The sequence below is a fragment of the Curtobacterium sp. 260 genome (assembly GCF_030803485.1).
Classification (GTDB): Bacteria; Actinomycetota; Actinomycetes; order Actinomycetales; family Microbacteriaceae; genus Curtobacterium.
The window spans coordinates 1-56,377 of the sequence record NZ_JAURUY010000004.1; the positions used below are offsets into that span (position 1 = coordinate 1).

Genomic DNA, 56,377 nt, shown 5'->3' on the forward strand with positions numbered 1-56,377 from the left:
GCCCCCCGTCAACCGGCAATCCCCCCCCCCCCCCCGCCTGGTTGGCCACCCCCTCCCCCCCCCCACCCCCGTCTCCCCCCCCCCCCCCCCCCCCGGGGGGGGGGGGGGCCCCCGGCCCCCCCCGCCTCCCGTTCGTCGTCGTGACGACCGCCAGGTCGACTAGGCGATCCGCTTGAAGGCCTTGTCGACGTAGCGGTCGACGGTCGCGCGCGCTTCGCGCGCGTACCGGTCGACGGTCGCCGTCCGCTCCGGGTCCGGCGCGTACTCGCGCCCGAGGCGCGTGGTCGCCGCAGCGAGCACCGCATCGGTCAGCTGCGGGTTGAGCGGCAGGATCGGCCCCTGGGTGTGCGTGCCGAAGGACGAACCCGTGATCGCCCCCTCGACGGCGGACCCGGCCTGGTTGCCGCCACCGGACACGACGTCGGCGAAGGGCTCGACGCCCGGAGCCAGTTCGATCCGGGTCGCGTGGTCCTCGAAGCCGGCGAGACGCTTCGGTGCGCCGGGCAGCAGGGGGTACCGCGTGTCGAGCACGAAGTAGTTCACCCGACGCTCGGCACCGCGGACGGCCCGCGCGTCGAACACGCTGAAGCCCGCGACGGGCGATCCCTCGGTGGGGACGACCTCGTTGGTCGCGAGGTCGAAGCCTCCGCCGACGGCCACGACGGGCACGCCGGCAGCGGCGAACTCGCGGAGGGACGCCCCGACACGCGTGACGTCGGCCCCGAGCGAGCGCATGGCGCTGAGCGGCCCGTTGCCCACGACGACGACGTCGGCCGCGGCAGGGAGCTGGTCGCCCGGCGCGTACGTGACGACCTCCGTGGCGATACCGGCGGCCTCGGCACGGCGGGTGAGGGCCACGACGTTGCCACGGTCGCCCGAGACCCCCATCTGACGCGGGTAGACGTGCAGGATGGTCAGCCGGTCGGCCGTCATGCGGTCTTCTCCATGTCGCCGTGGCCGAGGGCCTTGCGGGCGATCATCATGATCTCGTAGTTGACGATGAAGTTCTTCGTCCCCGACGTCGTCGAGCCGAGCTGCTCCATGTGCCGGATGGCGGCCTCGACGTCGGGCTCGACACGACCGATGCGGACACCGGCGTGCTCGAGCGCGATGGCGATCTGCCATGCCTTGTCCCCGGACACGACGTCCACGTGGTCGAGCTTCGAGAAGTCGATGTCGTAGATCCAGGAGATGTCCGGGGTGCCCTCGTCGATCGCCATGAGGACCTGCTCCGGGCGGTCCGGCAGGGCGTCGAGGTTGAGCTGCAGGCTCGCCGCGTTCTTGAACATCGTGAACTCGGCGGACTCGCCAGCGATCGGCAGGCGTTCGCCTCGCCCGTACGCGGGCTTCATCGTGCCGAACGCCCTCGTGACGGCGTCGGCCCGGAACTGGGCACCCAGCGCGGCGCTCGCAGTCGCGGTCGCGGCCGCTGCGTCCACCGCGTAGTGCAGGCCCCGTGCCGGCAGCCGGACGGGGATGTCCGTGCCGTCGAACCGGATCGTCGCTCCGTCGCCGGTGTTGGCGACGACCTCGGACTCGGCAGGGTTCGGCTCGCCGGCGGTCCGGTCGAAGTCGTCAGCGTTCTGCAGCCCGTTCGGGGCCGCAGCGACGACCTCGGCGCTCGCGCCGAAGCGGAGCACGCGCTGGCCCGAGCGGCCCGCGTACGCGTCGAGGAACTGGTCGTCCCGGTTCGTGATGACGTTCGCCGTGGACAGCGCCGCGGTGTCGAGCATCATCGTCGCGACGCGCTCGGTCTCGAAGAACCGGTAGAGCTGGTCGACCTGCACGTTGAGCATCGTCACCGTCGACGGGGACAGGATGCCGGCGAGCTCGACCGCGAAGGCCTCGTCCACCTCGAGGATGCCGATGTCCGCCTTGAGTCGACCGGTCAGCGACACCTCGGACAGGAGCGCCGAGGCGATGCCCTGCGGCAGGTTGGCACCCGAGGGGTTCGTGAAGACGCGGAGGCCGTGCGCCCGGACGATGTCCGAGATCATGTGCGTCGTCGTGGACTTGCCGTTCGACCCGAGCACGAAGACGACGCCGTTCGGGAACTGCTTCGTCACGTGCTGCAGGAAGTCCGGCACGAGCTTCAGGACGATGTAGCCCGGGTAGGCGGATCCACCGCCCCGCGCTCGTGCGAGGGCGCGGAGGATCCGCCCGACCAGGATCGGGACGAGGAAGCGCATGCCGGCTTACTCGAGGTAGTCGCGGAGCGACTGCGACCGGGACGGGTGGCGGAGCTTCGCCATCGTCTTGGACTCGATCTGTCGGATCCGCTCGCGCGTCACGCCGAACGTGTCACCGATCTGGTCGAGGGTCTTCGGCTGACCGTCACCGAGGCCGAAGCGCATGCGGATCACGCCCGCCTCGCGCTCGGACAGGGAGTCGAGCAGGCTCTCGAGCTGCTTCTGCAGCATCGTGAAGCCCACGGCGTCGGCCGGCACGACCGCCTCGGTGTCCTCGATCAGGTCGCCGAACTCCGAGTCGCCGTCCTCACCCAGCGGGGTGTGGAGCGAGATCGGCTCGCGACCGTACTTCTGCACCTCGACGACCTTCTCCGGGGTCATGTCGAGCTCGCGGGCGAGCTCTTCCGGAGTGGGCTCGCGACCGAGGTCCTGCAGCATCTGGCGCTGCACACGGGCCAGCTTGTTGATGACCTCGACCATGTGCACCGGGATGCGGATGGTGCGGGCCTGGTCGGCCATCGCGCGGGTGATCGCCTGACGGATCCACCAGGTGGCGTACGTCGAGAACTTGAAGCCCTTGGTGTAGTCGAACTTCTCGACCGCACGGATCAGACCGAGGTTGCCCTCCTGGATGAGGTCCAGGAACTGCATGCCGCGGCCCGTGTAGCGCTTGGCCAGCGAGACGACGAGGCGCAGGTTCGCGCCGAGCAGGTGGGACTTCGCGCGCTGCCCGTCACGGGCGACCCAGCGGAGCTCGCGCTCCTCCGGCTTGGAGAGACCGGTCGAGTGCTGCAGCTTGTCCTCGGCGAACAGGCCGGCCTCGATCCGCATCGCGAGCTCGACCTCCTGCTCGGCGTTGAGGAGCGCGACCTTGCCGATCTGCTTCAGGTAGTCCTTGACCGGGTCGGCGGTGGCGCCGGTGATCGTGGTCGAGTAGACCGGTGCCTCGTCGTCGTCGGACTGCGAGATGACGAGCGCGCCCGCGGCGACCGCTGCTGCGGCGTCCGGCTTGGCGTCCTTCTCCTCGGTCTCGGTGTCCTCGGCGTCGTCCGTCGAGTCGACGGCGTCGTCCGCGGGCTCGACAGCCTCGTCGTCCTCGTCCTCGTCGTCGGCCTTCTTCTTCGCGCGCGTGGCCGTCTTCTTCGGCGCTGCCTTCGCAGCGGGCTTCTTCGCGGCGGTGGTCTTGGTGGCGCGCTTCTTCGGCGCAGCCTTCCCCTCGGCCGCGTCGGCGTCGTCCGCCGCGACGGCCTCGGGCTCGGTGTCCTTCGTGGGATCGATCGTCGTGCTCCGGGCAGCCATGCGATCACCTCTCTCGTCGTGCCACGTTCGTGGGGTCGTGGCTTCCCTCGCCGCCCAGGGCCTGGGCCGCAGTCCCCCGCGTCGTCAGGTCCTACCGTTCCGGGCAGCATGAGGACCCATGTCAAGTCCCCCGACCCCCGCGGCGCAGTGAGGCGACGCGGTCGTGAGGGGCCCGAACGGGTCCGTCCTCCATTATTGCACGGCCTGCTTCCGCAGGCGCGCAACCAGTGCAACCCAGAGCGGCCCCACCCGTATTCCGTCCTGCGCGTGCATCTGCCGCCGGGTCCGTCGGCGCGCGAGCAGCAGCATCACGACGCCGAACCCGACCACCACGTACTGCACGGTGAGCGCGATGCGGAAGTTGTCCCAGGCGAACACCGTGCGCCCCGTCGCGCCCGACACGACGTCGAGCAGCGTCCCGATGAGGAACATCATGACGAAGGCCGCCAGGAACCCGCCGACGTTCACGACGCCGTTCGCCGAGCCGAGCGACCCGACCGGGTTGAAGCTGCGTGCGAAGTCGAAACCGATGAGGGATCCCGGGCCGCCGACCCCCATCGCGACCACGAGCAGGACGAGCAGCCACGTCGGCGGGTGCCCGGGCCAGAGCAGCACCGCCGTCCACACCACCCCGAGCGCCAGGACGATGCCGAGCACCAGGTTCGACCGCCGGAGCGGGAACCGGGCGCAGAGCACGCCGAGCACCGGTCCCACGACGAAGCCGGTGACGACGACGACGGTGAGGAAGCCGGCCGCCTCGGACGGGCTGTACCCGAGGCCGCGCAGCATCGGGACGCCCCACAGCAACGAGAAGACCGTGCCGGACGACTGCGTGACGTAGTGGGACCAGAAGCCGAGCTGCGTGCCCGGCCGCCGCAGCGCGTGCCCGAAGGTGTGGAAGGCGCCACGCCACGAGTGCGGCAGGGGCAGTGGGATCGTGTCGGTCCGCACCGCGACGGGGCCGTTGCGGACGAAGACGACCGCCAGCACGAGACCGACCAGGCTCGCGGCCGCGGCGACCCCGAACGCCGGGGTCCACCCGGCGGTGTGCAGGAGCACGGCGAACGGGAAGGCCGACAGGACCTGTCCGACCTGACCGAGGTTGCCCGTCCACTGGGAGATCTGCGGCAGGATGCGGCCCGTGAACCACATCGGGACGAGACGGATCACCGAGATGAAGGTCATCGCGTCGCCGGCCCCGACGAGCACCCGGCCCGCGATGGCCGGGCCGATCGTCGGCGAGAACGCGACGACGACCTGGCCGACCACGAGCAGTGCGGCGCCCAGCAGCACGAGCCTGCGCGGCCCCACCCGGTCGAGCGCGATCCCCACCGGGATCTGCAGCCCGGCGTAGACGGCGATCTGCACGACGGCGAGCGTGGACAGGACCGCGGCCGAGACCGCGAAGCGGTCCTGCGCGTCGACGCCGGAGACCCCGAGCGACGACCGCTGCACCACGGCGAGGACGTAGGCGAGCACCGCGACGCCCCAGACGAGGAAGGCACGGCGGGAGTTCACCCGACAAGGCTACCGACGCGCGGCCCGCGCCCGACACGTGCTGTGGAGGACGGGAGGCGCGGTGCGGGCCGTGGAGGAGCCTCCAGGCCGCGAGCGACGCGGCCCGCTCCCCGTCAGTCGGTCGACGCGTCGCCGTCGGACCGCCGGTCGGCCAGGAAGCGCTCGAGCTCGGCCGCGATCGCGTCGGCGGTCGGGACCTCGCCGTCCTCGTTCGTCAGGGGCGACGCGACCGGGTTGCCCTCCATGTAGGTGTCGTGCCGTTCCTCGAGCACCCCGACCAGGCGCTGGAGCTCGGGGTTCCCCGCGACCTGCTCGTCGACGCGTGTGCGGAACTCGCGGTCGGACGCACGCAGCGCGTCGGTCGGGAAGATCAGACCGGTGGCCGCCGCGATGCTCGACAGTGCGGTGACCGCCGCGTCGGGGAACTCGGTGTCGCCGAGGTAGTGCGGGACCAGCAGGACGAGCCCGGTGACCGATGCACCCAGCTGCGTCAGCCGGTGCTCGACCAGGTGCAGGACGTTCGCGGGCGCCTGCGTCTCCGGCTTCCACACGCTCAGCTGCTCGACCAGGTCCGCGCGGGTCCCCGACACCGTCAGGCTGATCGGACGGGTGTGGGGGACGGGCATGGGGATGGACTGGACCCACGTCGTGTCCGCGACCTGCAGGCGGTCGGCGAGGCCGGTGACGGCGTCGACGAACCGGTTCCACTGGAAGTCCGGCTCGTACCCGGTGAGGAACAGGAACGGCTGCCCGAGCTCGTCGCGCACCAGGTGCAGCGCCAGGCGCGGCGGTTCGACGGCCGTGATGTGGTCGTGCTCGAAGGTGATGACCGGCCGGCGGGCGCGCCAGTCGAGCAGGACGTCCGGGTCGAACTCCGCGACGAGCTCGTGGTCGAGGCCGTCGAAGATCGACGTGGCCACCTGCGCGACGGCTGACCCCGCGTCGACGAAGCCGGTCAGGCCCGCGACCAGGTGCAGCCCGGCCGGGACGGTCGGCGCGCCGTCGGGAGCGGAGTACAGGTCCTCGGGGTGGTTCACCGTCCCCATGCTAGGCGGCACCCCCGACCGACCCCTGCGCCGGCCCGACGCTCTCGGCGAACACGTGCTGGCTAGGCTGGGCGCATGGTCCGACCGACGCTCTCCACCACCACCTCGACCCCCTCCGACGTCGACGCCGACGTCCTCGTGCTCGGCGTCCGCTCGGGCACCGACGGCGGTGCCCCCACGATCGCTCCGAGCGCTGCCGGCGCCCTGGACGCGCTCGCCGACCTCGACCTGGGCTCCGTCGGTGTGACGGGTGCGAAGGACCAGCTGGTCCGCCTCCCCGGTACCGGCGTCGCCGCGGCCGGCATCGCGCTCGTCGGCCTCGGTGCCACGGTCGACGCGGCGTCCGTCCGCGCGGCCGCCGGCAGCGCGGTCCGCCAGCTCCCCCAGGCGGCGTCGATCGCCCTGGCGCTGCCGACCGACTCGGCCGAGCTCGTCGACGCCGCCCTCGAGGGTGCGGCGCTCGGCTCCTACGCCTTCACCCGGCACAAGGGCACCGGCACGACCGCTCCGGCCCGGGGCGACCAGCGCATCGCGGTCGTCGCGCCGGCCGACACCGCCGCCGACGTCACCGTCCGGCCCGCGATCGTCGCCGACGCGGCAGCGCTCGTCCGTGACCTCGTGAACACCGCCGCCGGCGACCTCGGCCCGGCGGACGTCGCCGACGTCGCCGTCGCGCAGGCCGAGGGCCTCCCCCTCACCGTCGAGGTCCTCGACGAGCAGCAGCTCGAGGAGCAGGGCTTCGGGGGCATCCTCGGGGTCGGCCGCGGCTCCGAGCGTCCCCCGCGCCTGGTCGTCGTCCGCTACGAGCCGTCGTCGGCGTCCAAGCACCTCGCGCTGGTCGGCAAGGGCATCACCTTCGACTCCGGCGGCCTCTCGCTGAAGCCCGCCGCGTCGATGCTCGGCATGAAGACCGACATGACCGGCGCCGCCACCGTGCTCGCCGCGACGATCGCCGCCGCACGCCTCGGCCTCGACACGAAGGTCACCGCATGGCTGTGCCTCGCCGAGAACATGCCGTCCGGCTCCGCGACGCGCCCCGGCGACGTGCTCACCCTGAAGAACGGGAAGACCGTCGAGGTCACGAACACCGACGCGGAGGGCCGACTCGTCCTCGGCGACGGCATGGTCGCCGCCTCGCTCGAGCAGCCCGACGCCCTCGTCGACGTCGCGACGCTCACCGGCGCACAGGTCGTCGCCCTCGGCGACCGGACCACCGGCCTGATGGGCAGCGACGACCTGGTCGCACGGGTCCGCGCGGTCGCCGACGCCGTCGCCGAGCCGATCTGGCCGATGCCCCTGCCCGAGGAGCTCGACGCGCGACTCGCCAGCGACGTCGCCGACATGGTCAACGCGACCGTGGGCAACCCGGCCGGTGGGATGCTCCTCGCCGGCAAGTTCCTCGAGCGGTTCGTGGGCGAGGGCGTGCCGTGGGCGCACCTCGACATCGCGGGCCCCTCGGAGCACAAGGGCGGCGGGTACGGCTGGCTCGGCAAGGGCGCGACCGGCGTCATGGTCCGGACGCTCATCGGGCTCGCAGAAGAGCTCCAGTCCAGGTAGTAGGTTGGTGTCCGGCGGGCTGCGCACCGACGCGCGTCCGCCGGAACCAGCGGGACGGGACCGGAACCATGCGGTCCGACCGTCGGACGCCGCCGCCGCGGTGTCCAGTGGGGTCCGACCGGGATCCCGACACGCACGAGGGAGTTGCACCAGGTGACGGAACAGACTTACGACGTCGTGGTCCTCGGTGGCGGCAGTGGTGGCTACGCCGCTGCGCTCCGGGCCGCCGAGCTCGGCATGAGCGTCGCGCTCATCGAGGGAGACAAGCTCGGGGGGACCTGCCTGCACCGCGGCTGCATCCCGACCAAGGCGCTGCTGCACGCCGCCGAGGTCGCCGACGCCACCCGCGACGCGGAGAAGTACGGCGTCATCGCCGAGTTCGCCGGTGTCGAGGTGCCGAAGGTCATCGACTACCAGCAGGGCGTCATCAACTCGAAGTACAAGGGCCTGCAGGGCCTGGTCAAGGCGCGCGGAATCACCGTCGTCGAGGGCTGGGGCCGTCTGACCTCGCAGAACACCGTGCAGGTCGGCGACCAGACCGTCACCGGCAAGAACGTCGTGCTCGCCACGGGTTCGTACTCGAAGTCCCTGCCGGGCCTCGAGATCGGCGGTCGCGTGATCACGTCCGAGACCGCGCTGAAGATGGACTACGTCCCGAACAAGGTCGTCATCCTCGGTGGTGGCGTCATCGGCGTCGAGTTCGCCAGCGTGTGGAAGTCGTTCGGCGCCGACGTCACGATCGTCGAGGGCCTGCCCCACCTCATCCCCGCCGAGGACGAGTCGATGTCCAAGCAGCTCGAGCGCGCCTTCCGCAAGCGCGGCATCGAGTTCTCGCTCGGCGTGCGCTTCGACCACGTCGACCAGCACGAGAACGGCGTCGTCGTGACGCTCGAGGACGGCAAGACCTACGAGGGCGACGTGCTCCTCGTCGCGGTCGGCCGTGGCCCGCTCACGCAGAACATGGGCTTCGACGAGGTCGGCGTCGCGATGGACCGCGGGTTCGTCACGACCGACGAGCGCCTCGCCACCAACCTGCCGAACGTCTACGCCGTCGGCGACATCGTCCCCGGCCTGCAGCTCGCGCACCGCGGCTTCCAGCAGGGGATCTTCGTGGCCGAGGAGATCGCGGGCCTGAAGCCCGTCGTCATCTCCGACACGAACATCCCGAAGGTGACCTACTCCGACCCCGAGGTCGCCTCGGTCGGACTCTCGCAGGCCAAGGCCGAGGAGGAGTACGGCAAGGACAAGGTCGACTTCTACGAGTACAACCTCGCGGGCAACGGCCGCAGCCACATCATCGGGACCTCCGGCGCCGTCAAGGTCGTCCGGGTCGTCGACGGTCCGGTCGTCGGTGTCTCGATGATCGGCGCGCGCGTCGGCGAGCTCATCGGTGAGGCCCAGCTCGCGGTGAACTGGGAGGCGCACCCGGAGGACGTCGCTCCGCTCGTCCACGCCCACCCGACGCAGAACGAGGCCCTGGGCGAGGCCTTCCTCCACCTCGCGGGCAAGCCGCTGCACGCGCTGTGACGACCACGTCCACCGTGCACACCGAGACAATGACAACCACCACCACAGCAACCCGCGAACAGGAGCCCACCCGATGAGCGAATCCGTCAACCTCCCGGCGCTCGGCGAGAGCGTCACCGAGGGCACGGTCACCCGATGGCTGAAGAACGTCGGTGACCGCGTCGAGGTCGACGAGCCGCTGCTCGAGGTCTCGACCGACAAGGTCGACACCGAGATCCCGTCGCCGATCGCCGGCGTCGTCGAGGAGATCCTCGTCCAGGAGGACGAGACCGTCGAGGTCGGCACCGCGCTGGTGAAGATCGGCGACGGCTCCGGATCGGACTCCGGTTCGTCGGACGACCAGGGTGCGGACCAGGACGCCGCAGCCGCCGAGGAGAGCGAGCCCGAGACGGCTCCGAGCACCGAGCAGGGCGAGGAGCAGAAGGCTCCGGAGCCGCAGCAGGCCGAGCCGGCGCCCGGTGGCCAGACGCAGCCCGCCGCCGCGCAGGCACCGTCGGCTCCGCCCGTCCCGCAGGCCGCTCCGGTCCCGCCGCCCGCCGCCGTGCCGGCAGCGGTCCCCGCGCCCGCCGCGGCTCCGGCTCCGGCCGCTGCTCCGGCTCCGGCCGCAGCCGGTTCCACCGCGTCGGCGTCGGTGCCGAACCCGAACCAGGACGCGTCGGCCTCCGGCTACGTCACCCCGCTGGTGCGCAAGCTCGCCAACGAGCAGGGCGTCGACCTGTCGACGGTCTCCGGCTCCGGGGTCGGTGGCCGCATCCGCAAGGAGGACGTGCTCGCCGCCGCCGCGAAGGCGTCGTCCGCCGGTTCGTCGGCTCCTGCCGCCGCGACGTCCGGCCCGTTCGTGGCCGAGACCTCGCCGCTCCGCGGCACGCGCGAGAAGATGACGCGCCTCCGCAAGGTGGTCGCGGAGCGTGCCGTGCAGTCGATGACCTCGACCGCACAGCTCACCAGCGTCGTCGAGGTCGACGTCACGAAGGTCGCGCAGTTCCGCGACGCGAACAAGGCCGAGTTCCTCGAGAAGACCGGTTCGAAGCTCAGCTTCATGCCGTTCTTCGCCCTCGCAGCGTCCGAGGCGCTCAAGGCCCACCCGAAGATCAACTCCACGGTCGAGGGCGACGAGATCGTCTACCCGGACCACGAGAACGTCTCGATCGCGGTGGACACCGAGCGCGGTCTGCTCACCCCGGTGATCAAGGACGCGTCGGGGCTCTCGCTCGCCGACTTCTCGAAGGCGATCGCGGACCTGGCCGAGCGCACGCGCAACAACCAGCTCAAGCCGGACGAGCTCGCGGGTGGCACCTTCACGCTGACCAACACCGGTTCGCGCGGCGCGCTGTTCGACACCCCCGTGGTGTTCCTGCCGCAGTCCGCGATCCTCGGCACGGGCATCGTCACCAAGCGTCCGGCGGTCGTGAAGGTCGACGGGCAGGAGGCGATCGCCGTCCGTTCGTTCGTCTACCTCGCACTGTCGTACGACCACCGGATCATCGACGGCGCCGACGCGTCGCGGTACCTCGTCGCGGTGAAGAACCGCCTCGAGGAGGGCAACTTCGGCCCGAACCTCGGCTACTGAGTCGTCGCTCCGAGCCGCACCGGACGGCCCCGGTCCCCTCGTGGGACCGGGGCCGTCCGGCGTTCCACCGGGAGCGGCGGAGCCGGCCCGGTGCGCCGCGGGCCGGGGCCGTCCGGCGATCCTGCGGCCGCGGGCGCGGGCACGGGCACGGGCACGGGCACGGGCACGGTCAGCGCAGACCGGTCGCTGCGGTCACGAGACCACCCGCGACCACCGTGCCGACGAGGACGTGCCGGACCGGCACCCGGCGCTCCCGTCCCAGGGGGATCCCCCGCTCGACCAGGTCACGCACCACCCGGGCGACCGAGTCGATCGCGTCCGTGGTGTCGTCCGGCAGACGCCCGACGCCGACGTGCTCCTCGTCGGGGAAGGCCAGGCCCGGTCTGCTCCAGCGCACTGGTCGGGGTGGCGCGACTCCGACAACGAGGTCGAGCGCGTCCGAGATCGTCCGATCGTCCCCGTCCCGCGCGGCGTCGAGGACCGGGTCGAGCGTGCCGCGGGCGGGTGACCGCGCGTCCACACGGTCCCACACGCAACGGGCGGCGGTGACGAGCTGGCGGGCGCCGTCGAGGTCACGGGGAGACGGGAGCGGGTGCGCCGGCGGCGTGCACGCGACCCGCGAGGAGGCTGCTGCTGCCTCGGCCCGAGCGGCCGCCGTCGCCCGGGAGAGGACCCCGGCGGCAGGGGCCGTCGCCCGGGCGTCCGCACCGGGGTCAGCCGACGTGCGTGTCGTGCAGGCGACCGACGCCCCGGGAGGACGGTCGGCGACGACGATCGCTCCCGCTTCGTCGACGCGCACGGCGTCGAAGGGGACGGCTCCGAGCACGACCGCACCCGATCGTGCCCGCGCAGCGAGTTCGAGCAGGGGCACCGTCAGGGTGACCGCCACACCGTCGGTCGGCGTGCCGATTGCCTCCAGTGCGTCCTCGAGCGCGCGGGTCGACGGGTGCAGGACCTCGGCGGCGAGGTGGCCCTGCGGGCACCTGCCGACCCGGGTCACCGGAACGAGGTGCGGACCGGCGCCGGCGGCGCGGTCGGCGACCCACCTGGAGAAGTCGGCGGGGTCCTGTGCACCGCACCACCGTCTGCTGCCCGCTGTCGTCGTCATGGTGACGAGCTTCACGGACGCCGGACGGGCCTCCCGGCCGGTGTGCGGTACCTGTGGACGGCGACGTTCGCCCACAGCCTGGGCACCAGCGGTCTGCGAGCGATGGTCGAGGCCGTATCCTGGTCGCATGGCACGCAGCACTCCCCAAGCAACGACGGCGAAGGAGCCGGGTCGTCTCAAGCAGATGTACCAGGTCTTCACCATGACCCGTCGGGCCGACCCGAAGTCCGTCTGGTGGTTCCTGCTGGCGTTCGTCGGCCCCGTCGTCGCGGGTGTCCTGCTCGCACTGCTCCTGCCGGGCCAGAACTGGCTCGCGATCACGCTGTGGATCGTGGCCGGCGTGCTGCTCGGTGTGCTGCTCTTCCTCATCGTCCTCGGTCGGCTCGCGGAGCGTGCCGCCTACTCGCAGATCGCCGGGCAGCCGGGCGCCGTCGGCGCCGTGCTCTCGAACTCGCTCCGCCGCCAGTGGCGATCGAGCGAGATGCCCGTCGCCGTGCACGGCCGGTCGCAGGCAGCGGTCTACCGCGCGGTCGGCACCCCCGGCGTGGTCCTCATCACCGAGGGGCAGCGAGGCAACCTCAAGCGCCAGGTGGACGAGGAGCGCCGCAAGGTCCAGCGCATCGTCCCGAACGTCCCCGTGCACGTGGTCCACGTCGACGACGACGAGGACGGCGTGACGCTGCACAAGCTCCCGCGGGCGATGAACAAGTACAAGAAGGCGCTCAACCGCAACGAGGTCCTGGCGGTCGCGAACCGTCTGGACTCCCTCACGCACAGCCCGGCGGCTGCGATCCCCAAGGGGATGGACCCGATGCGTGCGCGCGCCGGACGTCCGCGCTGATCGTCTCCCCCGCGCTCCGAGCGACGACGCCCCCGACCGTGCCAGGTCGGGGGCGTCGCTGCGTGCGAGGCGCGTGCTCCTCGTGACTGTGGTCTCGTCGGAGCGACGACCTTGCCGGTGGTGCTGCCAGGCAGAACGACACCGCCGCTGTCGTCCGACAGCGATCTCGTCGTTCTCCCCCCGCCGCCGGGCGACCGCGGGCTGAACGACACCGCCGCTGTCGTCCGACAGCGATCTCGTCGCTCCGCCCGTACCCGCCGGACGACCCGCGGGCAGAACGACACCGCCGCTGTCGTACGACGTCGACGATGTCGTTGCGCGTCGATCGCACGCCACCGGGGCCGCGTGCGTCCGGCCGCGCGGGTCAGCGCCGGACGAGCACCGTCCCCGCGATGCGGTCGTGCGCACCACGGCTGTCACGGTCGATGATGAGCGCCGGGACGACCAGGCAGAGCAGTACGGTACGGACGACCGGTCGCCACACCCCGACGTAGCCGCCGCGGATCGGGACGACCCGCAGGCCGACGCACACGTGACCGAAGGAGCCCGACAGCGTGCAGATGAACAGGACCTGCAGCACCGCGAAGATCGCGAGCTGGATCCACGTGTGCGCGATGTCGCCGGATCCCTCGAGCGGCGACCACACGCCGGTGACGTACGCCACGAGGTCGGCCAGGATGCCGTCGATGAGCAGCCCGACGACCCGGCGACCGATGCGGCCGACGCTGCGCGGCCCGTCCTCGGGGAGCCCGAGGTCCTTGCCCGGCCACCCGTCCGGGTGCTCCCCACCGGGGTGTGCGGACGACGCCGAGGGCGGGGTGGTGCTGCGGGCCATGCTCCAAGGGTAGGCGACTCCGTGCCCGTAACACGCACGAAACAATGCAGTCATGTCCGGGAAACCCGGTGTCAATAGCCTCGTCGGAGGGTGCACCCGCGGCACCTCCGACATCACCTACCCCCCAGGAGATCGACACACATGTTCAGCGATTCCTCCGAGGTGCTCGCCTTCATCAAGGACACGGACGTCAAGTTCCTCGACATCCGCTTCACGGACCTGCCCGGTGTCCAGCAGCACTTCAACATCCCGGCGTCGACGGTCGACGAGGACTTCTTCTCGGTCGGACAGCTCTTCGACGGCTCCTCGATCCGCGGCTTCGCGTCGATCCACGAGTCGGACATGCAGCTCATCCCGGACGTGACGACGGCGTACATCGACCAGTTCCGCGCCGAGCGCACGCTGATCATGATCTTCGACATCTACAACCCGCGGAACGGCGAGATCTACGGCCGCGACCCGCGCCAGGTGGCGAAGAAGGCCGAGAAGTACCTCGCGTCGACGGGCATCGCGGACACCGCGTTCTTCGCGCCCGAGGCCGAGTTCTACATCTTCGACGACGTCCGCTACTCGGTGACCCAGAACAAGTCGTTCTACTCGGTCGACTCGGAAGAGGGCGCCTGGAACACCGGCCGCGAGGAAGAGGGCGGCAACCTCGCCAACAAGACCCCCTACAAGGGCGGGTACTTCCCGGTCTCCCCCGTCGACAAGACGGCCGACCTGCGCGACGACATCACGCTCAAGCTGATCGAGGCGGGCTTCGAGCTCGAGCGCTCGCACCACGAGGTGGGCACCGGCGGCCAGCAGGAGATCAACTACAAGTTCGACACGATGGTCCACGCCGCGGACGACATCCTGAAGTTCAAGTACATCGTCAAGAACACGGCCGACCAGTGGGGCAAGGTCGCCACGTTCATGCCGAAGCCGCTGTTCGGCGACAACGGCTCGGGCATGCACACCCACCAGTCGCTCTGGAGCGACGGCAAGCCGCTGTTCTACGACGAGAACGGCTACGGCGGCCTCTCGGACGTCGCGCGCTGGTACATCGGTGGCATCCTGAAGCACGCCCCGGCGCTGCTCGCCTTCACGAACCCGTCGATCAACTCCTACCACCGTCTGGTCAAGGGGTTCGAGGCTCCGGTCAACCTGGTGTACTCGGCCGGCAACCGCTCCGCCGCGATCCGCATCCCGATCACGGGCACGAACCCGAAGGCGAAGCGCATCGAGTTCCGCGCGCCGGACGCCTCGGGCAACCCGTACCTCGCCTTCGCGGCGCAGCTGATGGCCGGCCTCGACGGCATCCAGAACCGCATCGAGCCGCACGAGCCGGTCGACAAGGACCTGTACGAGCTCCCGCCGGAGGAGGCCAAGGGCATCCCGCAGGTGCCGGGCTCCCTCGACGAGGCGCTCGAGGCGCTCGAGGCGGACCACGAGTTCCTCACGAAGGGCAACGTCTTCACCGAGGATCTCATCCAGACGTGGATCGACTACAAGCGTGAGAACGAGATCCTCCCGCTCGCGCAGCGTCCGCACCCGTTCGAGTACGAGCTCTACTTCGGCGTCTGATCTGCGCTGACACCACGAAGGCCCCGCACCGGTTCCGGTGCGGGGCCTTCTGCGTGCGGGGCGCGTCGTGCGGTGGTGGTGACCGCCTGGAGGCCCGGTGCCGGTCCGGCGGACCGACACCGGGCCTCCAGACAGTCGCGCCCGCACGTTCCTGCCCATTGCACGCCGAAGGGGTGCCGAATCGCGCGAAGGAGGTCGGGAGGAACGACCTCGTACGCGCGGAAGAGCCTCCGAGGCGCGGAACGGTCTCGTACGCGCCGAAGAGCATTCATCGCACACGACGGAGCGGGGTCCCTGCCGCCCCCGGCACGGACCCCGCTCCTGCGCGGTGACGACTAGCGCGCTGCGGCCAGCACGTCGTTCGACCCCGCCGCCACGCTCACGGCCGAGCTCGCGACCGGTGTGGGCCGCCCCAGGGAGCGGACGGACCACCCGGCCTCGACCCAGTCGGCGACCGGGAGGCAGTTGCGGGCGTCGATGACGGTGCGACGGCCGACGATGCCGCCGAGCGACACCGGCGACGCCTGCACGACCTCGTCCCACTCCGTCAGGACGAGCACCACGTCGGCACCCTCGACCGCGTCCTCCTTCGTCGCCGCGTAGGACAGCGTCGGGAAGGAGCGACGAGCGGTCTCGTTGGCCTCCGGGTCCCACAGCGTGACCTGCGCGCCGCGGAGGTGCAGCGCCGCGGCGACGTTGAGCGCCGGCGAGTCCCGGACGTCGTCGGTGAGCGGCTTGAACGCGGCCCCGACCACGGCCACGCGGCGGTTCAGCACGGAACCCCCGAGCGCCTCGATCGTCATGTCGATGACCCGCTCGCGCTGCCCCATGTTGATCTCGTCGACCTGCTGCATCAGTCCGACGACCCGACCGGCGCCGATCTCGTTCGCACGGTGCATGAGCGCACGGATGTCCTTCGGCAGGCAGCCGCCGCCGAAGCCGAGCCCGGCGTTCAGGAACTTGCGCCCGATGCGGACGTCGTGCCCGAGGGCGTCGGCGAGCGTGGTGACGTCGGCACCGGTGATGGCGCACATCTCGGAGATCGCGTTGATGAAGGAGATCTTCGTCGCGAGGAACGCGTTCGCGCTGACCTTCACGAGCTCGGCGGTCGCGAGGTCCGTCGTGATGACCGGCGTGCCCTCGGCGATCGGTGCCGCGTAGACCTCGCGGATCACCGCGTCTGCCGCCGCCGACGCGCCGCCCCAGACCAGACGGTCCGGGTGCAGGGTGTCGTCGACGGCCTTGCCCTCGCGGAGGAACTCCGGGTTCCAGACGAGCTCCGCCTGGATGCCGGACGGGCTGAACTCGCGGACGATCCCGCGCAGTCGCTCCGCCGTCCCGACGGGCACCGTGGACTTGCCGACGATGAGCCCCGGGTGCGTGAGGTGCTCCGCGACACCGCGGGTGGCGGCCTCGACGTAGGTCAGGTTCGCAGCGTGCGACCCGGCCTTCTGCGGCGTGCCGACGCAGACGAAGTGGACGTCCGCGGCGGCGACGGCCTCGGCCAGGTCGGCGGTGAACCGGAGCTTCCCGGTGGCGACGTGCTTCGTGATGAGCTCGGGGAGGCCGGGCTCGTAGAACGGCACCTCGCCGGCGGACAGGGCGGCGAGCTTCGCGGGGTCGACGTCCACGCCGATGGTCTCGAAGCCCATCTCGGCCATGGCGGCCGCGTGGGTCGCGCCGAGGTATCCGGTGCCGATGACACTGATGACGGGAGCCGGTCGCACGTCGGCGGCGTCGGTCTTCTTCTGAGCGGTCACTGCTTGACCTCCTGCAGGTCGTAGTCGGTGTCGGTGCGGGCGATGCCCTCGGCGAAGGTCGCCAGGCTGTCGGCGCGGGAGTCGAGGCGCCAGTCGTTCGTGGTGCGGGCGCCGTCGACGATGGTGGTGGCCACCTGGCTGAAGTACGCGAAGCCGATGACGTCACGGTTGGCGGGGTCGGCGAGGGCGTCGAAGAGCGAGTCGATCCACTGCGACTTCTGGCTGTCCGAGACGCTGCCGCCGGTCTCGGTGGCGCCGATCTCGTTGAGCAGGACGTGCTTGCCCGGCGCAACCTGCCGGAGCTGCGCGAGGGTCGCTCCGAAGGTGTTCTGGAACGTGGGCTGCTCGGTGGCCGTGCGGTAGTAGCCGCTCATGCCGACCCAGTCGACGTAGTCGGCGCCCGGGTAGTACTGCCGCATGTAGTCGAGCGTCTGGTACTTCGGGTTGCCGAGCTTGTCGATGCGCGACGGCGACCAGTTCCAGATGACGTAGTCGTTCGCCCCGTTGGCCTGGAAGACGTCGTGCACGTGCTGCCACATGGCGACGTACGACCCCGGCGCGTTCTGCTGCTTCGACCCCTCGGACCAGTTGTACCACTGGCCGTTCATCTCGTGGTCGAGGCGGATGACGACGGGCATCCCGTTCGCCTTCAGCGCCCTCGCGTAGGACGCGAGGTAGTCGTCGAACTTCCCGGAGACGATGTCCTGATTCGTGTAGCCCTCGACGTACGGCTGGTCGTTCCCGGTCTTCGCGGGCACGGTCTCCCACGTCATCATCGGCAGGCGGCCGTTCGCCCACGACCGCTGGACGGCGCTGGCATTGAAGTCCTGGTCGAACCCCTGGAAGTAGCCCACCATGTTCGTGGCCCGGCCGACCTCCTGCGAGACGCGGTCGTACTCGGCCCAGTTGAAGGGCGACTGCGTCGTGTAGAGCCCGTACCAGCGGGACTGCTGACCGAGGATCTGCGCCTTGGTCGGGGTCGTGATCGGTTCGGACGCGACCGGGTCCTTCGACGGGCCCGCGGTCCCGCCGGTGCCGCTGGTGCCGCCGGTCCCGCCCGAGCCGGCGCCGGAGTCGGAGGCGCCGGCGGCGGTCCCCGCAGCGCTCCCGCTCGGACCGGACGCACCGGAGGAGCCCGCCGGGCCCGACCCCCCGGCGGACGCCTTGCCGCCGCTCGTCGCAGCGCCGAGGTCGGACTGCAGCGAGGCGATCTGCGCCTTCAGGCGGGTGATCTCCTCGGCCCGCGACCCGGCCTGCGCTCCCGAGGAGTCGAGCTTGCCCTCGAGCTTCCAGATGGTCTGCTGCGCCGCGTCGAGCTTCGCGCTGAGTTCGGCGGCGGTGGGCTGCTTCGCCTTCGGCGGGGTGACGCCGAGGGCGGTCTGCACCGCGCTCGACACCGGGCCGGCCGGCGACACCCAGACGGTCCAGGTGATCAGGCCGAGCACCAGGACGATCGCGACCGTGCCGATCGCGGTGCGACGGGCGTGCTTGCTCGACTGGGCCCACCACGTGCTGGTGGAACGGATGAGGTCAGACAATGAGGAACGCCTCCAGTGCGAGGATCGCGAACCCGATGAGGTACGGGATCGCGGCGTACGGGTTGCGACGGCGGGCCTTCGCCGACGCCGGACGGGCAGGCGCGGCGGGGGCCGCAGCGGCCGTCGCCGCCGATCGCCGGGTGGCGAGGACCGTCGCGGTCGAGTTGGTCGTGGCGTCGGCGCCGAAGAGCTCGTCGAACGCGCGGTCGGCCGCGGCCTGGTCGCCGACGTCGACCCGGGACCGGGCGACGTCGGTGTGGTCGGCCGGTGGCAGCCCGGCGTCGACCGGGCTGACCGGCGTGCCGGGCGCGGTCGGCTGGACGGCGGCCGCCGGGTCCTCCTCCATCGGTCCCCCGGCGTACGCCCCGGCGCGGGTCCCCCACCCGGACGCGTGCGCCAGGCGGAAGAAGCCGATGAGCCGGATCGGCATGAGGAAGAACGTGGAAACGATGATGAACATCGGCAGCCGGAAGAAGTCGCTCGGCTTCTCGGCGAGGTGGCGCATCTGGCGGACCGCCATGCTCAGCACGCTGGAGACGACCATGAGCCCGGCGACGTAGACGAAGCCCGTCGAGAAGCCGTACTGCTGCAGGATGCCCTGGTACAGGTTCTCGCCCTGCCCGGTCACCGCGCGGTAGATCCAGCCGGCGATCACGCCGAAGAGCATGAACGGCAGGATGATGTCGGTGAGGAAGAACACCGCCAGGATCGGCGCGTGACCGAGCATCCACGGGAGCATGCGCAGCGTGTTGTACTGCGAGCCGCGGGCCCAGCGCAGCTGCTGCTTGAACAGCTTCTTCACCTGCAGCGGTGCGTCCGTGTAGACCAGCGACGTGTACTGGTAGACGGTCCGGTAGCCCTCCTTGAGGGTCAGGTTCGTCAGGGTGCGATCGTCGGACACCTCGAGGAAGACGCCCATGAACTCCTCGTGCATGAACCGGTCCATGACACGGGCGAGGATGTTCCGGCGGAAGGCGATGGTGCGCCCGGGCAGGCACCCGATCTGACCGAGCACGCTCTGCGCCGGCATCGAGTAGAGCGCCCGCGAGTTCTCGAGCCAGTCGGCCCACCGGGTGATCCACGAGCGCGTCGGCTCGAGGATGCGCTGGCGGGTGGTGACCCCGCCGACGGACTCGTCGGCGAAGGGCTTGAGCAGCTCGGAGAGCGTCCCCGGGGTCCACACCGTGTCCGAGTCGACGAGCACGGTGATGTCGCCCGTCGACATCTCGGTGCCGACCTTGACGGCGTTGCGCTTGCCCGGGATCGGCGTGTGGGTCCAGCGGACGAGCGGGGCGAACTCGTCGCAGACCTGCTCCAGCGCCTCGTTCCTCGCGCCGTTGATGACGACGATGATCTCGCCCGGCCCCTGCTCGACCATGCGGCCGATCACGTCACGGAAGAGGTCGATCGGCTCGTCGACGACGGGGACGACCACGCTGGTCGTCCCGACGAAGGTGCCGGTGTAGGGGCGGTAGCGGGCGGACAGGACGACCTTGAGCAGCCAGAGCAACCAGATCACCGCGGAGTACACGGCGAACAGGTAGAACTCGGGGTGCCCTTCGACCATCTGCCGGATCTGCAGAATGAAGGTGAACATCGATCCCTGCTTCAACGTTCGAGGTGGGGATTCCGCTTCATCGAGGAACCGTGGGCGGTTCGGGTGAGCCCATTGAGGCAGAAGCTGGGTGCCACCGCAACGCGACCCCTGTCCGGGGGTGTTTCCAGGAGGTCACGGGGTACAACGCAGTCCCCCTCGCGGCAGACCGCGGCTGTCCGCACTGCTGCTGACAGCAGGAATGTGGACCGGTCCACCGCCGTCCGGAGCGCAACAGCAGCCGATGACGGCCCGGGAGGCGGGGCTACTCAGTGTAGGAAACCCCGGGTCGAAGGGCACGTACCCCCGTCCGGGGGGTGCCTGGTCGGGGCCACTGCTGCCCCGGTCCGCAGCCCCCGATCACGGTCCGGTCACGACGGGTGGGCCCGTGCCGGTCGGGGTACAGCGCGGCAGCCGTCGGGGGACGGCGGACGACATCAGGAATTCATCGACGACGACGTGTCACGTTCCCCCGCGGACGTCGGTCCGGGCGTGTCGCCCCACCCTCAGGCGCCGTAGAACTCCCGCTCGAAGACCTGGCGAGCGCGCCGTGTGACGCCGAGGTAGTCGTCCTCGAGCCGGGACGCCGATCCGGGCGGGTACTCCATCAGGCGCGCGATGCCCTCGAGCTGCACCCGGTCGACGGGCAGCACGTCGGTCGTCTTCCCGGACCAGAGCACGAGGGCGCTCCGGGTGCGGGACGCGAAGCGCCAGGCGGCGCCGAGGCGGTCGGCGTCCTCCGCCGCGACGAGCCCGGCGGCGGTGGCGGCGTCGAGCGCCTCGAGCGTCGAGGTGGTCCGGAGCCCGGGCACCGTCGTCGCGTGCTGCAGCTGCAGCAGCTGCACGAACCACTCCACGTCGCTGAGGGACCCGCGGCCGAGCTTCAGGTGCCGCGCTGGGTCGGCTCCGCGTGGCAGCCGCTCGGACTCGACGCGGGCCTTGATGCGCCGGACCTCGCGGACCGCCTGCTCGTCGATGTGCTCCGGGTACCGGGTCCGGTCCGCCAGGTGCTCGAAGTCCCGCAGGAGTCCGTCGTCGCCGACGGCACCACGGGCCCGGAGGAGCGCCTGCGCCTCCCACGTCAACGACCACCGGGCGTAGTACGCGCCGTACGACTCGAGCGTCCGCACCACCGGTCCGTTCTTCCCCTCCGGACGCAGGTCGATGTCGAGCTCGAACGGGTGGATGGCGTCGTCGGTCAGCCGCGACAGCTCACGGACGATGCGCTGCGCCGCCCGCGAGGCCTGCTCCGACTCGAGGCCCTCCGGCGCCCGGTACACGTAGAGCACGTCGGCGTCGGACCCGAAGCCGAGCTCCCGGCCACCGAAGCGTCCCATCGCGACGATGCCGAACGCGAGGCCCTCGGGAGCGTCCCGCCGCGCGAGGGTGAGCGCTCCGGTCAGGGTCGCCTCGGAGACGTCGGACAGCGCCGGACCGAGTGCGTCCACGTCGAGGTGGCCCAGCACTGCGGCCATGCCGAGCCGGAGCGTCTCGCGACGTCGGGCGGACCGGACGAGGGCGGCGGCACCGTCGACGTCGTCACCGTGTCGGGCGGTCGTCGCGGCGTGTTCGGCGAGCAGGGACGCCAGCGGTCGGGGCCGGAGGAGCGTCTCCGGTTCGTCGAGCCACGCGACCGCTTCGGGGAAGCGCTCGAGCAACCCGGCGAGGAACGCCGACTCGGACAGCACGGTCGTCAGGGAGTGCGCGGCGCCCGACGAGTCGCGGAGCATGCGGAGGAACCAGCTCGACTCCCCCAGCGTGTCGCTGAGGCGCCGGAACGCCAGGAGCGCCCGGTCCGGAGCCGGCCCCTCGGCCATCCACCGCAGGAGCACGGGGAGCAGGTTGCGCTGGATCGCGGCCCGCCGGCTCGTGCCCTGCGTGAGCGCGCGGATGTGGCCGAGCGCGCCCGAGGGGTCCGCGAAGCCGATCGCGCCGAGGCGGTCGGCCGCCTGGTCGTTCGTCAGGACGATGTCACCGTCGGTCGCGGCCACCGCCGAGAGCAGCGGTCGGTAGAAGAGCCGCTCGTGGAGCCCGCGGACCTCGAGCTTCACGCCGCGCCACCGCTGCTCCAGCGCCGCCGCCGAGGTCGCGAGCCCGGTCGAGCGTGCGAGCACCCGGAGCTCGTCCTCGTCGGAGGGCATGAGGTGCGTGCGCTGCAGTCGTCGGAGCTGGATGCGGTGCTCGAGGAGGCGCAGCAGGGCGTAGTCGGGGCCGAAGCGTGCGGCCTCGGGTCGGCCCACGTACCCGGCGGCGGCCAGGGCGTCCATCGCCTCGAGCGTCGAGCGGACCCGCACGGTGTCGTCGTCGCGGCCGTGCACGAGCTGCAGGAGCTGCACGGTGAACTCGACGTCGCGCAGCCCGCCCGGCCCGAGCTTGATCTGCCGGTCGACCTCGTCGTCCGGGATGTGCTCGGTGACGCGTTCCCGCATCCGCTGCACCGACTCGACGAACCCGGGCCGGCCGGCGGAACTCCAGACGAACGGGGCGACCGCTGCGGCGTAGCGCTCCCCCAGGTCCCGACTGCCGGCGATCGGCCGCGCCTTGAGCAGCGCCTGGAACTCCCACCCCTTCGCCCAGCGCTCGTAGTACGCCACGTGCGAGTCGAGCGTCCGGACGAGCGCGCCGTCCTTGCCCTCCGGCCGCAGGTTGGCGTCGACCTCCCACAGTGCCGGTTCGGCCGCGAGGTCGGTGATGGCGTGCGTCGCCGCGATCGCCAGCCGCGTCGCGATGAGGACGGCGCGGTCGGTTCCGACGCCGGAGCCGGTCTCGTCGTCACGGGTCGACTCGGTGACGAAGATGACGTCGACGTCGCTGACGTAGTTGAGCTCGCGTGCGCCGGCCTTCCCCATGCCGATCACGGCGAGCGGGGTCGCCTCGACGTCGGCGGCGGGGAACGGGACCTCGCGCCGGGCGACGGAGACCGCCGCCTCGAGCGCCGCGCCGGCCAGGTCGGCGAGCCCCGCGGCGACCGCCGGGAACGCCTCGGTCGGGGCGGGGTGCAGCACGTCGAACAGGGCGATCTGCGCCAGGTGTCGCCGGTAGCGCACCCGCAGCCGGAGGCGGGCGTCCTCACCGGTGGCGTCCGCGACCGCCTCGGCCAGCGACTCCGTGTACGCCTCCTGCGACCACGGCGGGGTGACCGGCTCGAGCAGCAGCGCGATCTCCGCCGGACGACGGTGCAGGAACTCCCCGAGCCCCGTCGACGCACCGAGCAACCGGACGAGCCGCTCGGTGGCCGCCCGGTCCGCCAGGACCGGCCGCAGCTCGTCCGGCGCACGCTCGAGGAGCCGCTCGAGCAGCCGGAGCGCACCGTCGGGATCGGCCGTGGACTCCCACAGGGCCGGGGCGTCGGCGACCGGCACCCGTAGGTCGGGGCCGAACCGGGCCTCCAGGCCGGCGATCCGCTCCAGGCTCTCCGACAGCTCCGCGAAGCCCAGGCGGGCCATCTCGGAACGGGACGTCTTCGTCCGACCGGTCATGGGTGGCGCACCGGGCGGCTGCTAGAGCGCGCCGAGGTTCGTGCGGAGCTCGAACGGCGTGACCTGGTCGCGGTAGGCCTTCCACTCCTGCCGCTTGTTGAGCAGCACGAAGTTGAAGACCTGCTCGCCCAGGGTCTCGGCGACGAGCTCCGAGTCCTCCATCAGACCGAGCGCGTGGTCGAGGCTGGCCGGGAGCTGCTTGTAGCCGAGGGCCTTGCGCTCGGCGTCGGACAGGCTCCAGACGTTGTCCTCGGCCTCCGGCGGGAGCTCGTAGCCCTCGTCGATGCCCTTGAGGCCCGCCGCGAGGAGCAGCGAGTACGCCAGGTACGGGTTCGCGGCGGAGTCGATGCCGCGGTACTCGACGCGGGCGGACTGGCCCTTGTTCGGCTTGTACAGCGGCACGCGGACCAGGGCCGAACGGTTGTTGTGGCCCCAGGTCACGAAGGACGGGGCCTCGTCACCGCCCCACAGGCGCTTGTACGAGTTGACGAACTGGTTCGTCACGGCGGTGATCTCCGGCGCGTGCCGCAGCACACCGGCGATGAAGTGCTTCGCGGTCTGCGACAGCTGGTACTCGCCGCCGGCCTCGTAGAAGGCGTTCTGGTCGCCCTCGAAGAGCGAGACGTGCGTGTGCATGCCGGAGCCGGGCTGCCCCGACAGCGGCTTCGGCATGAAGGTCGCGTAGACGCCCTGCTCGATCGCGACCTCCTTCACCACCGTGCGGAAGGTCATGATGTTGTCCGCCATCGTCAGCGCGTCGGCGTAGCGGAGGTCGATCTCGTTCTGCCCGGGGCCGGCCTCGTGGTGGGAGAACTCCACCGAGATGCCGAGGTCCTCGAGCATGCGCACCGAGCGGCGGCGGAAGTCGTGGGCGCTGCCGCCGGGGACGTTGTCGAAGTAGCCGGCCTGGTCGACGGGCTGCGGGCCGCCGTCCGCCCAGTCGCGGCTCTTCAGCAGGTAGAACTCGATCTCGGGGTGCGTGTAGAAGGTGAACCCACGGTCACTCGCCTTCGCCAGCGTCCGCTTCAGCACGTTGCGAGGGTCGGCGACGGCGGGCTGGCCGTCGGGCGTCGTGATGTCGCAGAACATCCGCGCCGTCGGGTCGACCTCGCCCCGCCAGGGCAGGATCTGGAACGTCGAGGGGTCCGGGTGCGCCAGGACGTCGGCCTCGTAGGAGCGCGTGAGGCCCTCGATCGCGGAGCCGTCGAACCCGATGCCCTCCGCGAAGGCCCCCTCGACCTCGGCCGGGGCGATCGCGACGGACTTCAGCGTGCCGATGACGTCGGTGAACCAGAGTCGGATGAACTTGATGCCCCGCTCCTCGATGGTGCGGAGCACGAAGTCCGTCTGCTTGTCCATGGACGCCCTTTCCGTGGTGCTGCTGGGGCTCCCAGCCTATTGGTCCGCGTCGTCCCAGCGCTCGTTGTTCGCCTTGATGCGGTCCAGGGCGTGTTGCGCGTCCTCGCGGGTGTCGAACGGGCCGATGCGGTCGCGCTGCGGCGACTGCGGGCCCTGCTCCACCTCGTGCGTCTTCTCGTTGAACCACCACTGGGACTCGATGCGTTCGTCGCTCATGGCGCCACCGTACCGACGGCGGTCGGGCGGTGCCCGCGCGCGACGGGTGCGGGGTCGGACCGCGCTCGCGCGCGGCGCGCGGCGGGTGCGCAGCCGAGTCTCGGGCTGCGCGACAGTCTTCGCGCACCGGGGCGCGCGATCGGTCGCTCAGCTCGAGACTCGCGGGGTCGCGGACCGGGAACGGTCGCGGGGAACGGCCGGGCGGTGGGGGTGACCGGCCTGGAGGCGCGGTGCCGGTCCGGCGGGCGGGCACCGCGCCTCCAGGCCGTCGCGGCGGGCGCGGGGCGCTGGGCGGGCGGTCCTGAGGGCGGGTTCGAGCCGGGGCGTCGCCGGTGCCCCGCGCGGCGCCGCGAGACGCCGGCTTCACCGCCGGACGCCCTCGGCGCCGCGAGACGCCGCCGGATCTCGCGGCGTCTCGGCACGGACGGGGCGTCTCGCACCGACGCCGGTGTCTCGCGCACGTGTCGGTCGGCGCGGCGTCTCGGCATCGGCGAGGCGTCTCGCACCGACGCCGGCGTCTCCCGCACGTGCCGCGCCTCGCGCACGTGCGGGGCCTCTCGCGCGGCCGCCGGCGTCTCGGCGCCGGCGTGCGGCGGGACGGCGGCCTGCCGCACCCGGTTAGAGTGGTCGGCATGCCCCGGGACGAACACGGACACCTGACCGCCGGCCGGATCTCCCCCCAGCGCCCCGTGCCGAAGGACATCGAGCGTCCCGAGTACGTCGGGCGCGTCGAGCCCCACGAGCACGGACTCGGTGACACGTACACGCCGGACGAGGTCGAGCTGATCCGGGCCGCGGGACGCATCGCCTCGCAGGCCATCGATGCCGTCGGGGACGCCATCCGCCCCGGGGTCACCACCGACGAGCTCGACCGGATCGGCCACGAGTTCGTCGTGTCCCACGGGGCCTACCCCTCCACGCTCGGCTACCGCGGGTACCCCAAGTCGCTCTGCTCGAGCCTGAACGAGGTCATCTGCCACGGCATCCCGGACGACACCGTGCTGCAGGAGGGTGACCTGGTCAACATCGACATCACCGCCTACAAGGACGGCATGCACGGCGACACGAACCGCACGTTCGTCGTCGGGCAGGCGTCGCAGGAGGTGCAGGACCTGGTCGATCGCACCCGCACCGCGCTCGAGCGCGGGATCAAGGCCGTGGCCCCCGGACGGCAGGTCAACGTCATCGGACGAGCGATCGAGGCCTACGCGAAGCGCTTCGGCTACGGCGTCGTCCGTGACTACACCGGTCACGGCGTCGGTCGTGCCTTCCACTCCGGGCTGATCATCCCCCACTACGACGCGCCGCGCTTCGACGACGTCATGGAGCCGGGCATGGTGTTCAGCATCGAGCCCATGCTCACGCTCGGCGGCATCGAGGCCGACATCTGGTCGGACGACTGGACCGTCAGCACCCGCGACAAGTCCTGGACCGCACAGTTCGAACACACCCTCGTCGTCACCGAGCGCGGCGCGGAACTCCTCACCGTCTCCTGACGGACACTCTCGAAAGGCACCGCTTCTCATGACCTCCCTCGCAGTCGGCGTCGACATCGGCGGTACGGGCATCAAGGGCGCGATCGTCGACGTCGCCACCGGCGAGCTCACGACCGACCGGATCAAGAAGGCCACCCCCGAGGGCGGCAAGCCGCACGACATCGTCGCGGTCGCCAAGTCGATCCTCGACGAACTCGCTCCGGCGGCGGACGTGCCCGTCGGGGTCTGCTTCCCCGCGATCGTCCGTGACGGCAAGACCATGTCGGCTGCGAACGTGTCGAAGAAGTGGATCGGCTTCGAGGCCGAGGCGCTCTTCGAGAAGGAGCTCGGTCGCTCCATCCACTTCGTCAACGACGCCGACGCCGCCGGGTTCGCCGAGCAGCAGTTCGGCGCCGCGAAGGGCAAGGACGGGCTCGTGGTCGTCACGACCCTGGGCACCGGGATCGGCACGGCGCTGATCAACGACGGCGTGCTCATCGTCAACTCCGAGCTCGGCCACCTGGAGATCGACGGGCACGACGCCGAGACGAAGGCCTCGTTCGCGGCCAAGGAGCGGGACGAGCTGTCCTGGAAGCACTGGGCGAAGCGCCTGCAGAAGTACTACTCGACGCTCGAGGCCCTGCTCTCCCCCGAGCTCTTCGTCGTCGGCGGCGGCGTGTCGAAGCACCACGAGGAGTTCCTGCCGCTGCTCGACCTGCAGGCGGACATCATCCCCGCGACCCTCCGGAACAACGCCGGCATCATCGGGGCAGCGACCCTGGCGGCGCGCAGCAAGTAGGCGGCGCTGCCGACAGCGCTGCTCCTGCCCGTCCGCCGGCGGCCGGCTCCGGCTGTCCGGCGAGCGGGCAGGACATGCCGCGCGTGCTCCGACGAACGGGTGCGATCGGTCGGGTGTCAGCGTCGAGCGTGACAGATCTGGCCCGCTCGGCGATCGACGGCGGGACAGGAGGAGGCCGGACGGCGGAACCGTCGGCAGCAGGCGGGCGCGGGACGGGGGTCGGCAGCGGTAGACTCGGGGGTGCGAACGGGTCGGTGAGACGGTCGCGTCACTCCCCCGGGAGTGCCGAGGAACGTCCGGGCTCCACAGAGCAGGGCGGTGGGTAACACCCACCCGGAGCAATCCGCGAGACAGTGCCACAGAAAGCAGACCGCCGGCGGCGACGTCGGTAAGGGTGAAACGGTGGTGTAAGAGACCACCAGGGGTCCGGGTGACCGGATCCGCTCGGTAAACCTCGCCCGGAGCAAGGTCAGACAGAGGACGACGAGGCTGCTCGCTGAGTCCTCGGGTGGACCGCTGGAGGCCGGCGGCAACGTCGGTCCGAGAGAGATGGCCGTCACCGCGAGAGCGGGACAGAACCCGGCGTACGGCCGGCCCGTTCGCACACACGACACCACGAGCGCGCCCCGCGCGTCCCCACCGACGACGGACGGGAGGCTCGTGGCGGTGTCGCCACGAGCCTCCCGTCCGGTGGTCCCGCGTCTACAGGCCGGACTCGGCCGTGCGCACCAGGATCGCGTCGCTGTCGGGGCAGAGCACGACGTCGTCGGGCGCGGCCCGACGGATGTCCTGCAGGTCCGAGTTCGTGAGGGTCACGCCGGAGGCGGTCGAGACCCCGCCCTGCAGCAGCGACGCACCGAAGCCGTAGCGGGCACGCTGCCGGTCGTACAGCGCCAGCAGGTCCGCGGGCACCTTCGTGGCGACGGCCGCACGGCTCTGGACCGCCGACTCGCGGTCGGCCTCGGCACGGGCGATCTCGGTGTCGCGTTCCGCGACCAGGGTGGCACGGTCCGCCTCGACCCCGGCGAGCTTCGCCTCGATGTCCCCGACGCGAGCGCGGTGCACGTCGAGCTGCTCCATCACCTCGAGCTCGGCGGTCTCCAGGTCGCCGATGCGGCGACGGAGGGACTCCATCTCGCTCTCGAGCCCGGCGGCGTCCTTCGCGCTGGAGACGTTCTGCAGCATCGTCGTGTCGCGCTCGATGCGGGCCTGCGCCGTCGCGGTGTCCGACTCGAGGCGTGTGCGTTCCCGTTCGGCGTCCTCGACCTGGCCGGTCGCGGCGGCGAGTTCGGCGCGCAACGCGGCGGCGGTCGTGCCGAGCTCCGTGAGCCGGTCGCCCTTCTGCAGGGCGGTGATGCGGTGCGACAGACGGGTCACGTCGTTGTCGAGGCGCTGGAGGTCGAGGAGGACGACCTGGTCCTCGGGTGCTGCCTTCACGGTCGGTCTCCTTCGGGGGCGGGGGTGGGAGCGGCGGTGCCGGTCGAGCCGGAGCCGTCCGCAGCGGTCGGTCCGGGTGTCGGCTCGGCCGCGGGCAGGACGGCGAAGTCCCAGGGGTCGGTGCGCAGGTCGCTGACGGAAACGCGGACGCCGGCGAGTCGTCGGAGCTGCTCGGCGGCGACGTCGAGCCAGAGCCACTCGGTCGCCCAGTGCGAGGTGTCCACCAGCGCCGGGCCGTCGACGAGCAGGGCCTGCTCGCGGAACTCCGAGGCGGGGTGGTGCCGGAGGTCGCTCGTGACGTAGACGTCGGCGGTGCGGACCACAGCGTTGCCGAGGTAGGCGTCGCCGGCCCCGGCGCACAGCGCGACCGTGCGGACGGGCCGGTCGAAGCCGCCCGAGACCCGGACCCCGGTGGCCGTCGGCGGCAGGAGGTCGACGAGCTGCCGGGCGAGCGCGCCCAGGGTGGTCCCGTGCGGCAGGACCCCGACACGACCGATGCCGGTGCCGGGATCGGCCCCCGGCTCGAGCGGCCGCTGCTCGGAGAGGCCCAGTCGGTCCGCGAGCACGGCCGAGGTACCGGTCGTCACGACGTCGGCGTTCGTGTGCGCGGCCAGCAGGGCGGTCCCGCCCCGCACGAGCGTCGCGAGGACCCGTCCCTTGGCGGTCGTCTCGTCGATCGTGGTGACGCCGCGGAGCAGGAGCGGGTGGTGGGTGAGGAGCAGGTCGGCACCCACGGCGACCGCCTCGTCTGCCGTGGCCGGCACGGCGTCGACGGCGAGGTGGACGTGCTCGACCGGCTGGTCCGGGTGCCCGGAGACGAGCCCCACGGCATCCCAGGACTCGGCGCCGGCGGAGGGCCACAGGTCCTCGATCACGGCCTGGAGTTCGCGGAGCGTCGGCATCCCGTCAGTCTACCGAGCCGCAGGCGGGGTCCGGGTCGCTCAGCGGCGGCCGAACAGGGACCGCAGACGTGCCACGAGGCGCGCCCACCAGCCGGGTCCGGTGCTGTCCGTCGTCGGCGCGTGCTCGTCGTCGTGGCTCGCCGTGGTCTCGCTCGCGGGCAGGGCCACCGCCTCGGGCAGCACGACCGGCGTGCTCGCCGTCGCACCGGTGTGCGCGGTCAGCGCGGCCGCGAAGGCAGCCCGGTCGATGACGGTGGGCCCGGTGGCCGGCTGGACGAGCGGAGCGGGCCGGGTCGCGGCCGACAGGGGCGAGCCGACCGGGAGGCCCAGCACCGGCCGGACCGGCAGCTCGCGGCCCGGGGTGGTCGCCGCAGCGTCGACGGCACCCGAGCCCGTGGTCGCGAGGACCCCGGTCGTGGTCGGTGCGGTCGTGGCCCGCTGGACGGGTCGCGTCGGGGTCGCGACGTCGGTCCGGGGTGCGGCGGCGCGCGGGGCGGCTGCTGCACGCACCGGCGTCGGCACCGGTGCTGTGGCGGCGCGTCGGGCGGCGGCACGATCACGGCGCGCGACCTCGTCCGCTGCGTCGGCGAGCAGGTCCGCGAAGACGGCGCGGGCGAACGCGCGCGCGGCGTCGACCTCGGCGTCGTCGAGGTGGGCGACGGTGGCCTCCCAGGCGGCGAGGCGCGCGAGGTCCTCGTCGCGGCGACGGACCTCGTCCTCGAGCAGCACGATGCGGTCGATCGTGGTGCGACCGCTCGTGGCGGAGACCTCGACCGCCAGGTCCTCGATGCGCAGGGCGATCCGGGCGGGCGGCTCGGGGAACGACGGGGCGCAGGCCGCGACGTGCCGTGCACGGTCACGACGACGGAAGGCGGTGGGCTCCGAGTGCTCGGCGGCGGGCGCGGCAGCGGCGGGTACGAGCGCGGGCGCGGGTGCGGCCTCGGCAGCGGCGGACACGGGCTCGGGTGCGTCCGACGCCGACTGGGGCTCGGGTTCGGGTGCGTCCGACGCCGACTCGGGCTCGGGCTCGGCAGCAGCCGCACCAGGGCCGACGGGCACGGCGGGCTCGGCGACGGCGTCCGTGGTCACCGGGCGCTGCACCGGACCCGTGACCGGCGGCACCACGAGGTCCGCCAGGTACGGCGTACGGGTGGCCGGGACGTCTCGGAGCCACTCCTCGAGCTCGCGACCGAACGGGTCGACGAGGGGGGTGCGCGCACCGGGCTGGGTCTCCATGTGACGCAGGATAGATATCACGCGCGCCGGATGCGGGGAGATCCGCGGTGTGTCGCGCATCCCGCACTCTCGGACGTGACGTACCGGGTCGGAGATGAGCGGCGTGTCAGAGCCTCGGGAGCGACTCCGCGAAGTCGTCGAGCAGGCTCCGACCCTCGTCCCAGGCACCGACACCGCTCGCGACGTTCACGTGCTGCCGGTCCCCCACCCGGGCCACCCGGGACCCGAGCGTGCCGGCGAACGCGACGGCTCGGTCGACGGAGCAGTACGGGTCGTCGTCGCTGACCACGAGCACGGTCGGTACCGCGACTGGTCGGCGCGGAGCACGGAAGCCGGCGGCCTCGGCGGGGAACACCGGCGCCTCGGGGTCCGGGGCCGCCACCAGGAACGCGCCGACGACCCGCTCGTGAGCGCCGTCGACGCCGTGCTCTGCCAACCAGTCGGCCACCGCCAGGACGCCCAGGCTGTGCGCGACGAGCACCGGCGGCCGGGAGCAGGCGTCGACGGCCTCGGTGATCGCCCGGCTCCAGTCGCCGGGCTCCGGGTCCGACCAGGACCTCGGTGCGATGCGCACCGCACCGTCGGCGCGCTCGTCCTGCCAGCGGGACTGCCAGTGCTCGGGGTCCGACCCCCAGATGCCCGGGACGACGACCCAGGGGTGCCGGTCCGCCGGGCGCAGCTGCTCCTCCATCCGGGCAGCGTAGCGGGCACCCGGGCAGCGGAGCGGACGTCCGGGCAGCGGAGCGGGCAGCCCTGGCGGCGACGACCGTCAGCTGTGCAGGGTGTCGCGCGGGTACTCGCCGAACCGCGCCGAGTAGGCAGCCGAGAACCGACCGAGGTGCGCGAAGCCCCACCGGACCGCGACCGCGGCGACCGTGAGCTCCCCCGGGGTGCCCCGGTGGAGCTCCTCGCGGACACGGTCCATCCGGATGCCACGGAGCATGGCGTTCGGGGCGGTCCCGACCTGCCGCTGGAACGCCTGCTGCAGCCCGCGGACGCTGAGTCCGACGTGTTCGGCCACGTCGGTGGTCGTGATCGGGGTGTGCGCGTAGGCGTGCATGTACTCGACCGCTTCGCGGACCCGGCTCGTCGCACCCTGCGGCATCGGGACCTCGGGCGCGATCTGCTCGTGCGGGAAGGTCCGCAGCATCGCGAGTGCGGTCTCGCGTGCGGTCTCGGCCATGACGAGCGGTGAGGGAGCCGCGGGGCCGAGGACGACCTGCGCGGCCCGTCGGACCTGTGCGTTCCACACCCGCAGGTCCTCGGCGTGCGGTCTCGCGGTGTGGTCGAAGACGATCGCGCCCGCCTGCCCGCCGTGCTCCTCCGCCGCGATGCCCTCGAGGAACCTCCGGTCGAAGTGCACGAGGTTCTGCCGGACGTCCTCGACCTCGAAGACGAAGGGCCGACCTGCCGGGAACACGAGCGCGTGCCCGGGAGCGAAGGACGCCTCGTCCCGACCGACGTCGACCGTGCCTCCGCCGTCGGTCGTCCACATGACGGCGTAGTCGTCGCCGGAGGACGCCTCACCCGTCGCGTGCGCGTCGAAGTGGGTCGACCGGAACGACATCGACGCGTCACCGACCGCCTTGAAGCGGTACCCGAACGACCGCGCGGTGTGGCGCGCAGCGAAGTGCGCGCCGTCGTACGCGTCCGAGAAGAGCTGGAGCGCCGCGCCGAGGTCGGTCCCCACGGCTTCGTAGCGCATCCGGGTGTCAGCGCGCGTCTCGGTCGTCACCGGACCGAGCGTGGCACGACATCGCCGGTCCCGCATGCGCACCGTCCCGGGGTGCGCGGACCGGCTCCTCCCGTGCGGGAAACGGATGATGCGCGGGCCGGACGCGGAGACCGGTCAGCGGCGGCCGGTCAGCGGCGGCCGCGCCGGACGACCCATCGGTTCCGGTCGTCGACCCGCTCGTAGCGCAGGTCGTCGACGACCATCTGCACGAGCGCGAGCCCGCGGCCGCCCTCGGCCAGCGCGTCCGGCAGGTGCGCCGCCGACGGGTCGACCAGGACCGGCACACCGTCGTCGGACAGCGACACCGTGACCTCGTCCGGGCCGACGTCCATCCGGAGCGAGCAGGACACCGGACGACCGCCGGCTCCGTGCTCGATGACGTTCGAGGCGAGCTCGACGAGGGCGAGTTCGAGCGCCATGCGGTCCTCGAGGGACAGCTCGGGCTCGTGTGCCCACACCGAGGACAGGAACGTGTGCACCGCCGTGACGTCGTCGGGCGGGCAGGCGAGGTCGAGGACGTGCTCGCCGGTGGCCACGGTCATGCCCAGTTCGTCACCGCGGCGTCCCCGTCCGGGTACGTCCGCAGGATCTTGTCGATGTTGGAGAGCTTGAGCACCATCTGCACCTGCTCGGAGGGGGCGGCGAGCCGCAGGTCTCCCCCGGCCTGGCGCGCGGTCTTCAGGCAGCCGACCAGGGCGCCCAGTCCGGACGAGTCCATGAACTCGACGCCGGAGAGCTCGACGACCAGACGCGAGCGCCCGCCCTCGACGACCTTCGCCACGGTCTCGCGGAAGGCTCCCGCGCTCACCATGTTGAGTCGTCCGCTGCACTCGAGCACGGCGGTGTCGTCTGTCGCCTCGTGTACGACGATGTCCATGCAGGGGCCTCCTCGGTTCGGTGCGGGTGCACCCTGCAACCTACCGGGTCTGAGCCGTCAGGCGGTACGGCCTCGCCGCGTCGCGAGGACCTGGACGACGACGGCGGCCGCCATGAGCGTCACCATCACGGCGCCCATCGCGGTCGCGGTCCCGCCGAGCGCACCCGCGAGCGGCGTCCCGAGCCCGCCGAGTCCGAAGGTGAGACCGCCCTGCAGTGCGGCCGCGGTCCCCGGGTGGGCAGCGCCGACGTGCTGCGTCCGGGTCATGGCCGCGGGCAGCACGAACCCCCAGGCCCCGGTGACCACCGCGAGCCCGCACCAGACCGGCATGGGTCCCGCTCCGGCGAGGGCAGCGACCAGGACGACCGCGCTGCCGAGGGTCCCCGTGGCGAGCCCCGCGGTCAGCAGGGAGTCCTCGGAGAACCGGCCGACGACGCGGCGGAACACGAGCGTCGTGACGACCATCACCGAGGCGTTCGTCGCGAACACGAGCGTGTAACGCTGCTCCGAGAAGCCGTACTGCTGCTGGAACACGAACGAGCTCGTCGCGATGTAGGCGAAGAAGCCGATCGTCGAGAGCACCCCGGTCAGGACGTAGGCCCGGAAGCGCCCGATCGCGAGCAGGTCCCGGATGCGACGCCCGTTCGCACGGAAGCCGGTCCCGCCCCGGGCGGCCGGCGGGAGGGTCTCACCGAAGCGCAGGACGACCGTGACGGCGAACGCCGCCCCGAGCACGGCGAGGACGACGAACATCAGGCGCCAGGACCCGACGGTGAGCACGGCGCCGCCGGCCAGCGGTGCGACGACCGGCCCGACGGCGTTGATCGCGGCCAGGGTGCCGAACACCGTCGCCGCCCGTGGCCCCGAGGTCGTGTCGGAGACCATCGCACGACCGGCGACGGCTCCGGCCGCACCGGCGAGTCCCTGCAGCACGCGGGCGGCCACCAGGGTGCCCGCGTCCGGTGCGAGCGCACAGCCGACGGACGCCAGCGCGAAGCCGACGGTCCCGACGAGGAGCAGCGGTCGCCGTCCGGTGCCGTCGCTCACGGGCCCGGCGAGGAGCTGGCCGACCGCGAACGCGACGAGGAACGCCGTGAGCGACAGCTGCACGACCCCGGGTGTGGTGTCGAGGTCGCGGGCGATCGTCGGGAGCGCCGGGATGTACATGTCGGTGGCGAAGGGCGAGACGCCGACGATCAGTGCCAGTGGAACGATCGGCGGCAGCCGGGTCGTCGCGGTCGTCGGTCCGGTCCCCGCGCGCTCCGTCGTCACCGACGCCACGCTACGCCCGCGCGGACCGATCCGCGACGGCCGTCGGGCACCACGCTGACCCGTGACGGACGGGAGGCGCGGTGCCCGCCGGCACCGCGCCTCCCGTCCGTGACGTGGTCGTTGGCGGATCAGCCCGTGTTCTGCAGACCGGCCGCGACCCCGTTGACGGTGAGCAGGAGCAGGCGGTGGTCGCCGTCCGTCGGGTCGGTGCTGCCGGAGGTCCGGATCGCCCGCAGGGCGCGCAGCTGCAGGTGCGACAGCGCGTCGACGTACGGGCTGCGCAGCCGCACGGCACGCGCGAGCACCGGACGGTCCTCGAGCACGTCGCTCCCGCCGGACACCCGCAGCACCCAGTCGCGGGTGCGGAGCATCTCGTCGAGCACCTTGGCGGCCAGGTCGTCGCGGTCGGCGAGCTCGAGGTAGCGGCGGGCGATCTGCTCGTCGGTCTTCGCGAGCGACATCTCGACGTTCTTGATCATCGCGCCGAACAGCGGCCACTCCGCGTACGCGGCGCGCAGGGCATCGACGTCGCCGACGGCCTCGAGCGCGGAGCCGAGGCCGTACCACCCGGCGAGGTTGATGCGTGCCTGCGTCCACGAGAACACCCACGGGATCGCTCGGAGGTCCTCGAGCGACTCCACGCTCAGGCCGCGTCGGGCCGGGCGGGAGCCGAGCGGCAGGAGTCCGATCTCCTCCATCGGGGTGACGCGGGCGAACCACGGCGCGAAACCGTCCGCCTTGACCAGGTCGTAGAACGCGCGGCGCGAGACGTCGTCGAGCTGCTGCGCGAGGTCGGCGAAGCGGGTCGCCGCGACGGCCGTGCGCTCCTCGTTCGACGGCGACGACGCGAACAGCGTCGCCGAGGCCATCTGCTCGAGGTGCCGTGCCGCGATGTCCTGGTCGCCGTACTGGGCGAAGATGACCTCGCCCTGCTCGGTGAGCTTGAGCCGCCCGTCGATCGACCCCGGCGGCTGTGCGAGGACCGCCTCGTTCGCCGGGCCACCACCGCGGCCGAGCGATCCGCCGCGGCCGTGGAACAGCGTCAGCTGGACGTCCTGCTCGCGCGCCCAGTCGGCGATCCGTGCCTGTGCGTCGTAGAGCGCCAGGTTCGCCGAGACCGGGCCGACGTCCTTCGACGAGTCGGAGTAGCCGAGCATGACCTCGAGCCGACGCCCGGTCGCCGCGAGCCGCCGCTGGAAGGGCTCGGTGCGCACGGCCTCGTCGAGGATGTCGACGCTCGCGTGCAGGTCGGCGAACGTCTCGAACAACGGGATGACGTCGAGCACCGGGGCCGCGTCACCGCAGGCGGCACGGGCGAGCTCGTGCACGTTCGCCAGGTCGGCGGCCGACTGCGTGAAGGAGACGATGTAGCGGTGCGCGGCACGGACGCCGTAGCGCTGCTGCAGGTCCGCGACGGTGCGGAACACCGCGAGGACCTCCTCCGTGGTCTCGCTCAGCTCGCCGCCGGCCCGGATCTCCGCCAGGGCGTTCCGGTGCACCTGCGAGTGCTGACGGACCTCGAGCTCGGCGAGGTGGAACCCGAAGGTCTCGACCTGCCAGACGAGGTTCTGCAGGTCGCCGTTCGCGGTCCGGACGGCACCGGCGGCGACGAGCGACGCCTGGATCACCCGGAGGTCGGCGAGCAGTTCCTCGGGGTCGCCGTACGCCAGGCCCTCCTGGCCGCGGCGCGTCGCGCGGATGCGGGCGGCGACGAAGAGCAGTGCGCGACGGTGCGTCTCGTTCGGGGCACGGACGCCGATCCGCTCGGCGATGCCCGGGTCGAGCTGCTCCTGCGCTGCGACGAGGGCCTGCAGTCCGGCGTCCGCGGGGGTCTCGGCGGCGTCGAGCGTCAGTGCCGAACCGATGCGGGTGGCTGCGCGGGAGAGGCCGAGCAGGATGTGCTCGGCGGCGATGTCGGCGGCCTGCTTCGTGACGCCGGCGGTGACGTGCGGGTTGCCGTCGCGGTCGCCGCCGATCCAGGTGCCGAAGCGCACGAAGGCCGGTGCGGTCACCGGGACCCGACCGGCGTCGTCCCCGAGCAGCCGGTCGTCGAGCAGGCGGTAGACCTGCGGCACGATCTCGAACAGGGTCTGGTCGAACACGCTCATCGCCGTGCGGACCTCGTCGAGCGGGGTCGGCCGGGTCGTGCGCAGCGGTGAGGTGCGCAGGAGCGTGGTGATCTCCTCGAGCAGCCGCCGCTCGTTCTCGGCGCGGGCGGTGGCGTTGCGGGAGCGGTCGCGCTCGTCGATGAGGTCGGTGATGCGCCGGACGGCCGTGGTGACCGCGCGACGGCGGGCCTCGGTCGGGTGGGCGGTGAGCACCGGGTGGAACCGCAGGTCGGCCAGGCGCGCGGCGGCCTCGTCGGCGCCGACCTGCTCGACGAGCGAGGCGTACGTCGCGGGGAACGAGTCGCCGGGCAGGCCGCCGTCGTCGCCCCGGGCACGGAGGACGCGCACGCGGTGGTGCTCCTCGGCCAGGTTCGTCAGGTGGAAGTACGTCGTGAACGCCTGGGCGACGGCCTCGGCCCGCTCGGCGGACATGCCGGCCACGATCGCCTCGGCACGGGCGGCGCCCTCGGCGTCGGAGCCCTCGTAGGCGTCGATGACGGCGGCGCGCAGGCTCTCGACGTCGTGCAGCAGCTCGTCACCCCCGGTCTCCCGCAGCACCCGCCCGAGCAGGTTGCCGAGGTACCGGACGTCCGCGCGCAGGTCGCTGTCGACCGCGCCGCTGACGTCGTCCCGTGCGCGCCCGTGGCGCGTCGATCCGTCGATCGCCGTCATGGGTTCCTCTCACGTTGCGCCGGGACCGCGTCCCGGGTCCCCAGCACTGTACCGGCGGACGCGGGCACGTGACGACGACCGTCCGGACGGACCGCGGACCGCCCAGGGCACGACCGGCCAGCGCGCCGACGGACGCGGCGGCGGGCGCAGCGGCGGTCGCGGCGGCGGTCGCGGCGGCGGTCGCGGCGGCGGTCGATCTGCCCCGTCGTCACCGGATCCCGCTCAGGCGGGGAGCACCGGCACGGTCAGGCGGGGAGCAGCGGCACGGTCCGGCCGTCGCCCGCCGTCGGGCGACGCACCGAGGCCACGAGCGCCCGGTCGAGGCCCGCGGCCAGCTCCACCTCGGCGAGCACGGCCTCGCGCTCGGCGTCCGACCACGGGGCCGCGTCGAGCTGGGCCCGGTAGGTGTCCTCGAAGGCGGCGGGGTCGGCCACCTGGTCGAAGATCGTGAAGAGCACGCCGTTCGTGTCGAACCCGAACCGGTCCTCGAGCATCCGGGCCAGGGTGGGGCCGCCCGTCAGGTCCCCGAGGTACCGCGTGTAGTGGTGCGCGACGAACGCCCCGGGCGAGGTCGCCGCGACGGCGCACAGGCGACGGACGTACGCGGTGGTCGCCGCGGTCGGACAGCAGAGCTCGGACCAGTCCGGACCGACGAGGTACTCGAGGTCGGCGCGGATCGCGGGCATCCGGGTGAGCTGCGTCGTGACGAACGGTGCGGCGACCGGGTGGTCCGCCATCCGCTCGGCGGCACGCTCGAGGGCGTCGTACACGACGGCGTACTGGCCGAGCAGGTCGGCGTAGTCGGCGACGTCGCACTCCCCCGCGAGCAGGTCGTGGGCACCGCCGGTCCACACGGCCGGGTCCGCAGCGGTGCGGGAGCGCCGGCGCAGGAGCTCGGAGAACGGCGTCACGGTCGGACTCATGAGGTGAGGCTAACCTCAGTAGCTGGCAAGGTCGAGCACCGGAAGAGGAATCCCAGGATGAGTCCCAAGCGCACCCAGCACGTCTTCGTCGTCGACCGCACGGAGCACCTGTCCCCGCACATGGTGCGCGTCCACCTCGGTGGTCCGGCCTTCCGGGACTTCGTCGACGGGGCCGACCCGGACCGCCTCGCCGCCACGGACAAGTACGTCAAGCTCCTGCTCGCGCCGCCGTCGAGCGGCCTGACCCCGCCGTACGACCTCGAGGCGCTGCGCGAGACCCTGCCGAAGCACCAGCGGCCGGCGCGCCGCACCTACACGGTCCGGTCCGTCGACCACACCGCAGAGACCATCGCGATCGACTTCGTGCTGCACGACGACCACGGGCACGACGACCACGGGCGAGACGACCACCGGCCCGAGGACGGGCCCGGCGACCGGGGCCTCGCCGGCCCGTGGGCCGCCGCCGCACAGCCCGGCGACCTGCTCGCCCTGTCCGGGCCCGGCGGCGGGTACGCGCCGTCGACGGACCCGACCGTCACCCACGTACTCCTCGGCGACGACAGCGCGCTGCCCGCGATCGGCGCGGCCCTCGCCGCGATGCCCGACGACGCCCGCGGCGTCGCGCTCGTCGAGGTCGGCGGCGCAGCCGACGAGCAGCCGCTCGAGCACCCGGACGGGGTCGACCTGCGGTGGCTGCACCGCGACGCCACCGGCGCCGAGCCGGGCGCGCTGCTGGTGGCCGCCGCTCGGGCGCTGCCCCGTGCCTCCCGACCGGTGCAGGTCTTCGCGCACGGCGAGCGGACCGCGGTGAAGGCGCTCCGCCGCGTGCTGCAGGACGAGTGGGGCCTCGAGAAGGCGGAGATGTCCCTGTCCGCGTACTGGGCGCTCGGACGGGCCGAGGACCGGTTCCAGGAGGAGAAGCGCGAGCCGGTCGGCGTGATCTTCGCGGACTGAGCGACCCCGCTCCGTGCGTCGGCCGGGAGGCCCGGTGCGCGTCGGTGGCGCACGCTAGCGTCCGCCGGGTGGTCACCCCTCCTGCCGTCCTCGCCTGCTGCGTCCCCGGTTGCGACGCGCCGTCCGCGGACGGCTTCGCCGCCGTCCTGCCGCTCTGCGGCGGACACGTGACCCTGGTCGCCGAGGTCGCGGCGGAGCACGTCGGAACGGAGGACGCGCTGCCGGGCCCCTGCCCGGTCTGCGGGTCGCGCGTGGGCGTGCGCTGGCCGAGCGCCGTGCTGTGCGGGACGTGCGAGTGGCGGTGGGGCGACGTGCCGGACGGTGAACTGCCACCGCCGCGCGTCGACGTCGTCTACTACCTGCGGCAGCGCGACGACTTCGGCGACCGGGTGAAGATCGGCACGACCGCGAACCCGCGGCGACGGCTCGCAGCGGTGCCGCACCAGGAGCTCCTGGCGTTCGAACGCGGCGACCGGTCCGTCGAGCGACGACGGCACACGGCCTTCGCGGACGACCGGTTCCCGGGGACGGAGTGGTTCCGGACCACGCCGGCACTGCTCGAGCACGTCGCGCGGGTCGCCGCGGGCGTGGACGACCCGTGGGCGCTGCACGCCCGGTGGACGAGCGAGGCACTGGCGCTGCGCGGCTGAGGCCGGCTCCCGGTCCCTGCACGGCAGGGACCGACTCCCGTTCCCTGCGCGGACGTGTGCCGTGCGCGACGCGGGTCGTGGAGGTGCTGCGCGGAGGTGCCGCGCAGCACCTCGGGTCAGGCCGCTGCAGCCGTCGCGCGCTGCCGGTCTGCTGCCGGGTCGTCCCGCAGGAACCGGTCGGCGGTGCGCAGGGACAGCGCCATGATCGTCAGCGCGGGGTTCGCGATGACGGCACTCGGGAACACCGAGTTGTCGCAGACCCACAGGTTCGGCACGTCCCACGACCGACCCGCCGGGTCGACGACGGACGACCCGGCGTCGGAACCCATGCGCGCCGTGCCGATCGTGTGGGCGGTGCGTTCGAGCACCCGGACGTCGGTCCCGCCGGCGGCCTCGACGATGGCGGTCATCGTGCGGACGGCGTGGGCGCGGATCGCGTCCTCGTTCGAACCCGGCGAGAACGTCACACGGGCCCGCGGCACGCCGTGCTCGTCGAGGTCGTCGGAGAGCACGAGCCGGTTGTCGTCGTACGGCAGGCACTCGGCGTTGATGCCGACGCCGGCCGTCCGCGGGTAGTCGCGCATGGCCTTGACGAGCTCGGCACCGCGCAGCCCCCCGCCACGGACCAGGGTGGTCGCGAAGGTCAGCGGCTGGACGCCGAGGCTCTGGATCAGGTACCCACCGGCGAAGTCGGCGTCCGCGGGCCGGACGAAGTCCTCGGTGATGATCGACGACGGGTAGCCGCGGTACGACCGCATCGACTCGTCGAAGGTCGCCCACACCTGGGTCGCCCCGTGCGCCGTGAAGTTCCGACCGACCTGGCCGCTGCTGTTGGCCAGCCCGGTGTGCAGGAGCAGACGCGGCGTCTCCACCCCGCCCGCGGCCAGCACGAGGGACCGGCACCGCTGGCGGCGCTCACGGCCGTCGCGCGTGTAGAGCACGGCGCACACCCTGCCGTCGGCGTCGAGCTCGATGCCGTGCACGAACGACTCCGGACGGATCTCCGCGCCGAAGGCGACGGCGGCGGGCAGGTAGGTCGTGTCCATCGACACCTTCGCCCCGTTGCGGCAGCCCTGGTGGCACGACCCGCAGGACACGCACGCCTGGCGCAGCCCGTGGTGCTCCTGCACCCGGTCCTCGGTGGTCAGGGCGACCGGTGCGTCCGTCGCGGTGATGCCGAGCGCCGCGGTGCCGCGCATCATCATGTCCGACGAGGCGTTCCGCGCGGGCGGACCCATCCGGTACCGGCGGTCCGGGTCCCACGGGTAGTGCGCGGGGCCGGCGACGCCGACCTCGTGCTCGACGCGCTCGATGTACGCGGTGAGCTCGGCGTGGTCGATCGGCCAGTCCTCGCCCTGCCCGCTCTCGGTGCGCAGACGGAGGTCGTGCGTGCTCGGGCGCGGGGTGAAGGCGCCCCAGTGCAGGGTGGAACCGCCGACGCCGGTCCCGCTGTTGTTCGGACCGAAGGCCGTCGGAGCGGCACCACCGCTGATGCGTTCGTCCATCCAGTTGATGTCCGCCGGTGCCTCGACCTCGTCGGGCGTGTGGTCGCCGGGCTCGGTGTTCCGACCGGCCTCGAACGCGACGACGCTCAGGCCCTCGCGGGCGAGGCGAGCGGTCAGCGGGGCGCCGCCGGCACCCGTCCCGACGACGACGACGTCGACGACCTCGTCGTCCTGGTGGTGGCGCTGTGCGTCGAGTCTCATCGTCCTGCTCCCTCGGGTTCCCACGCTTCCCGCTGCCCGGCTCCGAGCAGCTGGAAGCCCTGCTTCCGGACGCCGTCGCCACCGTTGGCGAAGCCGTCGTAGTCGATCTCGGACATCGTGGCGGGGTGGGCGAGCCACTGCTTCACGAGGTCCACGCTGGCGTCCTCGAACCAGACGCGCAGCTGTTCTGCCCCGAGCGGGCCGTCCGACCGGTACCGGCCGGCGGCGACGTCCTCGAGCACCGCGGGCAGGTCGTCGGAACCGACCGTCGCGAGCACGTCCAGCGCGCCGCGGTAGGCGTCGGCGTCCTCCGGCATCCCGTCGGGCCGCCATCCGTCGCCCTGCCCGGCGGCGAGCTGACGGTCGACACGGAGCGCGACGTCCACCTCTCCAGGCCCTGCCTGCGGGACGACGATCCGAGCCACCGCCCGGAGCACGTCGAGCTGCTGCGGGGACAGGGCGTCCGGCGTCGCGGCGGGGTCGTCGGGCAGCGCGCGCACCGCGAGCACGCCCCGGGTCCGAGCACTCACCCGCGGCGAGGCGATCACCCGGGCCTGGTCGGCGGGGACGACCGGTCCGTGGGCGACACGCCGCTCCCAGAAGCTGCGCACGAGCGCGGCGACCTCCTGCGGGCGCTCCCACGGCAGCAGGTGCGCGGCGCCCGGTACCTCGTGCAGCTCGGCGGCGGGCCAGTGCGGCATCGTGAGGCGACGCTGCGCTCCGGCCGCCAGGTCGCCGTCCTCGGCGCCGGCGAGCACGAGCGCCGGGACGGGGTTCGGCTCGGCCGTCGTCGACCAGTCCTCCCGACTACCGCGGAGCAGCCAGTCGCGCCAGGCGCGCGGGTCGGTGCGGCGCACGTCCTGCACGGCCTGCTCGTGCCGGTCCGGGGGCAGCACGTCGGCGGTGTTCGCGTCGACGAACTCCGCCGCGTGGTCCGGCTCGATCGGCCCGTCCGCGGCCCACGAGAGCATCGCGTCGCGGCGGTCCTCGTCCATCGGCTCGGGAGCGAGGGGCGAGGCGGCGAGGAGGACGACGGCGCGGAGTCCGAACAGGCCGTTCGCGCCCGAGACCGTTCGGTCGGCGACGACCGTCGCGACCTTGCCGCCCATCGAGTGACCCATGATCGCCCACTCGGTGGCGCCGCTCGCCCCGATCGCCCGCTCGACGAGCACGGCCATCTCCTCGACGGTCGTGCCACCGGAGGCGGGGCTCCGCCCGAAGCCCGGCAGGTCGATGCCGACGAGGTCGAGGGTGCCGGCGAGCTCGGAGCGGAGGAGGGCGAACTCCTCCGAGCTCGAGCCCAGCGCGTGCAGGCAGAAGGCGGTCGCTGTCATCCTTCGTTCCTACCGTCCGGATCGCGCGGGACCCAGGCTCCTGTACCCCTGCGACGTACCCCGACGGGCGGTGTCAGGAGGACGTGCGCGGTTCGTAGACCGAGAGGAGCATCGCGGCACCCAGGCGAGCCACCCGTGCGGGCTGCGCCGACCGCTGCACGGCGGACTCCACCCGGGCACCCTCGACGAGCAACGAGAGCGCCTGCGCCACGTGCGACGGCACGCCGGCACGCGCGCAGAGCTGCGTCAGGTGTGCCTCGACGTCGGCGAAGTGCGCTCGCGCGAGCTCGGCGATCGCCGGGTCGGTGCGCCCGAGTTCCGCGTGCCCGTTGATGAACGCGCAGCCGCGCCAGCCCTCGTCGGCGAAGCACTGCTCCAGGTACCCGAACACCCCGAGGACCTCGTCCCGCGGATCGTCGGCGTCCCGAGCGATGCCGTCGAGTGCCCGTCGCCACGCGCCGTGCCAGCGCTGGAGCACGGCGATGACGAGCTCCCGCTTCGACGGGTACGCGGCAGTGAGCTCGTCGCGCGTGAGTCCGGCCTCGTCCGCGACGTCGTCGAGCGTCACCGGGGTGACGCCGTGCCGTGTGAACAGGGTGTCCGCCGCGGTCGACGCCCGGCGTTGTGTCGGGGACTCACGGACGGTGGGGGTCAGGGTGAGGAGGGTCATGTGCCTTCTGCAGGGTCGGGACCGCGGGTGGCGCGAGCCTACTGGCCCGACACGCGAGCGGCGTCGAGGGCCTCGGCGAGCAGGGCTCGCATGTCGATCGGCTGCGTCGGTGCGTCGGCGGCGGCCGACCGTCGGACCGGCAGCACGGTGTCGGCGACCGAGTGGTCCGCCCCGGGCAGCGCGCGGGTTCCGCGGGAGAGCCGCGACCCGCGGATGCCGAGTTCGTTGCGCGGGATGCTCATGCGGACAGTCCCAGCAGGATCGCTGCGGACGCGGCGACGGTCACCGAGAGCAGACCGGTCGACACCGCGGCGATCTGGAGGCCACGCTGTCGGCGGGCCTCCACCACCTCGGCGAACCGCGGGGTCGTGCGACCGATCCCGGCGGCGCGGGCGGTGGTGGGTCCGGTGTCCAGGTCGGTGGCGATGATGGTCACGGTCGTCGTCCTCGGGTCTCCGGGGGGCCGGCCGATCCGGCACCCGTCCACCGAGGACGCTAGGAGACCGCGGCGCCGGGCGGACGCCGACCGGGCGACGACGACGAAAGACGGACGTCCGGCAGTCCTCGTCCGACGATCTCCGGACATCCCTGCTGTGCGGACCACGTCGTCCACCCCCGGACCGGGGACACCGGTGTCCGGACAGCGCCGCGTCCGGCGGACAGAATGCACGGGACCCATGAACCCGATCACGCCGCCACGCATCGACGTCGAGACCCAGAGCTCCGACCTCGACGAAGCCCGCGACTTCCTCGCGACCGCCTACGCGGGGAACGAGTGGAGCGCCGACGCGACCGGACAGCCGTTCGCGTTCCGCTACTCGGCGGTGGGGGACGCCGCGATGTCGCTGCGGTCGATCCGCTTCGACGGCCACCTCGAGGGCGTCATGACGCCGTCCGACGACTTCGTGGTGCAGTGGACGACCCGCGGCACCGCTGCGATCGAGTCGGGAGACGCCCGGATCGTGATGGAGCCCGGTCGACCGCAGCTCTGGCCGCAGCAGGGCGCCGCGTTCTCGTACGACGACTACGACCAGCGCATCGTCCAGGTCAACCGGAGCGCCCTCGAGGAGGTCGCCGGTGAACGCGGGACCGCGCCCGGGCAGCTCGTGCTCGACCACACCGTCCGACCGGACGAGCGGGGGATGCGCGTCTGGCGGAGCAGCGTCCAGCTCATCTCGCACACCGTCCTCGACCGCCGTGCCTCCCCGCTGCTGCAGGCCGAGATGGGTCGGCTCGGGGCGCTGGCACTGCTGGAGCTGTACCCGATCGTCAGCGCTTCGCTGCCGGACGAGCTGCTGCTCCCCCGCAACGCGCACGTCCGACGAGCCGTCGAGTACGTCCACGAGCACGCGCACCTGCCGATCACGAGCACCGACCTGGCGCGGGTCGCGTCACTCAGTCTCCGCGCCCTCCAGACGGCGTTCCAGCGGACCTTCGAGCTCTCGCCGAACGCGTACATCCGACAGGTCCGGCTCGACCGCGTGCGCGAGGCGCTGCTCGCCGGCGACCCGGCGACGACGAACATCGCCGAGGTCGCGCGCGAGTGGGGGTTCGCCCACGCGGGCCGCTTCTCCGCGACTTACCAGCAGCGCCACGGCGAGTACCCGCGTCAGACCCTGCGCCGATCCGGCCGTCAGCGCGCGTAGGCGTCGACGAAGAGCGCTCCGCGGAGGTCCCGCAGGGTGTCGACGAGCCGCTCGATCGTGCGCCCGGAGATGCCGGACACCTCGAGGTCGTACGGACCGAGCGCCGGCAGGCGGCCGGTGCGGATCCGTACGACCTCCCACCCGACGGCGCGGACGGCACGGTCCTTCCGCCGGTCGGTCTCCTGCCGGGGTCCGACGTGCTCGAGCCCGTGTCGGCCCGTGCTGTCGTACTCGATCGCGACGCGCAGCTCCGGGAGCACGATGTCCGGCCAGGCCTCGACGTGGTCGAAGAACGGGCGGTCGAGCCGGATGGCCGTGTGGTCGAACGTGAAGGCGAACCGGTCGCGCAGCACCTGCCGCAGGTCGGCCTCGACCGCCGACGCCGGCGCGGGGGCGCACACGCTCGTGAAGGAGTCGCCCGACGGGACCCTCGGTGTCTTCGGGCAGATCGACCGCGGGACCGGCTGCGACGACCGTGCACCGCTCGCCCGTGTCGAGCGTGCGCCCGACCGTCCCGCAGCACGAGCCCCCGATCGGGACGACGCCACCGCACCGGTCGGCACCCGGCCCACGCCGGGGACCGGGCCTCGCCCCGGAGCCGACGGGAGCGTCCGGCGGCCGCTGACCCGCTCCGCCCGCTGCGGCGGCGGGACCGCTGCCGGCCAGTCCTCGGGGAGCACCGGCCACCGCTGCGGTGCCGCCTGCAGGTGGCACTCGGGGCACCAGACGGACCGTCGGCGCTCCCGCCCGGGTCGCGACCGCTGCTCGGCGGGTGTCGCGACGAAGACGTGACCGACGTCGCACTCCCACGTCAGCAGGACCTCGGCCGCGGGCGGCACCTGCGTGAGCACCACGCCGTGGTTCCACTCCGGGTGGTACTGCCGCACGAGCACGGGGTACGACGCCCACGCCGAGCGGAACTCGCCGACGGCGTACGGTACGGCGGTGCCCCGCGACCACTGTCGCCGTCGCCACCACGCGTCCACCGGTTCGACCACGCCGTCACCGTAGGGAGCACCTCCGACACCGCGACTGCCGAGCCGTCGGGCGCCCGGGCCTGGTCAGCCGTCGAGCGCGTTCCGGACGTACCCGACGACCGCGTTCGCGTGCCCGTGGCCGAACCCGTGCTCGTCCTTCAGCCAGGCCACCACCTCCGCGTGCCGGTGCCCGTCCAGCTGCTCGGCGACCAGGTCGAGCCAGTCCTGCACGGGGCGCCCGTAGGTCCGCTCGATGCTCGGGAAGTACGAGGCGGGGCCCTTCGGCTGCGACCCGTCCTCCGGCGGCTCCGGAGCGGTCACGCGGCGTGTCGTCATGGCCGCCAGGGTAGCCGTGGTCGCAGGACGTGCGGACGCCGGCGCCGCCGCCGTGGCCTCAGCGGAACCCGTCGTCCCGCCGGCTGCGGTGCAGGGTGTCGCTCGGGTGCTCGCCGAAGCGGTCGGCGTACGCGGCGGCGAACCGACCGAGGTGCGCCCACTGCCACCGGCGCGCGACGTCGGCCACCAGGAGGTCCCCGCCGGACGTCTCGAGCTCCCGTCGGGCACCGTCGAGCCGCTCCGCCCGGAGCCTGGCCATCGGCGACTCCCCGAACCGACGGTGCATCGCGTTCTGCAGTCCCCGCTCGCTGATCCCGACGGCGTCCGCGATGTCCCGGAGCGTGACCGGCTGGTCGGCGTGCGCGCGGATCCACTCCGCTGCGCGCGCGGCGGAGCCACGGCCGGTCGGCGCGACGGCCGGCAGGACCGGGAAGGCCGCCACGACGGCGTCGGCGATCTCCGCGTTGATCGTCTGTCGGACGGCGTCGGCGAGCGCGGCGTCCATGACCGGTCCACCGTGCGCACGGATCACGGCACGCAGGGCCCGCCGCGCGGACTCGTCCGGGGACTCCGGCGCGAGGACCACCGGCCCGGTCGGCAGGTGTCCCCTGCGCACGAGCGCGCGACGGAGCACGCGGTCCGACAGGTGGACCATCGTGATCGTGCGGACGTCCGCCGTGAAGGCGTAGCGACGCGAGGCGGTGAGCAGGACCGGTGCACCCGGCTGCACGGCGAGCGGGTCGCCGCCGTCGAGGTCCTCGATGGTCGCACTGCCGTCCCCGATCCAGAAGACGATGTGCTCGTCGCGCGGCTGCATGACGCCGGCCCGCGTGCCCTGGACCTCGGCCCGGCGGACCGAGACCTCGGCGTCGCCCGCGCCGAGGTAGCGGAAGGTGTCGAGCGCGCTGTCGATCCCGCCGGCGGTCCCGTAGATCTCGTCGAGTTCGTCACCCCGGTGCTCGCTGACCGCCTCCACGCGGAAGCGTCGGAACGTGGGGTGCTCCGTCCCTCGTGCCTGCCCAGTCACGATCGCATGGTCTCAGGACCGGCGGCCGGTGTGCGCTTCCCGGACAGCGTGTCCCGGTGTCGGAGTCGCCGTCCGTGCACCTCCGGACGGCCGAGGGCGGACGGCGGACGGCGGACGGCGGACGGCGGACGGCGGAGCGTGCGGACGGGTCACCACCGGATGCGGGCGAACTCCTCGCGCAGTCGCCGCGCGCGACCGGGGTGCACCTGCTCGACCCAGCCGATCCGGCCGAGCAGGTGCGCGCGGAGGTCGGGGTGCCCGGCGCGGTCCTGCGACGCCGGGCCGTGGACGACGCAGTTGTGCAGGACGGCGTGCAGCCGGTCGACCTCACGGCGACCGGGCGACGGCCGCTCGTTGACGACGACCCCCGTGACCGACTGCCGGCTCCCCCGCCTCCGGACCCGGCTCTTGCGGGGGTTGAGCCGGTACCCCTGCTCGGTCACGATCCGCTCGACGCCGCGCAGGAAGGCGTCGGGTCGGGCGGCCAACCGGTGGTCGCCGCTGAAGGTCAGGTCGTCGGCGTAACGGGTGTACCGGGCACCGGTCGCTCCCGCCCAGCCGGCGAGGCGGGCGTCGAGGTGCCGCAGCGCCGTGTTGGCGAGGGCCGGCGACGAGGGCGCGCCCTGTGGCAGGTGGGCGACGGCGAGGGCCTCGCGCAGCGCGGCTCGTTCCTCGGGACTCCCGCCGGCGGGCATCGCGGTGAGGACGTGGGGCGGGACCCGGTGGGTGCAGAGCCCGGTCAGGACGTGCGCGAGCGGTTCCGCGTAGCCGGCGGACCGGAACACGCCGTAGACCGTCGGGGCGGTGACGCTGGCGAAGAACGTGGTCAGGTCGGCGCTGAGCACGACGTGCTGCCCGGTGTGCACCGCGGCGCCGGTGACGACGCTCCGTCCCGCCACGAACCCGTGGGCGGCGTCGTGCACCGGGAGCCGGACCAGCAGGCCGTCCAGGACGGTGCGCTGCGTCCGGCGGAGCAGGTCCATCGGCTTCTCGAGCAGGCGCGGTACCCGTCCGGGCCGGACCACCCACTCGTGCCGGACGTGGTGGAGCGGACTGCCCGCCGGGGCGTGCCGGTTCCACGCCCGGGTGTCGGCGAGCCAGAGCAGCCGACCGACGGTGACGTCGAGCGCCCGGGCGAGCTCCGGGAGCGTGTCGACGAGCAGCGGGCTCTCGGTTGCGGGGCGTGCGCGGACGGCGGTGACCGGACGGGCGAGCACGCGGACCGGACGCCGGGCCTCGCGGGAGCGGTGCAGGGCGGCGAGCCGGGGCGCCGCGGCGAGCACCTGGGCGAGCTGGCGGGGTGCGTCGACGGGCGGTCGCGGGTAGGTGTCGAGCGCCGCCCCGACGGCTCGTCCCACGTAGGCGCGGTCGACGCCGACCACGGCGTAGCCGGCGGCGGTCAGGTCGTCGACGGCCCACGAGTCGGCGGTGAGGAAGGCGTCGGCGAGCGCCGTCGCCACGACCTCGAGGGGCGTGGGGTTCCCGGAGGACCCGTCGGCGCCTCCGTGCGGCGTCGCGCGCGGAGCGCGCCGTCCCGCTCGGGGCGTGTCGTCCTGCTGGTCCTGCGTGCCCCGGGGTGACCCCGGAGAGGTCGACGCGTCGCGCGCGTCGGCCGCCTCCCCCGGGAACTCCACGCGGTCACCCTACGGCGAGCGACCGACGGACGGGAGGCGCGCGGCCGGGCAGCCACGCGCCTCCCGTCCGGCTCCGGTCCCGCTAGCGACGTGGGCGGCCGAGCAGGACCGTGCCGACCACCGCGGCGATGCCCGCCCAGACGAGCGGACGCGTCACGCGGCGGCGCTTCGCCACCCAGCCGCCGTCGGTGGCGTTGTGGGCGTCGGCGGGCTCGTACAGGTTGCCGTCGCTCGGCACGCCCTTGCCCCGGAGCGCGAACGTCTCCACCATCGGCTTGGTGATCTTGTGGAACAGTCCCGGGAACACGTACTGCAGCGGCACGAGCGACGCCTGGATCCGCCCGACGAAGCGGTAGCGCTTCGGGTGCAACGCGGCGCGGACGACGGCCCGACCGGCGCGCTCGACCGACACCGTGGGCGGCAGGGGGTGCGAGGTCTTGCCGGTGTAGTTCGCCCCGTTCTGGTAGATCGGGGTGTCGATCGTCGAGGGGAGCAGGGCGGTGAACCGGATCCCGGTGCCCGCGTACTCGTCGCCGAGGACGTCGACCAGACCGAGTGCGGCGTGCTTGCTCGTCACGTACGCCGACTGGTACGGCGCGGAGAGCAGCGACTGGATCGACCCGACGAGCACGTACGTCCCCGTGCCGCGCTGCTTCCAGTGCGGCAGCAGCGCGGAGATCGCGTGGAGGTGCCCGTACAGGTTCGTGTCGACGACGCGCTTGAACGCCTTCGTCGGGGTCTGCTCGAAGAGCCCGTAGACGAAGAGCGCCGCGTTGCCGACGAAGACGTCGATCCGGCCGAACCGTGCGGTGGTGGTGGCGACGAGGTCGCGCACGGCGTGCTCGTCGGCGACGTCGGTCGGGATCGCGACCGCCTCGGCGCCGAGTGACCGGCACTCGGCCGCGGCGGCCTCGAGGCTGTCGTGGCTGCGAGCGGCGAGCACGAGGGTGGCCCCCTGTCGGGCGAACTCGTGCGCCGCGGCCCTCCCGATGCCGCTCGATGCTCCGGTGACGACGACGATCTTCCCGCGGAACCGTTTGGTCATGACCTCGTTGCTACCCGCGACCGGCTGCGACGACGCCCAGGCCGAGTGCGGTCGCCCCACGGCTTCCCGGACGTGCCCGGGGGTGCGACGATGGGCGCATGCCGAAGGACGAGCTGACGGTCGAGGAGGCGACGGCGATCGCCGAGCACGCCCGGTCCGGGGCGCTCCCGCTCGAGGACCCCGAGGTGCGCCGCGTCGTCGAGCAGGCGAACCGGACGCTGGTCCGGGCGCAGATGTGGGGCGAGGACCGCAGCCCCAGACTGCGCCGGCGGCGGCGGTGGCTCGCCGCGGGCGCGCTGGTGATGGTCCTCGTCTGGGTCGCCGGGCTGCTCGTCCCCCTCGCCTTCCGTCTCGGCCTCTGAGACCGGCGGTCGACCGACGCGCGAGCGCGGGCGCGTCGACCGATCGTCGTGTGAGCCGCGTCGCGTGAGCGCGGCTCAACACGCCCGGCCCTCGGAGTGGGGTTGCCCGGAACACCCCGTCCGGGTTGACTCGACCGCGTGACGAGCACCGCGGACCGCCCCTCGTCGACGCCGACGTGGACGATCAGCGTGCGCGACGACACCGGTCCGATCGTGCTCGGCGGCCTCCGGACGTCGTGGGCTCCGCTGGCGAAGCAGACCATCATCGCCGCGCTGATCGTCGGGGCTGCCGTGGGGAGCACCTTCTCCCCGTGGCTCGAGGTCACCGACGCCCCGCTGATGTGGAGCGGGGTCGCGATCGCCCTCCTCGGCCTGGTCTTCGCCGCCGTGGCCGTGCGCTCGTCCGCGGCGATGCGGGTCGAGCTGCTCGTCCCCGCGATCGACTTCGTCGCGGTCGGCTTCCTGCGCTACGGCACCGGCGACGCCGCCTCGGTCTTCACCGCGATCGTGGTGCTGCCCGTGGTGTGGGTCGCCGCGAACCCCGGGCGACGGCACGTGGTGTGGCCGGTGCTCGGCACGACCGGCACGCTGCTGCTGTCCTACGCGATCTCCCCGACCGAACCGCGGCCGAGCGAGCTCGTGCGGCTGTTCATCGTCGTGTTCGTGTTCGGGGCGACGGCTGCCGTGACGAACGAGCTCGCGCGGCAGGCCGGCCTCCAGCTCGCCGCGGTGCAGCGCCGGCGTCGGGTGGCCGAGGGCGAGATCGACCGCGCGGCCCTCGTGCAGCAGTCGCTCCTGCCGACGACCGCCGCGGGGCTGCCCGGGGAGCTCCGCGCGGTGGGCGTGTGCATCCCCGCGCGGACGGTCGGCGGCGACTTCTACGACTGGTTCCCCACCCCCGACGGCGCCGCCTTCACCCTCGGCGACGTGATGGGCAAGGGCGTCGGCGCGGGCATGATCGCCGCCGCCGTCCGCTCGCTCATCCGCAGCACCGTCGATGAGTCCGACCCCGCGGTCGCCGTCCGCCGCGCCGCGACCGGGCTCGCGACCGGGACGTCCGACCTGACCAGCGGACAGTTCACGACGTGCTTCCACGTGCGGGTCGACCGTGACGGGCACGCCCGGTGGGTGGACGCCGGGCACGGGCTGACGGTGCTTCGGAGCGCCGACGGCACCGTCCGCCCGCTGCGGTCGGCGCACCTGCCGATCGGTGTCGGCACGAGCTGGACCGCCGAGGACACCTCCCTCGAGCCCGGCGACGTCATCGTGGCCGTGAGCGACGGCGTGCTCGACCTGTTCGGCGGCGACCTCGACTCGCTCGACCGCTTCGAGGCGTGGGTGGCGGAGCGGGACCACCCGCAGCAGGTCGTCGACGGCATCGCCGAGCTCGCGCACGCCGACGAGCACCCCGACGACGTCACCGTGCTGTGCGTCGGCTACGTCCCCTGAGCGGACCGACCCCTCGTCGCGACCGCGGTCCGGCGCGCGTGTCCCTCGAAGTGTGGACTGGTCACCGGACCGATCACGGGGGATGATCGTGCGTCCCGTCCACCGACGGGCACGAGGACAGGGATCCCCCGGATGCTGCACGACCACACGCCGACCGACGCCGCCCACACCGTCGACCGACGCCGCTTCCTGGCGCTCGGGCTGGGCAGCGCCGCAGCCACGACGGCCGCCGTCGGAGCGGCACTGACGCCGGACGACCACGCCGCGGCGGCCACCACGACGTCGTCCGGAGGGGTGCTCCTCGCCGCTGACGAGTTCGACGGCGCCGCCGGCAGCGCCCCGAACCCGGGGATCTGGCGGTTCGACACGGGCGCCGGCGGGTGGGGGAACGCCGAGCTGCAGACCTACACCGACTCGCGACGGAACAGCGCGCTGGACGGCGCGGGCAACCTCGTCATCACCGCGCGACGCGAGGCCGACGGCACGTACACCTCCGCGCGGCTGAAGACCGAGGGCACCTTCACCGCGCAGTACGGCCGGATCGAGGCACGCATCCGGATCCCGCGCGGGCAGGGGATCTGGCCCGCGTTCTGGATGCTCGGCGCGGACATCGGGCAGGTCGGATGGCCGGCCTGCGGCGAGATCGACGTGATGGAGAACGTCGGGTACGAGCCCGGTGTCGTGCACGGCACCGTGCACGGACCCGGCTACTCCGGAGCGCAGGGGATGTCGGCCGCTGCGACGCTGCCGAACGGTGCGGCCTGGGCGGACGCGTACCACGTCTTCGGGGTCGACTGGCGCCCCGGATCGGTCACGTGGCTCGTCGACGGCGTCGCGCAGCGCACGGTCACCCGGGCCGACGTGGGGTCGTCGCCGTGGGTCTTCGACAAGCCGTTCTTCGTGCTGCTCAACGTCGCCGTGGGCGGCACCTGGCCCGGGTCGCCGGACGCGACCACGCGGTTCCCGCAGCAGATGCTCGTCGACTGGGTGCGGGTCTGGCAGCAGGCCTGACGGCGAACGGGACCCGCGGGGCGAGCCCGCCACGCTCCTCCCGTCCGTCCAGTGCTCAGCGCCTCGCGCGTGCCAGCAACCAGAGGTACGTCGCGTGGCCGACCAGCGCCAGGCCGAAGAACACCGCGGCGACCGCGTAGACGCGGTCGAGCTTCCCCTGGCCGATGACGAGCATCACGACGCAGAACACCACGGCCGCGGCGAGCACGCCGACCTGGATCGTCGACCAGATGCGGCGGAAGCGGGGCATGCCGGAGTCGTCCACGACCCCATTCTGCCCGACCGGCATGACGGTCCCGGGTCGCCGCGGCCTACTTCTCCGGGTCGTGGCCCCAGTTCATGAGCGAGTACCGCCACTTCGAGTCGTGGGAGTCGCCCTTCGGCTCCTGCTTCGAGTGCCGCGCCACGTAGCCGACGACCTTCCGCATGTGGGCGTAGTCGTCGTCGGTGTAGTCGCCCTGCTTCTTCTCGAGGATGCGGACGATGTGCCGCCCGCTCTCGTGTCCGGTGGACTCGCCGCCGCCGTCGGACTTCTGTCCGACCTCCTTCGACTCGTCCGTGTCGAGCCACTTCCGCAGTTCGGACGCGGTCATGTTCACCGCGTCGGCGAAGTCGTCGCGCGTCTGCTTCTCGTCGTGCTGGTCGTCGCTCATGGCGGCCAGCGAACGCGCCGGGCCTGGGTGTCCACGCAGCGCTGCGTGTCCCCCGTTCCGGTGCGCTGATCGGACGCCGCTCCGCGTCCGTCCAGCACTGGTCGGGTTGTGTGTCCCCCGAACACCCCCACGACAGGAAGCGAGAGCAACATGCGCGCAGTGGTCTGGCACGGCATCGGGGACATCCGTCTCGACGAGGTCCCGGAGCCCACCATCCAGCACCCGGAGGATGCGATCGTCCGGATCACCCGCAGTGCGATCTGCGGCACGGACCTGCACTTCGTCCGCGGCACCATGGCACCGATGGAGGAGGGCACCATCCTCGGGCACGAGGCCGTCGGCGTCGTCACCCAGGTCGGTGACGCCGTCCGCGGGTTCAGCGCCGGGGACCGCGTCGTCATCAACTCGACGATCTCGTGCGGCGCATGCCGGTACTGCCGGATGGGCAAGACCGCGCAGTGCGACGTCGCGAACCCGAACGGCCCGCAGGCCGGCACGAGCTTCTTCGGCGGCCCGCAGTCGACCGGGCCGGTGAACGGTCTGCAGGCGGAGTACGTGCGCGTGCCGTACGCCCGCAACACGATGCACCCGCTGCCCGAGAACGTCAGCGACGAACAGGCGATCCTGCTCTCCGACATCTTCCCGACCGGCTGGTTCGGCGCCGAGCTCGCCGGGGTCACCCGCGGCGACGTCGTGGTCGTGTTCGGCGCCGGCATCGTCGGCCAGTTCGCCGCCGCCTCCGCCTACAAGCTCGGCGCAGCCCGCGTGATCGTCGTCGACGGCGAGGAGACCCGGCTCGCCGCGGCGCTCGCGCAGCACTGCGAGGTCGTCGACTACAACCGCGAGGACCCGGTGCAGGCGATCATGGACCTGACGAACGGCATCGGCGCGGACGCCGTGATCGACGCCGTCGGGGTCGACGCGGAGCGCCCGAAGCAGGGCCCCGTAGCGGTGTCCGACGAACAGGCCCAGCAGTTCGACGCCGAGGTGCAGCAGGTCGCGCCAGACGCCTCGCCGGACGGCTTCGGCGAGCAGCAGCAGTGGAAGCCCGGTGACGGCCCGTCGCAGGTCGCACAGTGGGCGGTCGCGTCGGTCGCGAAGTACGGCCGCATCGGCATCATCGGCGTCTACGGTCCGACCGCACAGTCGTACCCGATCGGCGAGGCGATGAACAAGAACCTGACGATCCGGATGGGTAACTGCGACCACCACTCGGTCACCCCGCCGCTCATCGACCTGGTGGCATCGGGGCAGTTCGACCCGACCGCGCTGATCACCGAGCACGAACCCATCGGCGACGCGATCGCCGCGTACGAGGCCTTCGACCGCCGCGAGCCCGGCTGGGTCAAGGTCGAACTGGAGGCGACACGATGACCACCGCACCGAGCGACCAGTACGCCTTCGGCGACCCGCGCAGCCGCTACCCCGACGTCTCTCCGGAGCCGCAGACCCAGGACGAGCCCGGCCTGCAGTCGCAGATGACCCCCGTCCCCGACCTCGGCGAGTCCAGCTACCGGGGCACGGGGCGCCTCGAGGGCCGGAAGGCCCTCATCACCGGAGCCGACTCGGGCATCGGCGCCGCCGTGGCGATCGCCTTCGCCCGCGAGGGGGCCGACGTCGTCCTGGCCTACCTGCCCGAGGAGCAGTCCGACGCCGACCACGTGATCGAGCAGATCGAGGCGGCCGGGCGGAAGGCGGTCGCGGTCCCCGGTGACCTGCGCGACAAGGCCTACGCGGGGCAGCTCGTCGAGCGCGCCGTCGCCGAGCTCGGGGGCATCGACGCGCTGGTCAGCGTCGCCGGCAAGCAGCGGTGGCAGCCCGACCTGCTCGACATCACCGACGACCAGTTCGAGGCGACGTTCGACGTCAACGTGTTCGGGCTCTTCCGCCTGGTGAAGGCAGCCCTGCCGCATCTGCAGCCGGGGTCGACGGTCACGACGACCGCGTCCATGGAGGCCTACCAGCCCGCGCCGGACCGCCTCGACTACGCGGCGTCGAAGGGCGCGATCAACAACTTCTCCAAGGGGTTGTCGCAGCTGCTCGTCGAGCGCGGCATCCGGGTCAACATCGTCGCCCCGGGTCCGACCTGGACCGTCCTGCAGCCGAGCGGCGGCGTCGACCCGGAGTCGCTGCCCGAGTTCGGCAGCAGCGAGTCGCCGATGGGCCGCGCCGCCCAGCCCGCCGAGCTCGCCCCGGCGTACGTGTTCCTCGCGTCGCAGGAGTCGAGCTTCGTGGCCGGCGAGACCCTCAACGTCAACGGGGGCATGGTCACGCCCTGACCCCGGACCGCCTCGGCTCGTGGAGCGGACACGCTGCTCCCCGAGCGGGAATGCCCGCGCAGCCGCCGACGTCGAACCATCCACACACCACGCGAAGGAGCACACCATGACCCTCGACCTCCACAAGGGGAACAGCGTCGACACCGAGCGTCACTGCCTGCCGACCAGCACCCTGCACGCCCTGCACGACGACCAGCAGGAACAGA

At 72.7% G+C, this 56,377-nt stretch carries 51 protein-coding genes and 1 other RNA gene (1 of these 52 cut by a window edge); 17 read left to right on the top strand and 35 right to left on the bottom strand.

Translation table 11 applies throughout. The features are described from left to right. Positions 1-159 precede the first annotated feature (159 nt). From J2X59_RS06395 to J2X59_RS06415, 5 genes are all read right to left on the bottom strand, one after another. Positions 160-933 (bottom strand): type 1 glutamine amidotransferase, encoded by a 774-nt coding sequence (locus tag J2X59_RS06395; RefSeq protein ID WP_326496103.1) that lies wholly within the window; start codon positions 931-933, stop codon positions 160-162. Next, a complete protein-coding gene (locus J2X59_RS06400) occupies positions 930-2,189 on the bottom strand; it encodes a MurT ligase domain-containing protein (RefSeq protein WP_326496104.1) in 1,260 nt (419 codons plus the stop codon). The genes J2X59_RS06395 and J2X59_RS06400 overlap by 4 nt, the downstream gene beginning before the upstream one ends. Before the next feature lie 6 nt (positions 2,190-2,195). Next, positions 2,196-3,488: an RNA polymerase sigma factor gene (locus J2X59_RS06405; RefSeq protein ID WP_326496105.1), complete on the bottom strand. Its 1,293-nt coding sequence runs from the start codon at positions 3,486-3,488 to the stop codon at positions 2,196-2,198. Positions 3,489-3,680: 192 nt separating this feature from the next. Continuing rightward, entirely contained in the window at positions 3,681-5,006 is a 1,326-nt protein-coding gene (locus tag J2X59_RS06410; protein WP_066654049.1) for an MFS transporter, read from the bottom strand. A 113-nt stretch (positions 5,007-5,119) separates the two neighbouring features. Next, positions 5,120-6,052: a proteasome assembly chaperone family protein gene (locus J2X59_RS06415; RefSeq protein WP_326496106.1), complete on the bottom strand. Its 933-nt coding sequence runs from the start codon at positions 6,050-6,052 to the stop codon at positions 5,120-5,122. Positions 6,053-6,127: 75 nt separating this feature from the next. Here J2X59_RS06415 and J2X59_RS06420 point away from each other — a divergent pair, with 75 nt between their 5' ends. The 3 genes from J2X59_RS06420 (at position 6,128) to sucB (ending at position 10,706) form a co-directional block, all read left to right on the top strand. Continuing rightward, positions 6,128-7,609, top strand: coding sequence for a leucyl aminopeptidase (locus J2X59_RS06420; protein ID WP_326496107.1), 1,482 nt, complete (start codon positions 6,128-6,130; stop codon positions 7,607-7,609). Between the two features lie 153 nt (positions 7,610-7,762). Further along, positions 7,763-9,136 (top strand): dihydrolipoyl dehydrogenase, encoded by a 1,374-nt coding sequence (gene lpdA / locus J2X59_RS06425; RefSeq protein ID WP_066654046.1) that lies wholly within the window; start codon positions 7,763-7,765, stop codon positions 9,134-9,136. Positions 9,137-9,209: 73 nt separating this feature from the next. Next, positions 9,210-10,706, top strand: coding sequence for a 2-oxoglutarate dehydrogenase, E2 component, dihydrolipoamide succinyltransferase (gene sucB / locus J2X59_RS06430; protein ID WP_326496108.1), 1,497 nt, complete (start codon positions 9,210-9,212; stop codon positions 10,704-10,706). A gap of 169 nt (positions 10,707-10,875) precedes the next feature. Here the strand turns inward: sucB and J2X59_RS06435 are convergent, their stop codons facing one another. Then, positions 10,876-11,814 (bottom strand): hypothetical protein, encoded by a 939-nt coding sequence (locus J2X59_RS06435; protein WP_326496109.1) that lies wholly within the window; start codon positions 11,812-11,814, stop codon positions 10,876-10,878. Between the two features lie 127 nt (positions 11,815-11,941). Here J2X59_RS06435 and J2X59_RS06440 point away from each other — a divergent pair, with 127 nt between their 5' ends. Further along, positions 11,942-12,655, top strand: a complete 714-nt coding sequence (locus J2X59_RS06440) for a DUF4191 family protein (protein ID WP_058728606.1) — start codon at positions 11,942-11,944, stop codon at positions 12,653-12,655. A gap of 364 nt (positions 12,656-13,019) precedes the next feature. On the opposite strand, the gene J2X59_RS06445 is transcribed toward J2X59_RS06440, so the two are convergent. Further along, a complete protein-coding gene (locus J2X59_RS06445) occupies positions 13,020-13,490 on the bottom strand; it encodes an RDD family protein (protein WP_066654040.1) in 471 nt (156 codons plus the stop codon). Between the two features lie 141 nt (positions 13,491-13,631). Between J2X59_RS06445 and glnA (J2X59_RS06450) the strand changes: the two genes are divergently transcribed. Continuing rightward, entirely contained in the window at positions 13,632-15,056 is a 1,425-nt protein-coding gene (gene glnA / locus J2X59_RS06450) for a type I glutamate--ammonia ligase (RefSeq protein ID WP_111225920.1), read from the top strand. Positions 15,057-15,391: 335 nt separating this feature from the next. Here the strand turns inward: glnA (J2X59_RS06450) and J2X59_RS06455 are convergent, their stop codons facing one another. The 6 genes from J2X59_RS06455 to J2X59_RS06480 form a co-directional block, all read right to left on the bottom strand. Continuing rightward, a complete protein-coding gene (locus tag J2X59_RS06455) occupies positions 15,392-16,816 on the bottom strand; it encodes a UDP-glucose dehydrogenase family protein (RefSeq protein ID WP_326496110.1) in 1,425 nt (474 codons plus the stop codon). After that, entirely contained in the window at positions 16,813-18,354 is a 1,542-nt protein-coding gene (locus J2X59_RS06460) for a glycoside hydrolase family 26 protein (protein WP_326496111.1), read from the bottom strand. Before J2X59_RS06460 ends, J2X59_RS06455 begins: the two co-directional genes overlap by 4 nt. Beyond that, positions 18,347-19,951: a glycosyltransferase family 2 protein gene (locus tag J2X59_RS06465; protein WP_326496112.1), complete on the bottom strand. Its 1,605-nt coding sequence runs from the start codon at positions 19,949-19,951 to the stop codon at positions 18,347-18,349. The genes J2X59_RS06460 and J2X59_RS06465 overlap by 8 nt, the downstream gene beginning before the upstream one ends. A 503-nt stretch (positions 19,952-20,454) precedes the next feature. Beyond that, positions 20,455-23,427, bottom strand: coding sequence for a bifunctional [glutamine synthetase] adenylyltransferase/[glutamine synthetase]-adenylyl-L-tyrosine phosphorylase (locus tag J2X59_RS06470; RefSeq protein ID WP_326496113.1), 2,973 nt, complete (start codon positions 23,425-23,427; stop codon positions 20,455-20,457). Positions 23,428-23,448: 21 nt separating this feature from the next. Next, the gene (gene glnA / locus J2X59_RS06475) at positions 23,449-24,786 is read right to left on the bottom strand and encodes a type I glutamate--ammonia ligase (protein ID WP_066654028.1); all 1,338 of its coding nucleotides are present in this window, start codon (positions 24,784-24,786) and stop codon (positions 23,449-23,451) included. Positions 24,787-24,822: 36 nt separating this feature from the next. After that, complete coding sequence (locus J2X59_RS06480) at positions 24,823-25,002, bottom strand: SPOR domain-containing protein (protein WP_066654026.1); 180 nt, start codon at positions 25,000-25,002, stop codon at positions 24,823-24,825. A 632-nt stretch (positions 25,003-25,634) separates the two neighbouring features. Between J2X59_RS06480 and map the strand changes: the two genes are divergently transcribed. The 3 genes from map (at position 25,635) to rnpB (ending at position 27,878) form a co-directional block, all read left to right on the top strand. Beyond that, entirely contained in the window at positions 25,635-26,498 is an 864-nt protein-coding gene (map, locus tag J2X59_RS06485) for a type I methionyl aminopeptidase (protein WP_326496114.1), read from the top strand. Positions 26,499-26,526: 28 nt separating this feature from the next. Beyond that, positions 26,527-27,276 carry a polyphosphate--glucose phosphotransferase gene (ppgK, locus tag J2X59_RS06490; protein ID WP_066654024.1) on the top strand — a complete coding sequence of 250 codons (750 nt, stop codon included), beginning with the start codon at positions 26,527-26,529 and terminating at the stop codon, positions 27,274-27,276. A 247-nt stretch (positions 27,277-27,523) separates the two neighbouring features. Next, positions 27,524-27,878: RNase P RNA component class A (gene rnpB, locus J2X59_RS06495), an RNA gene on the top strand. Positions 27,879-27,978: 100 nt separating this feature from the next. On the opposite strand, the gene J2X59_RS06500 is transcribed toward rnpB, so the two are convergent. The 10 genes from J2X59_RS06500 to J2X59_RS06545 form a co-directional block, all read right to left on the bottom strand. After that, on the bottom strand, positions 27,979-28,713 hold the full coding sequence (locus J2X59_RS06500) for a zinc ribbon domain-containing protein (RefSeq protein ID WP_326496115.1): 735 nt from the start codon (positions 28,711-28,713) through the stop codon (positions 27,979-27,981). After that, entirely contained in the window at positions 28,710-29,615 is a 906-nt protein-coding gene (locus tag J2X59_RS06505; RefSeq protein WP_326496116.1) for a Nif3-like dinuclear metal center hexameric protein, read from the bottom strand. The genes J2X59_RS06500 and J2X59_RS06505 overlap by 4 nt, the downstream gene beginning before the upstream one ends. 39 nt (positions 29,616-29,654) lie before the next feature. Next, positions 29,655-30,851: a hypothetical protein gene (locus J2X59_RS06510; RefSeq protein ID WP_326496117.1), complete on the bottom strand. Its 1,197-nt coding sequence runs from the start codon at positions 30,849-30,851 to the stop codon at positions 29,655-29,657. 106 nt (positions 30,852-30,957) lie between these two features. Further along, positions 30,958-31,542: an RBBP9/YdeN family alpha/beta hydrolase gene (locus J2X59_RS06515; RefSeq protein WP_326496118.1), complete on the bottom strand. Its 585-nt coding sequence runs from the start codon at positions 31,540-31,542 to the stop codon at positions 30,958-30,960. A 78-nt stretch (positions 31,543-31,620) separates the two neighbouring features. Then, on the bottom strand, positions 31,621-32,586 hold the full coding sequence (locus J2X59_RS06520; RefSeq protein ID WP_066654015.1) for a helix-turn-helix transcriptional regulator: 966 nt from the start codon (positions 32,584-32,586) through the stop codon (positions 31,621-31,623). Positions 32,587-32,714: 128 nt separating this feature from the next. Further along, positions 32,715-33,128: an ATP-binding protein gene (locus tag J2X59_RS06525; protein WP_066654013.1), complete on the bottom strand. Its 414-nt coding sequence runs from the start codon at positions 33,126-33,128 to the stop codon at positions 32,715-32,717. Beyond that, on the bottom strand, positions 33,125-33,463 hold the full coding sequence (locus J2X59_RS06530; protein ID WP_066654011.1) for an STAS domain-containing protein: 339 nt from the start codon (positions 33,461-33,463) through the stop codon (positions 33,125-33,127). The genes J2X59_RS06525 and J2X59_RS06530 overlap by 4 nt, the downstream gene beginning before the upstream one ends. Positions 33,464-33,520: 57 nt before the next feature. Further along, on the bottom strand, positions 33,521-34,735 hold the full coding sequence (locus J2X59_RS06535; RefSeq protein WP_326496119.1) for a multidrug effflux MFS transporter: 1,215 nt from the start codon (positions 34,733-34,735) through the stop codon (positions 33,521-33,523). Positions 34,736-34,863: 128 nt separating this feature from the next. Next, positions 34,864-37,515, bottom strand: a complete 2,652-nt coding sequence (locus tag J2X59_RS06540) for a phosphoenolpyruvate carboxylase (RefSeq protein WP_251154981.1) — start codon at positions 37,513-37,515, stop codon at positions 34,864-34,866. A gap of 245 nt (positions 37,516-37,760) precedes the next feature. Continuing rightward, on the bottom strand, positions 37,761-38,438 hold the full coding sequence (locus J2X59_RS06545) for a biliverdin-producing heme oxygenase (RefSeq protein WP_066654006.1): 678 nt from the start codon (positions 38,436-38,438) through the stop codon (positions 37,761-37,763). 57 nt (positions 38,439-38,495) lie between these two features. Here J2X59_RS06545 and J2X59_RS06550 point away from each other — a divergent pair, with 57 nt between their 5' ends. Beyond that, positions 38,496-39,392, top strand: coding sequence for a siderophore-interacting protein (locus tag J2X59_RS06550; RefSeq protein WP_326496120.1), 897 nt, complete (start codon positions 38,496-38,498; stop codon positions 39,390-39,392). Positions 39,393-39,460: 68 nt separating this feature from the next. Then, positions 39,461-40,042 carry a GIY-YIG nuclease family protein gene (locus J2X59_RS06555; protein ID WP_374191715.1) on the top strand — a complete coding sequence of 194 codons (582 nt, stop codon included), beginning with the start codon at positions 39,461-39,463 and terminating at the stop codon, positions 40,040-40,042. A 116-nt stretch (positions 40,043-40,158) separates the two neighbouring features. Here J2X59_RS06555 and J2X59_RS06560 read toward each other — a convergent pair whose 3' ends face one another. The 5 genes from J2X59_RS06560 to J2X59_RS06580 all read right to left on the bottom strand — a co-directional run bounded on the left by J2X59_RS06560 (position 40,159) and on the right by J2X59_RS06580 (position 44,188). Next, on the bottom strand, positions 40,159-41,748 hold the full coding sequence (locus J2X59_RS06560) for a GMC family oxidoreductase (protein ID WP_326496121.1): 1,590 nt from the start codon (positions 41,746-41,748) through the stop codon (positions 40,159-40,161). Further along, positions 41,745-43,082, bottom strand: a complete 1,338-nt coding sequence (locus J2X59_RS06565; protein ID WP_326496122.1) for an alpha/beta fold hydrolase — start codon at positions 43,080-43,082, stop codon at positions 41,745-41,747. The genes J2X59_RS06560 and J2X59_RS06565 overlap by 4 nt, the downstream gene beginning before the upstream one ends. Before the next feature lie 73 nt (positions 43,083-43,155). Further along, entirely contained in the window at positions 43,156-43,752 is a 597-nt protein-coding gene (locus J2X59_RS06570; protein WP_209682906.1) for a TetR/AcrR family transcriptional regulator, read from the bottom strand. A gap of 38 nt (positions 43,753-43,790) precedes the next feature. Continuing rightward, entirely contained in the window at positions 43,791-43,994 is a 204-nt protein-coding gene (locus tag J2X59_RS06575; RefSeq protein ID WP_066653993.1) for a hypothetical protein, read from the bottom strand. Next, complete coding sequence (locus tag J2X59_RS06580) at positions 43,991-44,188, bottom strand: hypothetical protein (RefSeq protein ID WP_066653991.1); 198 nt, start codon at positions 44,186-44,188, stop codon at positions 43,991-43,993. The genes J2X59_RS06575 and J2X59_RS06580 overlap by 4 nt, the downstream gene beginning before the upstream one ends. A 241-nt stretch (positions 44,189-44,429) precedes the next feature. Between J2X59_RS06580 and J2X59_RS06585 the strand changes: the two genes are divergently transcribed. Next, positions 44,430-45,398, top strand: a complete 969-nt coding sequence (locus J2X59_RS06585) for an AraC family transcriptional regulator (protein ID WP_326496123.1) — start codon at positions 44,430-44,432, stop codon at positions 45,396-45,398. Here the strand turns inward: J2X59_RS06585 and J2X59_RS06590 are convergent. The 5 genes from J2X59_RS06590 to J2X59_RS06610 form a co-directional block, all read right to left on the bottom strand. Further along, entirely contained in the window at positions 45,386-46,396 is a 1,011-nt protein-coding gene (locus J2X59_RS06590; protein WP_326496124.1) for a hypothetical protein, read from the bottom strand. The genes J2X59_RS06585 and J2X59_RS06590 overlap by 13 nt on opposite strands. A gap of 63 nt (positions 46,397-46,459) precedes the next feature. Further along, entirely contained in the window at positions 46,460-46,711 is a 252-nt protein-coding gene (locus J2X59_RS06595; protein WP_326496125.1) for a DUF4287 domain-containing protein, read from the bottom strand. A 58-nt stretch (positions 46,712-46,769) separates the two neighbouring features. After that, on the bottom strand, positions 46,770-47,738 hold the full coding sequence (locus J2X59_RS06600) for a helix-turn-helix transcriptional regulator (protein ID WP_144411287.1): 969 nt from the start codon (positions 47,736-47,738) through the stop codon (positions 46,770-46,772). A gap of 149 nt (positions 47,739-47,887) precedes the next feature. Next, the gene (locus J2X59_RS06605; protein WP_326496126.1) at positions 47,888-49,372 is read right to left on the bottom strand and encodes a reverse transcriptase family protein; all 1,485 of its coding nucleotides are present in this window, start codon (positions 49,370-49,372) and stop codon (positions 47,888-47,890) included. 82 nt (positions 49,373-49,454) lie between these two features. Continuing rightward, a complete protein-coding gene (locus tag J2X59_RS06610) occupies positions 49,455-50,417 on the bottom strand; it encodes an SDR family NAD(P)-dependent oxidoreductase (protein ID WP_066658122.1) in 963 nt (320 codons plus the stop codon). 98 nt (positions 50,418-50,515) lie between these two features. Between J2X59_RS06610 and J2X59_RS06615 the strand changes: the two genes are divergently transcribed. The 3 genes from J2X59_RS06615 (at position 50,516) to J2X59_RS06625 (ending at position 53,239) form a co-directional block, all read left to right on the top strand. After that, complete coding sequence (locus J2X59_RS06615) at positions 50,516-50,779, top strand: hypothetical protein (protein WP_066653980.1); 264 nt, start codon at positions 50,516-50,518, stop codon at positions 50,777-50,779. 138 nt (positions 50,780-50,917) lie between these two features. Next, positions 50,918-52,228, top strand: a complete 1,311-nt coding sequence (locus tag J2X59_RS06620) for a PP2C family protein-serine/threonine phosphatase (protein WP_326496127.1) — start codon at positions 50,918-50,920, stop codon at positions 52,226-52,228. Positions 52,229-52,360: 132 nt separating this feature from the next. After that, entirely contained in the window at positions 52,361-53,239 is an 879-nt protein-coding gene (locus J2X59_RS06625) for a glycoside hydrolase family 16 protein (RefSeq protein WP_326496128.1), read from the top strand. Positions 53,240-53,294: 55 nt separating this feature from the next. Here J2X59_RS06625 and J2X59_RS06630 read toward each other — a convergent pair whose 3' ends face one another. Next, the gene (locus tag J2X59_RS06630; RefSeq protein WP_058729470.1) at positions 53,295-53,504 is read right to left on the bottom strand and encodes a hypothetical protein; all 210 of its coding nucleotides are present in this window, start codon (positions 53,502-53,504) and stop codon (positions 53,295-53,297) included. Positions 53,505-53,550: 46 nt separating this feature from the next. Continuing rightward, complete coding sequence (locus J2X59_RS06635) at positions 53,551-53,892, bottom strand: DUF3140 domain-containing protein (RefSeq protein ID WP_066653974.1); 342 nt, start codon at positions 53,890-53,892, stop codon at positions 53,551-53,553. A 150-nt stretch (positions 53,893-54,042) separates the two neighbouring features. Here J2X59_RS06635 and J2X59_RS06640 point away from each other — a divergent pair, with 150 nt between their 5' ends. The 3 genes from J2X59_RS06640 to J2X59_RS06650 form a co-directional block, all read left to right on the top strand. After that, positions 54,043-55,266, top strand: a complete 1,224-nt coding sequence (locus tag J2X59_RS06640; RefSeq protein ID WP_326496129.1) for a zinc-dependent alcohol dehydrogenase — start codon at positions 54,043-54,045, stop codon at positions 55,264-55,266. Continuing rightward, positions 55,263-56,171 (top strand): SDR family oxidoreductase, encoded by a 909-nt coding sequence (locus J2X59_RS06645; RefSeq protein ID WP_066653970.1) that lies wholly within the window; start codon positions 55,263-55,265, stop codon positions 56,169-56,171. The genes J2X59_RS06640 and J2X59_RS06645 overlap by 4 nt, the downstream gene beginning before the upstream one ends. A 106-nt stretch (positions 56,172-56,277) precedes the next feature. Then, a protein-coding gene (locus J2X59_RS06650; RefSeq protein ID WP_158407748.1) for a hypothetical protein crosses the window boundary here: on the top strand, positions 56,278-56,377 show its 5' portion. Its footprint extends 41 nt past the window's final position; only the first 100 of its 141 coding nucleotides appear in the window; the start codon lies at positions 56,278-56,280; its stop codon lies off the right edge, out of view.

What these genes read in the sequence shown, in the direction of transcription:
- J2X59_RS06525 (WP_066654013.1), bottom strand. Translation starts at nt 33,128, where the DNA reads ATGACCGTGGCCACCGGCGAGCACGTCCTCGACCTCGCCTGCCCGCCC.
- J2X59_RS06405 (WP_326496105.1), bottom strand. Translation starts at nt 3,488, where the DNA reads ATGGCTGCCCGGAGCACGACGATCGATCCCACGAAGGACACCGAGCCC.
- J2X59_RS06435 (WP_326496109.1), bottom strand. Translation starts at nt 11,814, where the DNA reads ATGACGACGACAGCGGGCAGCAGACGGTGGTGCGGTGCACAGGACCCC.
- J2X59_RS06480 (WP_066654026.1), bottom strand. Translation starts at nt 25,002, where the DNA reads ATGAGCGACGAACGCATCGAGTCCCAGTGGTGGTTCAACGAGAAGACG.
- J2X59_RS06400 (WP_326496104.1), bottom strand. Translation starts at nt 2,189, where the DNA reads ATGCGCTTCCTCGTCCCGATCCTGGTCGGGCGGATCCTCCGCGCCCTC.
- J2X59_RS06565 (WP_326496122.1), bottom strand. Translation starts at nt 43,082, where the DNA reads ATGACAGCGACCGCCTTCTGCCTGCACGCGCTGGGCTCGAGCTCGGAG.
- J2X59_RS06440 (WP_058728606.1), top strand. Translation starts at nt 11,942, where the DNA reads ATGGCACGCAGCACTCCCCAAGCAACGACGGCGAAGGAGCCGGGTCGT.
- J2X59_RS06445 (WP_066654040.1), bottom strand. Translation starts at nt 13,490, where the DNA reads ATGGCCCGCAGCACCACCCCGCCCTCGGCGTCGTCCGCACACCCCGGT.
- J2X59_RS06530 (WP_066654011.1), bottom strand. Translation starts at nt 33,463, where the DNA reads ATGGACATCGTCGTACACGAGGCGACAGACGACACCGCCGTGCTCGAG.
- glnA (WP_111225920.1), top strand. Translation starts at nt 13,632, where the DNA reads ATGTTCAGCGATTCCTCCGAGGTGCTCGCCTTCATCAAGGACACGGAC.
- J2X59_RS06470 (WP_326496113.1), bottom strand. Translation starts at nt 23,427, where the DNA reads ATGACCGGTCGGACGAAGACGTCCCGTTCCGAGATGGCCCGCCTGGGC.
- J2X59_RS06640 (WP_326496129.1), top strand. Translation starts at nt 54,043, where the DNA reads ATGCGCGCAGTGGTCTGGCACGGCATCGGGGACATCCGTCTCGACGAG.
- J2X59_RS06615 (WP_066653980.1), top strand. Translation starts at nt 50,516, where the DNA reads ATGCCGAAGGACGAGCTGACGGTCGAGGAGGCGACGGCGATCGCCGAG.
- J2X59_RS06575 (WP_066653993.1), bottom strand. Translation starts at nt 43,994, where the DNA reads ATGAGCATCCCGCGCAACGAACTCGGCATCCGCGGGTCGCGGCTCTCC.
- sucB (WP_326496108.1), top strand. Translation starts at nt 9,210, where the DNA reads ATGAGCGAATCCGTCAACCTCCCGGCGCTCGGCGAGAGCGTCACCGAG.
- glnA (WP_066654028.1), bottom strand. Translation starts at nt 24,786, where the DNA reads ATGGACAAGCAGACGGACTTCGTGCTCCGCACCATCGAGGAGCGGGGC.
- J2X59_RS06560 (WP_326496121.1), bottom strand. Translation starts at nt 41,748, where the DNA reads ATGAGACTCGACGCACAGCGCCACCACCAGGACGACGAGGTCGTCGAC.
- J2X59_RS06545 (WP_066654006.1), bottom strand. Translation starts at nt 38,438, where the DNA reads ATGAGTCCGACCGTGACGCCGTTCTCCGAGCTCCTGCGCCGGCGCTCC.
- J2X59_RS06625 (WP_326496128.1), top strand. Translation starts at nt 52,361, where the DNA reads ATGCTGCACGACCACACGCCGACCGACGCCGCCCACACCGTCGACCGA.
- J2X59_RS06465 (WP_326496112.1), bottom strand. Translation starts at nt 19,951, where the DNA reads ATGTTCACCTTCATTCTGCAGATCCGGCAGATGGTCGAAGGGCACCCC.
- J2X59_RS06645 (WP_066653970.1), top strand. Translation starts at nt 55,263, where the DNA reads ATGACCACCGCACCGAGCGACCAGTACGCCTTCGGCGACCCGCGCAGC.
- J2X59_RS06595 (WP_326496125.1), bottom strand. Translation starts at nt 46,711, where the DNA reads ATGACGACACGCCGCGTGACCGCTCCGGAGCCGCCGGAGGACGGGTCG.
- J2X59_RS06505 (WP_326496116.1), bottom strand. Translation starts at nt 29,615, where the DNA reads ATGCCGACGCTCCGCGAACTCCAGGCCGTGATCGAGGACCTGTGGCCC.
- J2X59_RS06570 (WP_209682906.1), bottom strand. Translation starts at nt 43,752, where the DNA reads ATGACCCTCCTCACCCTGACCCCCACCGTCCGTGAGTCCCCGACACAA.
- J2X59_RS06635 (WP_066653974.1), bottom strand. Translation starts at nt 53,892, where the DNA reads ATGAGCGACGACCAGCACGACGAGAAGCAGACGCGCGACGACTTCGCC.
- J2X59_RS06415 (WP_326496106.1), bottom strand. Translation starts at nt 6,052, where the DNA reads ATGGGGACGGTGAACCACCCCGAGGACCTGTACTCCGCTCCCGACGGC.
- J2X59_RS06510 (WP_326496117.1), bottom strand. Translation starts at nt 30,851, where the DNA reads ATGGAGACCCAGCCCGGTGCGCGCACCCCCCTCGTCGACCCGTTCGGT.
- J2X59_RS06610 (WP_066658122.1), bottom strand. Translation starts at nt 50,417, where the DNA reads ATGACCAAACGGTTCCGCGGGAAGATCGTCGTCGTCACCGGAGCATCG.
- J2X59_RS06515 (WP_326496118.1), bottom strand. Translation starts at nt 31,542, where the DNA reads ATGGAGGAGCAGCTGCGCCCGGCGGACCGGCACCCCTGGGTCGTCGTC.
- J2X59_RS06550 (WP_326496120.1), top strand. Translation starts at nt 38,496, where the DNA reads ATGAGTCCCAAGCGCACCCAGCACGTCTTCGTCGTCGACCGCACGGAG.
- J2X59_RS06540 (WP_251154981.1), bottom strand. Translation starts at nt 37,515, where the DNA reads ATGACGGCGATCGACGGATCGACGCGCCACGGGCGCGCACGGGACGAC.
- J2X59_RS06420 (WP_326496107.1), top strand. Translation starts at nt 6,128, where the DNA reads ATGGTCCGACCGACGCTCTCCACCACCACCTCGACCCCCTCCGACGTC.
- ppgK (WP_066654024.1), top strand. Translation starts at nt 26,527, where the DNA reads ATGACCTCCCTCGCAGTCGGCGTCGACATCGGCGGTACGGGCATCAAG.
- map (WP_326496114.1), top strand. Translation starts at nt 25,635, where the DNA reads ATGCCCCGGGACGAACACGGACACCTGACCGCCGGCCGGATCTCCCCC.
- J2X59_RS06395 (WP_326496103.1), bottom strand. Translation starts at nt 933, where the DNA reads ATGACGGCCGACCGGCTGACCATCCTGCACGTCTACCCGCGTCAGATG.
- J2X59_RS06585 (WP_326496123.1), top strand. Translation starts at nt 44,430, where the DNA reads ATGAACCCGATCACGCCGCCACGCATCGACGTCGAGACCCAGAGCTCC.